The 55,642-nt window shown below is 70.7% G+C and carries 60 protein-coding genes (2 of these 60 only partly in view); 26 read left to right on the top strand and 34 right to left on the bottom strand.

Annotation, left to right across the window (positions count from 1 at the left end; all coding sequences use genetic code 11):
* The 4 genes in view from ITJ50_RS15640 to ITJ50_RS15625 are tightly spaced (each overlapping or abutting the next) and all read right to left on the bottom strand, a layout consistent with a single transcriptional unit that may run on beyond the window.
* Positions 1-399, bottom strand: partial view of a glycoside hydrolase family 32 protein gene (locus ITJ50_RS15640; protein ID WP_194590885.1) — the beginning only. Its footprint begins 939 nt before the window's first position; the window shows 399 of its 1,338 coding nt (coding positions 1-399); the start codon lies at positions 397-399; the stop codon falls past the left edge of the window.
* A complete protein-coding gene (locus ITJ50_RS15635) occupies positions 396-1,304 on the bottom strand; it encodes a carbohydrate ABC transporter permease (RefSeq protein ID WP_017887447.1) in 909 nt (302 codons plus the stop codon). Before ITJ50_RS15635 ends, ITJ50_RS15640 begins: the two co-directional genes overlap by 4 nt.
* Positions 1,301-2,248, bottom strand: a complete 948-nt coding sequence (locus ITJ50_RS15630) for a carbohydrate ABC transporter permease (protein WP_017887448.1) — start codon at positions 2,246-2,248, stop codon at positions 1,301-1,303. Before ITJ50_RS15630 ends, ITJ50_RS15635 begins: the two co-directional genes overlap by 4 nt.
* Complete coding sequence (locus tag ITJ50_RS15625; protein WP_017887449.1) at positions 2,248-3,651, bottom strand: ABC transporter substrate-binding protein; 1,404 nt, start codon at positions 3,649-3,651, stop codon at positions 2,248-2,250. The genes ITJ50_RS15630 and ITJ50_RS15625 overlap by 1 nt, the downstream gene beginning before the upstream one ends.
* 137 nt (positions 3,652-3,788) lie before the next feature.
* On the opposite strand from ITJ50_RS15625, the gene ITJ50_RS15620 reads away from it, so the two are divergent.
* Positions 3,789-4,832 (top strand): LacI family DNA-binding transcriptional regulator, encoded by a 1,044-nt coding sequence (locus ITJ50_RS15620; protein ID WP_017887450.1) that lies wholly within the window; start codon positions 3,789-3,791, stop codon positions 4,830-4,832.
* Positions 4,833-6,305, top strand: coding sequence for a GH32 C-terminal domain-containing protein (locus tag ITJ50_RS15615; RefSeq protein ID WP_194590884.1), 1,473 nt, complete (start codon positions 4,833-4,835; stop codon positions 6,303-6,305).
* A gap of 73 nt (positions 6,306-6,378) precedes the next feature.
* On the opposite strand, the gene ITJ50_RS15610 is transcribed toward ITJ50_RS15615, so the two are convergent.
* Complete coding sequence (locus tag ITJ50_RS15610; RefSeq protein ID WP_042537093.1) at positions 6,379-6,999, bottom strand: response regulator; 621 nt, start codon at positions 6,997-6,999, stop codon at positions 6,379-6,381.
* The gene (locus ITJ50_RS15605; protein ID WP_194590883.1) at positions 6,996-8,174 is read right to left on the bottom strand and encodes a sensor histidine kinase; all 1,179 of its coding nucleotides are present in this window, start codon (positions 8,172-8,174) and stop codon (positions 6,996-6,998) included. The genes ITJ50_RS15610 and ITJ50_RS15605 overlap by 4 nt, the downstream gene beginning before the upstream one ends.
* A gap of 151 nt (positions 8,175-8,325) precedes the next feature.
* Between ITJ50_RS15605 and ITJ50_RS15600 the strand changes: the two genes are divergently transcribed.
* The 8 genes from ITJ50_RS15600 (at position 8,326) to ITJ50_RS15565 (ending at position 16,657) form a co-directional block, all read left to right on the top strand.
* Positions 8,326-9,411 carry an FtsX-like permease family protein gene (locus ITJ50_RS15600; RefSeq protein WP_194590959.1) on the top strand — a complete coding sequence of 362 codons (1,086 nt, stop codon included), beginning with the start codon at positions 8,326-8,328 and terminating at the stop codon, positions 9,409-9,411.
* The gene (locus tag ITJ50_RS15595; RefSeq protein WP_194590882.1) at positions 9,408-10,082 is read left to right on the top strand and encodes an ABC transporter ATP-binding protein; all 675 of its coding nucleotides are present in this window, start codon (positions 9,408-9,410) and stop codon (positions 10,080-10,082) included. Before ITJ50_RS15600 ends, ITJ50_RS15595 begins: the two co-directional genes overlap by 4 nt.
* Positions 10,083-10,190: 108 nt before the next feature.
* Positions 10,191-11,759, top strand: coding sequence for a helix-turn-helix domain-containing protein (locus ITJ50_RS15590; protein WP_017887456.1), 1,569 nt, complete (start codon positions 10,191-10,193; stop codon positions 11,757-11,759).
* A 213-nt stretch (positions 11,760-11,972) separates the two neighbouring features.
* Entirely contained in the window at positions 11,973-13,106 is a 1,134-nt protein-coding gene (locus tag ITJ50_RS15585) for a DUF475 domain-containing protein (RefSeq protein ID WP_042537091.1), read from the top strand.
* A 149-nt stretch (positions 13,107-13,255) separates the two neighbouring features.
* Positions 13,256-14,857 (top strand): Na+/H+ antiporter, encoded by a 1,602-nt coding sequence (locus ITJ50_RS15580; RefSeq protein ID WP_323749917.1) that lies wholly within the window; start codon positions 13,256-13,258, stop codon positions 14,855-14,857.
* A 265-nt stretch (positions 14,858-15,122) separates the two neighbouring features.
* A complete protein-coding gene (locus tag ITJ50_RS15575) occupies positions 15,123-15,995 on the top strand; it encodes a pentapeptide repeat-containing protein (RefSeq protein ID WP_194590880.1) in 873 nt (290 codons plus the stop codon).
* Positions 15,996-16,084: 89 nt separating this feature from the next.
* The gene (locus ITJ50_RS15570) at positions 16,085-16,240 is read left to right on the top strand and encodes a zinc transporter permease (RefSeq protein WP_194590879.1); all 156 of its coding nucleotides are present in this window, start codon (positions 16,085-16,087) and stop codon (positions 16,238-16,240) included.
* 120 nt (positions 16,241-16,360) lie between these two features.
* Complete coding sequence (locus ITJ50_RS15565) at positions 16,361-16,657, top strand: ArsR/SmtB family transcription factor (RefSeq protein WP_194590878.1); 297 nt, start codon at positions 16,361-16,363, stop codon at positions 16,655-16,657.
* Between the two features lie 25 nt (positions 16,658-16,682).
* Here ITJ50_RS15565 and ITJ50_RS15560 read toward each other — a convergent pair whose 3' ends face one another.
* The 20 genes from ITJ50_RS15560 to ITJ50_RS15465 form a co-directional block, all read right to left on the bottom strand.
* Complete coding sequence (locus ITJ50_RS15560; RefSeq protein WP_017887462.1) at positions 16,683-17,357, bottom strand: cation transporter; 675 nt, start codon at positions 17,355-17,357, stop codon at positions 16,683-16,685.
* Complete coding sequence (cmtR, locus tag ITJ50_RS15555; protein WP_017887463.1) at positions 17,354-17,707, bottom strand: Cd(II)/Pb(II)-sensing metalloregulatory transcriptional regulator CmtR; 354 nt, start codon at positions 17,705-17,707, stop codon at positions 17,354-17,356. Before cmtR ends, ITJ50_RS15560 begins: the two co-directional genes overlap by 4 nt.
* A 78-nt stretch (positions 17,708-17,785) precedes the next feature.
* Entirely contained in the window at positions 17,786-17,959 is a 174-nt protein-coding gene (locus ITJ50_RS15550) for a hypothetical protein (RefSeq protein WP_161598065.1), read from the bottom strand.
* Positions 17,960-18,141: 182 nt separating this feature from the next.
* Complete coding sequence (locus ITJ50_RS15545; RefSeq protein WP_017887465.1) at positions 18,142-19,317, bottom strand: flagellar hook protein FlgE; 1,176 nt, start codon at positions 19,315-19,317, stop codon at positions 18,142-18,144.
* Positions 19,318-19,387: 70 nt separating this feature from the next.
* On the bottom strand, positions 19,388-19,831 hold the full coding sequence (locus tag ITJ50_RS15540; protein ID WP_042537086.1) for a flagellar hook assembly protein FlgD: 444 nt from the start codon (positions 19,829-19,831) through the stop codon (positions 19,388-19,390).
* A gap of 25 nt (positions 19,832-19,856) precedes the next feature.
* Positions 19,857-21,236: a flagellar hook-length control protein FliK gene (locus ITJ50_RS15535; protein WP_194590877.1), complete on the bottom strand. Its 1,380-nt coding sequence runs from the start codon at positions 21,234-21,236 to the stop codon at positions 19,857-19,859.
* On the bottom strand, positions 21,233-21,970 hold the full coding sequence (locus tag ITJ50_RS15530) for a C40 family peptidase (protein WP_194590876.1): 738 nt from the start codon (positions 21,968-21,970) through the stop codon (positions 21,233-21,235). Before ITJ50_RS15530 ends, ITJ50_RS15535 begins: the two co-directional genes overlap by 4 nt.
* Positions 21,967-22,398 carry a flagellar FliJ family protein gene (locus ITJ50_RS15525; protein ID WP_194590875.1) on the bottom strand — a complete coding sequence of 144 codons (432 nt, stop codon included), beginning with the start codon at positions 22,396-22,398 and terminating at the stop codon, positions 21,967-21,969. The genes ITJ50_RS15530 and ITJ50_RS15525 overlap by 4 nt, the downstream gene beginning before the upstream one ends.
* Complete coding sequence (locus tag ITJ50_RS15520) at positions 22,398-23,741, bottom strand: FliI/YscN family ATPase (protein WP_194590874.1); 1,344 nt, start codon at positions 23,739-23,741, stop codon at positions 22,398-22,400. The genes ITJ50_RS15525 and ITJ50_RS15520 overlap by 1 nt, the downstream gene beginning before the upstream one ends.
* Positions 23,738-24,403, bottom strand: coding sequence for a hypothetical protein (locus tag ITJ50_RS15515; RefSeq protein WP_194590873.1), 666 nt, complete (start codon positions 24,401-24,403; stop codon positions 23,738-23,740). Before ITJ50_RS15515 ends, ITJ50_RS15520 begins: the two co-directional genes overlap by 4 nt.
* Entirely contained in the window at positions 24,396-25,436 is a 1,041-nt protein-coding gene (fliG, locus tag ITJ50_RS15510; RefSeq protein ID WP_042537259.1) for a flagellar motor switch protein FliG, read from the bottom strand. The genes ITJ50_RS15515 and fliG overlap by 8 nt, the downstream gene beginning before the upstream one ends.
* A gap of 8 nt (positions 25,437-25,444) precedes the next feature.
* Complete coding sequence (fliF, locus tag ITJ50_RS15505; protein WP_042537076.1) at positions 25,445-27,115, bottom strand: flagellar basal-body MS-ring/collar protein FliF; 1,671 nt, start codon at positions 27,113-27,115, stop codon at positions 25,445-25,447.
* Positions 27,115-27,450 carry a flagellar hook-basal body complex protein FliE gene (gene fliE / locus ITJ50_RS15500; RefSeq protein ID WP_042537074.1) on the bottom strand — a complete coding sequence of 112 codons (336 nt, stop codon included), beginning with the start codon at positions 27,448-27,450 and terminating at the stop codon, positions 27,115-27,117. The genes fliF and fliE overlap by 1 nt, the downstream gene beginning before the upstream one ends.
* Complete coding sequence (locus ITJ50_RS15495; RefSeq protein WP_017886136.1) at positions 27,450-27,845, bottom strand: flagellar basal body rod protein FlgC; 396 nt, start codon at positions 27,843-27,845, stop codon at positions 27,450-27,452. The genes fliE and ITJ50_RS15495 overlap by 1 nt, the downstream gene beginning before the upstream one ends.
* Positions 27,842-28,186, bottom strand: coding sequence for a flagellar basal body protein (locus ITJ50_RS15490; protein ID WP_017886135.1), 345 nt, complete (start codon positions 28,184-28,186; stop codon positions 27,842-27,844). Before ITJ50_RS15490 ends, ITJ50_RS15495 begins: the two co-directional genes overlap by 4 nt.
* A 249-nt stretch (positions 28,187-28,435) precedes the next feature.
* The gene (locus ITJ50_RS15485; RefSeq protein ID WP_071250828.1) at positions 28,436-28,738 is read right to left on the bottom strand and encodes a hypothetical protein; all 303 of its coding nucleotides are present in this window, start codon (positions 28,736-28,738) and stop codon (positions 28,436-28,438) included.
* Positions 28,728-29,201, bottom strand: a complete 474-nt coding sequence (gene fliS, locus ITJ50_RS15480) for a flagellar export chaperone FliS (protein WP_159556358.1) — start codon at positions 29,199-29,201, stop codon at positions 28,728-28,730. The genes ITJ50_RS15485 and fliS overlap by 11 nt, the downstream gene beginning before the upstream one ends.
* Positions 29,202-29,212: 11 nt before the next feature.
* Positions 29,213-30,601: a flagellar filament capping protein FliD gene (gene fliD / locus ITJ50_RS15475; RefSeq protein WP_323749916.1), complete on the bottom strand. Its 1,389-nt coding sequence runs from the start codon at positions 30,599-30,601 to the stop codon at positions 29,213-29,215.
* A 104-nt stretch (positions 30,602-30,705) separates the two neighbouring features.
* Entirely contained in the window at positions 30,706-31,545 is an 840-nt protein-coding gene (locus tag ITJ50_RS15470) for a flagellin (RefSeq protein ID WP_194590871.1), read from the bottom strand.
* A 118-nt stretch (positions 31,546-31,663) separates the two neighbouring features.
* Positions 31,664-32,479 (bottom strand): sigma-70 family RNA polymerase sigma factor, encoded by an 816-nt coding sequence (locus tag ITJ50_RS15465; RefSeq protein WP_040419087.1) that lies wholly within the window; start codon positions 32,477-32,479, stop codon positions 31,664-31,666.
* A gap of 442 nt (positions 32,480-32,921) precedes the next feature.
* Here ITJ50_RS15465 and ITJ50_RS15460 point away from each other — a divergent pair, with 442 nt between their 5' ends.
* The 5 genes from ITJ50_RS15460 (at position 32,922) to ITJ50_RS15440 (ending at position 37,261) form a co-directional block, all read left to right on the top strand.
* A complete protein-coding gene (locus tag ITJ50_RS15460) occupies positions 32,922-33,407 on the top strand; it encodes a flagellar protein FlgN (protein ID WP_017886129.1) in 486 nt (161 codons plus the stop codon).
* Between the two features lie 4 nt (positions 33,408-33,411).
* Positions 33,412-34,833, top strand: coding sequence for a flagellar hook-associated protein FlgK (flgK, locus tag ITJ50_RS15455; RefSeq protein ID WP_194590870.1), 1,422 nt, complete (start codon positions 33,412-33,414; stop codon positions 34,831-34,833).
* A 2-nt stretch (positions 34,834-34,835) separates the two neighbouring features.
* The gene (flgL, locus tag ITJ50_RS15450; RefSeq protein ID WP_194590869.1) at positions 34,836-35,717 is read left to right on the top strand and encodes a flagellar hook-associated protein FlgL; all 882 of its coding nucleotides are present in this window, start codon (positions 34,836-34,838) and stop codon (positions 35,715-35,717) included.
* On the top strand, positions 35,714-36,082 hold the full coding sequence (gene fliW, locus ITJ50_RS15445; RefSeq protein WP_042537071.1) for a flagellar assembly protein FliW: 369 nt from the start codon (positions 35,714-35,716) through the stop codon (positions 36,080-36,082). Before flgL ends, fliW begins: the two co-directional genes overlap by 4 nt.
* Positions 36,083-36,337: 255 nt before the next feature.
* Complete coding sequence (locus ITJ50_RS15440; protein ID WP_194590868.1) at positions 36,338-37,261, top strand: hypothetical protein; 924 nt, start codon at positions 36,338-36,340, stop codon at positions 37,259-37,261.
* Positions 37,262-37,275: 14 nt separating this feature from the next.
* Here ITJ50_RS15440 and ITJ50_RS15435 read toward each other — a convergent pair whose 3' ends face one another.
* The gene (locus ITJ50_RS15435; protein ID WP_194590867.1) at positions 37,276-37,941 is read right to left on the bottom strand and encodes a hypothetical protein; all 666 of its coding nucleotides are present in this window, start codon (positions 37,939-37,941) and stop codon (positions 37,276-37,278) included.
* A 20-nt stretch (positions 37,942-37,961) separates the two neighbouring features.
* On the opposite strand from ITJ50_RS15435, the gene ITJ50_RS15430 reads away from it, so the two are divergent.
* On the top strand, positions 37,962-38,843 hold the full coding sequence (locus ITJ50_RS15430) for a hypothetical protein (protein ID WP_194590866.1): 882 nt from the start codon (positions 37,962-37,964) through the stop codon (positions 38,841-38,843).
* Positions 38,844-38,994: 151 nt separating this feature from the next.
* On the opposite strand, the gene ITJ50_RS15425 is transcribed toward ITJ50_RS15430, so the two are convergent.
* Both ITJ50_RS15425 and ITJ50_RS15420 read right to left on the bottom strand, forming a co-directional pair.
* Positions 38,995-39,963: a beta-ketoacyl-ACP synthase III gene (locus tag ITJ50_RS15425; RefSeq protein ID WP_194590865.1), complete on the bottom strand. Its 969-nt coding sequence runs from the start codon at positions 39,961-39,963 to the stop codon at positions 38,995-38,997.
* A 69-nt stretch (positions 39,964-40,032) separates the two neighbouring features.
* Entirely contained in the window at positions 40,033-40,440 is a 408-nt protein-coding gene (locus ITJ50_RS15420) for a ChaB family protein (protein ID WP_042537067.1), read from the bottom strand.
* A 99-nt stretch (positions 40,441-40,539) separates the two neighbouring features.
* Between ITJ50_RS15420 and ITJ50_RS15415 the strand changes: the two genes are divergently transcribed.
* Positions 40,540-41,511 (top strand): aldo/keto reductase, encoded by a 972-nt coding sequence (locus ITJ50_RS15415; protein WP_031259266.1) that lies wholly within the window; start codon positions 40,540-40,542, stop codon positions 41,509-41,511.
* 285 nt (positions 41,512-41,796) lie between these two features.
* On the opposite strand, the gene ITJ50_RS15405 is transcribed toward ITJ50_RS15415, so the two are convergent.
* Together ITJ50_RS15405 and zapE are read right to left on the bottom strand one after the other, a co-directional pair.
* The gene (locus ITJ50_RS15405) at positions 41,797-43,041 is read right to left on the bottom strand and encodes an ammonium transporter (RefSeq protein WP_017886119.1); all 1,245 of its coding nucleotides are present in this window, start codon (positions 43,039-43,041) and stop codon (positions 41,797-41,799) included.
* A 241-nt stretch (positions 43,042-43,282) separates the two neighbouring features.
* On the bottom strand, positions 43,283-44,305 hold the full coding sequence (gene zapE / locus ITJ50_RS15400; protein WP_194590864.1) for a cell division protein ZapE: 1,023 nt from the start codon (positions 44,303-44,305) through the stop codon (positions 43,283-43,285).
* Between the two features lie 140 nt (positions 44,306-44,445).
* Here zapE and ITJ50_RS15395 point away from each other — a divergent pair, with 140 nt between their 5' ends.
* The 7 genes from ITJ50_RS15395 (at position 44,446) to ITJ50_RS15365 (ending at position 53,545) form a co-directional block, all read left to right on the top strand.
* On the top strand, positions 44,446-45,357 hold the full coding sequence (locus tag ITJ50_RS15395) for a sulfurtransferase (RefSeq protein WP_194590863.1): 912 nt from the start codon (positions 44,446-44,448) through the stop codon (positions 45,355-45,357).
* Positions 45,354-45,812, top strand: coding sequence for a SufE family protein (locus tag ITJ50_RS15390; protein ID WP_042537062.1), 459 nt, complete (start codon positions 45,354-45,356; stop codon positions 45,810-45,812). Before ITJ50_RS15395 ends, ITJ50_RS15390 begins: the two co-directional genes overlap by 4 nt.
* A 137-nt stretch (positions 45,813-45,949) precedes the next feature.
* Complete coding sequence (locus ITJ50_RS15385; protein ID WP_194590862.1) at positions 45,950-51,307, top strand: DUF6531 domain-containing protein; 5,358 nt, start codon at positions 45,950-45,952, stop codon at positions 51,305-51,307.
* Positions 51,304-51,828: an Imm26 family immunity protein gene (locus ITJ50_RS15380; protein ID WP_071250846.1), complete on the top strand. Its 525-nt coding sequence runs from the start codon at positions 51,304-51,306 to the stop codon at positions 51,826-51,828. The genes ITJ50_RS15385 and ITJ50_RS15380 overlap by 4 nt, the downstream gene beginning before the upstream one ends.
* 165 nt (positions 51,829-51,993) lie before the next feature.
* Positions 51,994-52,404 carry a DUF6188 family protein gene (locus tag ITJ50_RS15375; protein WP_194590861.1) on the top strand — a complete coding sequence of 137 codons (411 nt, stop codon included), beginning with the start codon at positions 51,994-51,996 and terminating at the stop codon, positions 52,402-52,404.
* A complete protein-coding gene (locus ITJ50_RS15370; RefSeq protein ID WP_140448014.1) occupies positions 52,401-52,817 on the top strand; it encodes a DUF6188 family protein in 417 nt (138 codons plus the stop codon). Before ITJ50_RS15375 ends, ITJ50_RS15370 begins: the two co-directional genes overlap by 4 nt.
* Positions 52,814-53,545 (top strand): hypothetical protein, encoded by a 732-nt coding sequence (locus ITJ50_RS15365; RefSeq protein ID WP_194590860.1) that lies wholly within the window; start codon positions 52,814-52,816, stop codon positions 53,543-53,545. Before ITJ50_RS15370 ends, ITJ50_RS15365 begins: the two co-directional genes overlap by 4 nt.
* A 162-nt stretch (positions 53,546-53,707) precedes the next feature.
* On the opposite strand, the gene ITJ50_RS15360 is transcribed toward ITJ50_RS15365, so the two are convergent.
* Positions 53,708-54,049: a ribonuclease E inhibitor RraB gene (locus ITJ50_RS15360; RefSeq protein WP_071250850.1), complete on the bottom strand. Its 342-nt coding sequence runs from the start codon at positions 54,047-54,049 to the stop codon at positions 53,708-53,710.
* Between the two features lie 87 nt (positions 54,050-54,136).
* Positions 54,137-54,265: a hypothetical protein gene (locus ITJ50_RS17685; protein ID WP_267237865.1), complete on the bottom strand. Its 129-nt coding sequence runs from the start codon at positions 54,263-54,265 to the stop codon at positions 54,137-54,139.
* Here ITJ50_RS17685 and ITJ50_RS15355 point away from each other — a divergent pair.
* Positions 54,258-54,578 carry a hypothetical protein gene (locus ITJ50_RS15355; protein ID WP_139179670.1) on the top strand — a complete coding sequence of 107 codons (321 nt, stop codon included), beginning with the start codon at positions 54,258-54,260 and terminating at the stop codon, positions 54,576-54,578. The two genes, ITJ50_RS17685 and ITJ50_RS15355, sit on opposite strands and share 8 nt — an antisense overlap.
* 1 nt (position 54,579) lies before the next feature.
* Positions 54,580-54,951, top strand: coding sequence for a hypothetical protein (locus tag ITJ50_RS15350; protein ID WP_194590859.1), 372 nt, complete (start codon positions 54,580-54,582; stop codon positions 54,949-54,951).
* Between the two features lie 227 nt (positions 54,952-55,178).
* Here the strand turns inward: ITJ50_RS15350 and ITJ50_RS15345 are convergent, their stop codons facing one another.
* Positions 55,179-55,642, bottom strand: the final stretch of a protein-coding gene (locus tag ITJ50_RS15345; RefSeq protein WP_017886109.1) for an alpha/beta fold hydrolase. The gene runs 760 nt beyond the window's last position; only the last 464 of its 1,224 coding nucleotides appear in the window; its start codon lies beyond the right edge, outside the window; the stop codon is at positions 55,179-55,181.

The raw sequence follows: 55,642 nt of genomic DNA, 5'->3' as shown, positions 1-55,642 counted from the left end.
CTCGTCGGCCGCCGGGTCTGCCACGACCTGGACGGGTGGACCGAAGCTGGTGCCGCCGTCGGAGGACTCGGCGAGGAGCACCGACTGGAACGGGCTGTGGTCGACCTTGCCGGAGTAGTACGCGCGGACGACGTCGTCGTGGAGCACCGTGTTGCCCGACCACGCGCCCCCGGAGTCCGCGCCCCCGGGGACGGGGACGATCGCGGGCCGGTGCAGGCTCCAGTGCACCAGGTCCTCGCTGGTGGCGTGTCCCCACTCGACCGGGATCTCGAGGTCGACGAGCGGCCTCGACTGGAAGTACAGGTGCGCCCGTCCGCCGATGTCGATCGGTCCGTTCGGGTCGTTGAGGTAGCCACGGGGCAGCCGGACGTGGAACTGCGGGAGGTGGTGGTCGGTCATCGGGAGGATCCAGCCGTGACGCCCTCGATGAAGTACCGCTGGGCGAAGACGAAGAGCAGGACACTCGGGATCATCGTCAGCACCACGCCCGCGAGGACGACCGAGATGGACCCGGTCCCGAGGTTGCCCTGCAGACCGACCAACCCCAGCGGCAGGGTGAACGTGTCCTGCTGGTTGAGGAAGATCAACGGCCGGTAGTACTCGGCCCAGAAGCCGGAGAAGTTCAGGATCGCGAGCGTCGCGATCGCGGGGCTGGCCATCCTGGAGTAGACGTGCCAGAACACGCCGAACTGGCTGGCACCGTCGATGCGCGCTGCTTCGCCGAGCTCCTTGGGCATCTGCATGAAGTACTGCCGCATCAGGAACGTGCCGAACGCGCTCCCGAGGGCGGGGACGATCAGGGACGCGATCGACCCCGTCAGCCCGATGTCCTTGAGGATGACGAAGACCGGGATGATGATCGTCTGGATCGGGACCATCATCGTGGCGAGGAAGATCCCGAAGACGGTGTTCTTCCCCGGGAAGCTGATCATGGCGAACGCGTAGCCGGACAGGGTGCAGGTGACGGTCTGGCCGACGACGATCAGCAGTGTGACGACGACGCTGTTGAGGAAGAACTGGCCGATCGGGATCTGGTCGAAGACGGCCGCGTAGTTGCTGAAGTCCCACGACAGCGGGAGCCACTGCGGCGGGTTGTCGAAGGACTCAGCCGGCGTTCGGAGGGACGTCGTGAGCGTCCACAGCAGCGGCCCGAGGGCGAACACGGCAGCGACGATCAGGATGACCAGGCCGACGATGCTCCCGACGGTGGCGACCGGACGTCGCCGGCGCACGATGTGGTCGATGCTCGGTTGTGCCACGGTTTCCGGGCTGTGCAGTGGATCGAACGTCTGTGTGGTCGTCATTGGTAGAACACCAGCTTTCGTGCGGCGATGAACTGGACGGCGGTGATGATGCCGATGATGACCAGCAGCAGGATCGCGATGGCGGAGGCGAATCCGAACTGCAGGTTCTGGAACCCGGCCTGGTACATCGAGATGGTGGCCGTCGTCGTCGCTGTACCGGGCCCGCCCTTGGTCATGATGAACGGTTGGTCGAACAGCTGCATGGCGTTGATCATCGCGATGACGGTCGCGAACAGGATCGTCGGGCTGATCAGGGGGATCTTGATCTGGAAGAGTGTCCGCCACGGGCCGGCGCCGTCGATCGAGGCGGCTTCCTGGACGTCCACCGGGACCGCCAGCAGCGCGGCGACGAACAACACGAACGTGAAGCCGACCTGTTGCCAGACCACGACCATCACGATCGTGACCTTGGCCCAGAACGGGTCGTTCAGCCAGTGCGCTCCGGGGAGGCCGATCTCGTTGAGGTAGTAGTTGATGAGGCCGAACTTCGTGTCGAAGATGTAGCCCATGAAGATCGACACTGCTGCTGTGGACGCCAGCAGCGGCAGGTAGAACGCAGTGCGGAAGAACACGCGGGTGGTGTTGCGCTTCCGGTTGTTCGCCAGCACCGCCAGCAGCAAGCCGAGCGAGATCTGCAGGACGACGATGGCGAGAGCGAGTCCGATGGTGACCCCGAAGGACGCGAGGACCGGCCCGTCGGTGAACAGTCGGACGTAGTTGTCCAGGCCGACCCACTCGGGACTGCTGATCACGTCCCACGAGGTGAACGACAGGCCGAGTGAGGCGAGGATCGGGACGAGGGTGAACACGGCGACGAACACCACCGCGAGCCCGATCATGAGGAAGCCGAACGTGGACTCACGCCGACGGGCACGTTTCGCCGCCGGCCGGCGGGCTGCGACCTCGGCCGCGCGCTGGGTGCGTCGTTCTGTCGTTGCGGTCATCACGATGCCTGCGCTGCGGCCTGCTCGATGTCAGCCTGTAGGCCGTCGAGCGCCTTCTTCGCGTTCCCCGACGAGATGGCCTGTGTGGTCCGCTGGTTGAGGGCCGTCGCGAGGGCGTTGTAGTACGGCGGTGCGGAGATGGGCACCGAGTTGTCGAGCTGGTCGTAGAACACCGACCAGTGCTCCGGCCCCGTCGTGGAGTACCGCTCCGCGGTCATCAGCGACTTCTGCGCGGGTGTGGTCACGTTGCCCGGCCACAGCGCGTCGAAGCTCTCCGGCTGCACCATGAGCTTGATGACCTCGAACGCGAGGTCCTTCTGCTTCGACGAGTTGAAGATGCCGTACCCGCCGGCGCCGAAGAGCGACTTGTTGCTCTTCCAGGTCGGGAACTCGACGACGTCGAAGCTGCCGTTCCGCATCCCTGCGTTGTGGAGACCGCCGGCCCAGAAGCCGCCGCCGATCGTCATGCCGATCCGGCCGGAGGACATCAGGCCCTGGAGGGTGGCACCACCGCCGACGTCCGGCGAAGGGGACGCGCCGGACTTCTGCAGCTCGATGACGTACTCGAGTGCTTCGACCGCTGCGTCGGAGTTGGCGGTCGGGTCACCCCACTTCCAGCCGCCCTTGCGACCGGTGACGCCGAGCGGGTTGTCGGCGAACGCCTTGCTCTTCCACAGCCAGTCGCCACCGGAGTACTTGCCCTCCTGCAGCAGGTTGCCGTCGTTGGCGTACAGGAACGAGGTCCAGCTGCCCCAGAGGCGCACGACCCAGTCGAACGCGTACGTGCCGGAACCGATCTTCGCGAGCCGTTCGGCGGAGGAGTGGAAGTCGTCCATCGACCAGTCGGCCGCGGGGCGCGCGAGGCCGGCCTTGTCGAAGAGTTCGGTCGAGTAGAACATGCTGCCCGCGTTGAAACTGTCGGGGAGCGTGTAGAGGTGGCCCTGGTACATCGTCGACTCGATCAGCGCCGGATGGGCACCGCTGAAGTACGCGTGCAGATCCGACAGGTTCTTCGTGACGAGGTCGTCGAGCGGGGCGAGCAGGTTCTTCGACGCCAGGAGCTGCTGGCCTTCGGTCGCCACGCTGACGATGTCCGGGACGTCGCCCGACGCGACCTGCGTCAGCACCTTGGCGAGGAAGTCGTTCCAGTCCGTGCCGTTGATCGCCGTGACCTCGAGACTCGCCTTCTTGTCCAGTTGCTTGATCTTCGGCTCGATCGCCTTCTGCAGCGCGGTGGCGGCGCTCTGCTCCCCGAAGTAGAGCATCTTCACCGTCCCCGTGTCGCTGCCTCCGCCAGCCGTCGAGCACGCCGCCAACGATCCGATGCCGGCCAGCGCGAGCCCGGCCCCACCGAACTTGAACAGCGTGCGCCGGTTGATGGGAGTGCTGAATCCATTCGTCACGGTCGCTCCTCTCTGAGCGATGATGACCCCGCTCCACGCCGGGCCAATACGTATTTGTGAGGCGATCGTACACAGCGGCCACCGGGGAGGCAATACGTATTTGCTTCTGGCATGATGAGCGGGACGAAGGAGATCCGATGGCGAGCCGAGAACGCACAGCGCAGTCGCACCGCGTCACGATGAAGGACGTCGCACGCCGTGCAGGGGTGTCGCAGCCGACCGTGTCGTTCGTGCTCAACGACCGTCGGGACGTCTCGATCGCTGACGAGACCCGTGCCCGTGTGCTCCAGGCCGCGAAGGAACTGGACTTCCAACCGAACCGGGCTGCGCAGTCGTTGCGCTCGAACCGCTCGTACACGGTCGGCGTCATCGCTGACCGGCTCGTGTCCCAGCCGTACGCCGGGCACATCGTGCTCGGTGTGCAGCAGGCGGTGCAGGAGGCCGGGTACGTCTGCTTCGTGGTCGAGACCGCCCAGACCACCGACGGCGGCAAGGCAGCGGTCGAGAACCTCGTCCGGCAGGGTGTCGCCGGCCTCGTCTACGCGGCGCCCGGACCGGAGTACGTCACCCCGGTCGCAGGGCTCGACCGTGTGCCCACCGTGTTCGTCAACTGCTTCCCGCCCGGCGACACCGACGCCGTGACCGTCCTGGCCGACGAGTTCCAAGGCGGCCGTGACGTCGCCGCCGCGGTCTTCGCCGCCGGCCACACCAGGGTCGCGTTCCTCGGAGGCCCCGAGGACGACTACGCCTGCCAGGAGCGCAAGCGTGGCCTCGAGCGCGCCGCCGCGGATGCAGGGATCGCTCCGGACTCCATCCGCGTCGAGTTCGGGACCTTCCAGGTGGGTTCGGGCTACGACCTCGCGATGGAGGTCCTGACGACCGAGCGGCCGACCGGGATCATCTGCGGGAACGACCGCATGGCGGTCGGCGCACTGATGGCGGCGCAGTCGCTCGGCATGCGCTGTCCCGAGGACGTCAGCATCGTGGGGTTCGACGACCAGCCGGACCTCGCCGATCAGATGCACCCACCGTTGACCACCGTCGCGCTCCCCCACCAGCAGATGGGTTTCGACGCCGGAACCCTGCTGCTGGCGGAGACGGAGCAGCCCGGTCGGCACCTCGTGCCGTGCGGGTACGTCCCCCGGAGCTCACTCGCAGCTCCCCGACCCGAAGGAACCTGATTGGCCGCCACACCCAGCACCCACTTCCGGCCCCCGAACGGCTTCGTCGGGGACGTGATCCCGTTCGAGCACGACGGCACGGCGTGGTTGTTCTACCTGCTCGACGAGCGTCCGGGTGTCCCCCCGCTCGAGCGAGCGACCGGGATGCCGTGGGGAGCCGTGACCACGACCGACTTCGTCGGGTTCGAGAGCAAGGGCGTGGTCCTGCCTTCGGGCGGCGCCGATGCCGGCGACTTCGACTGCTACACCGGAAGCGTCGTGCAGGACGACTCCGGCACCCTGCACCTGTTCTACACCGGGCACAACCCGCGGATCACGACCGAGGTCGACGGCGTCACCAAGGATGCCCAGGTCGTCTGCCACGCGACGTCCTCGGGTGATCTCACGGACTGGACGAAGCACCCCGGATGGGATCTCCCGGCACTCGCCGGGTACTCGCCCGAGGACTGGCGCGACCCCTTCGTGTTCCGTCCGTCTGCCGAGGGGCCGTGGCAGATGCTCCTGGCAGCGCGTCGACGCGACGAACCGTACCGACGATCCGGTCTGGTCGCGCGACTCGAGTCCGACGACCTCGTGACCTGGCGCGACGCGTCACCGCTCTGGGAACCCCACCGCTTCATCACCCAGGAGTGCCCCGACGTCTTCCAGTGGGGCGGATGGTGGTACCTCGTGTACTCGGAGTTCTCGGACGCGTTCTGCACGCGCTACCGCATCGCGACGTCCCCGGACGGGCCGTGGCTCGCTCCGGCGGACGACACCGTCGACGGGCGCGCGTTCTACGCCTCGAAGACGCTGGCGCTCGACGGCGAGCGGTACTTCGTCGGTTGGATCGCGTCGAAGGAGGGCGACCGCGACGACGGGGCCTGGCAGTGGGCCGGCACCATGGCCACCCTCCAGGCACACCAGCGGGTGGACGGGTCGTTGCGCTTCGACCTGCCCGAAGCCGTGAAGGCCGCCTACTCCGACGAGGACGACGTGACCTCGGCCTTCCGACCGCGCAACGGCGCAGATCCGACGGTCGGTGCCGGCGCCGCCACGCGGTACGCGTCGTGGGTCGGTCCGGAACTCCCCACGGAGGCGCTGGTCAGCATGGACATCGACCTCGCGGCGGACACGAAGTCGCTCGGACTGCTCCTGCGCACCAGCGACGACACCGAGGACGGCTACGCACTGCGTCTCGAACCCGATCGGAACCGGCTCGTCCTGGACCGGTGGCCGCGCGGCAGCACCGGCACCGAGCAGTGGCAGATCCTCGGTGACGTGCCGCACGCCGTGGAACTGGAACGTGCCGTGCAGCTCGCCCCGGGCAGGCACCGGGTCGACGTCCACCTCGACGGCGACGTCTGCGTGGCCGTGGTGGACGGCAGCGTCGCTCTGAGCACGCGGCTCTACGACCGGGCCGCCGGTCGGGTGGGGCTGTTCGTGCAGGACGGCGCCTTCACCCTCGAGCGGTTGACGATCCGGACGCGCTGACCCCGGCACGAGCACCGGAGCGCGCACCAGCACCGGAACCAGCGGGCACCGGCACCAGCGCGAGCACGGGCCGTCAGCGCAGGATGCCGAGCGCCCGGGCCTCGGACACCGCGGCGGTGCGGGAACCGACGCCGAGCTTGGAGAACACGTGCACCAGGTGTGACTTCACGGTGGCGTCGGTGATGTGCAGGCGTGCCGCAACATCGACGTTCGAGGCGCCCTCGGCGACGAGCCCGAGGACCTCGATCTCGCGAGCGGACAGGCTGACCCGTGGCGCACGCATCCGTGCCATCAGGCGGCTCGCGACCGCCGGCGCGAGGGCGCTCTCACCGGCGGCTGCGGCGCGGATCGCGGCGAGCAACTCGTCGGGTGGCGTGTCCTTGAGCAGGTACCCGCTGGCCCCCGCTTCGACGGCGCCCAGGATGTCGCCGTCGCTGTCGTAGTTGGTGAGGACCAGGACGTACGGCGCGGCGTCGGTCGACCGGATCTGCCGGGTGGCGTCGGCACCGGTGCGGTCCTGTCCGAACTGCAGGTCCATGAGCACCAGGTCCGGGTCCACGGACGCCACGAGGGCGGCGGCTTCGTCGGGGGTCGCGGCCTCCCCGACGACGTCGATGTCGACGGCCCCGTCGAGGAGTGCGCGCAGGCCGGCGCGGACGACGGGGTGGTCATCGGCGATGAGGAGTCGGATCACGGCTCACCGACCTCCACGGTCGCGGTGATGGTGGTGCCGTGCCCGGGTGCGCTGTCGATGGCGAGACGGCCACCGAGCTGGTCGACGCGTTCACCCATCGCGCGGAGCCCGAACGTGTCGGACGTGCCGGAGCGGGTGCCGGTGTGGTCGGGGTCGAACCCGGTGCCGTCGTCCTGCACCCGCAGGGACGCGTGCGTCGCGGTGACGTCGAGGGTGATGTCGACGGTCGTGGCGCCGGCGTGCTGGGCGACGTTCGCCACGGCACCCTGGGCGATGCGCAGCAGAGCGGTCTGCACGTCCATCGTCAACTCCGACGATTCGGGTGCTGCGGTCACGGTGATGCCGAGTCCCTCGCGGTGCCACTGGTCGCTGAGGCGGCGCAGTGCTGCGGGGAGTCCGGCGTCGAGGGACGGCGGTGCGAGCTCCCGGATGAACCGCCGGGTGTCTGCGAGACCGTCGGCCGCGGTGGCGCGTGCGAGGCGGATGTGCTCGATGCCCGGGCGGTCGCTGTCGGCTGCTTCGGCGGCGTGGAGGAGCATCTGGATGCTCGAGAGGTCCTGCGCGACGGTGTCGTGGATCTCGCGTGCCAGGCGGGCGCGTTCGGTGAGGACGCCCTGCTGCCGTTCGGTCGCGGCGAGTCGGTCGCGGGTGGCGAGGAGTTCCGCGAGGAGTGCCTCCCGCTCGACGGACTCACGGGCGAGCGCGCGGTAGCCGAGGCCGATGAGCAACGCGACCCCGGCACCGACGAGGGGGCCGATCACCCCGCCCACGGTGAAGCCGCCGTGCAGGCCCAGGGCGAGGACCGCGATCAGGGTGGCTGCGACCACGGCGGCCGGCCCGACGATCCGGGGAAGGACGTGCAGGTAGAGGAAGAACAGCGGGAACACCAGGTACGCCGCTTCCGGCACCAGGACGAGCAACGCCACCCACACGGCGGTCAAGGCGGTGATCCAAGCCGCACCCACCACGGCTCGGCGCGCCTCCGGCGCGGCGGCGACACCGGCACCGAGCAGGTAGAGGACCGCGAACCCGACCACCAGGGCGATCGCCGTCCACATGGTCGGGTCGCGGACGACGAGGACGCGGACGACCACGAGCGCCACGAGCGCGGCGAACAGCACGTGCAGTCCGGTGCGGAGCCCGACGAACACGGGCGTGAGGGTGCTGTGTGCCATGTCCGTTGCAGCGTACGGCGGCCACGACCCACCTGGCATCAACCAGAAGTCGGACGAGAGCAGTCAACCTCCCGGCGATGGCACCGCGACCGGCGACGGCGAGGCTCGTCTGGACGGCGGGGAGCGTCCCTGCCGTCGGGAAGGAACCATCGTGTTCGTCGCTTGGCGTGACCTCCGAGCCGCCCGTGGCAGGTTCGTGCTGATCGGGTCCGTGGTGTCGTTGATCACCCTGCTCGTCGGCTTCCTCGCCGGTCTGACCGGTGGACTCGGCGCACAGGACGTGTCCGCGGTCCTCGGCCTCCCCGGGAACCGCCTCGTCCTGCAGGAGCCCTCGACCGGACAGCCGTCGTTCTCGCAGTCGACGATCGACGCCGCGACGGTCTCCGCGTGGCGGCAGTCCTCGGGCGTCGAGCACGTCACGCCGATCGGGATCGCACAGGGGCGGGCCGCCGTACACGCCGAGACCGCACCAGCGGTGGCCGTCGCCCTGTTCGGCGTGCCGCGGGGAGCCCCCGCGTCGACGGTCACCGACCTGGCTCCGCGGTCCGACGACACGGTGGGCCTGTCCGCCGGCGCAGCGAAGGACCTCGACGTCGCCGTCGGGGACGCCGTCACGATCATGGGGAGGACCTACCGGGTCGCCACCGTCGGCGGAGACGCCTGGTACAGCCACACCCCCGTCGTCGCGCTCTCCCCGACCGCGTGGGCGTCGACCGACCGGCGCCTCGGCGGGGACGGCGAAGCGACCGTGCTCGCCGTCTCCGGTGCGCCGGACTGGGGCAGCACGGCGGACCGCACGCACACCGTCGCCGCGTCACCGCTCGCCAGCCTCACCGCGCTCGACACGTTCAAGTCGGAGGTCGGGTCACTCGGGCTCATGATCGTGATGCTCTTCGGTGTCTCCGCACTCGTCGTCGGGGCGTTCTTCACCGTGTGGACGCTGCAGCGTGCCGACGACATCGCCGTCCTGAAGGCCCTCGGCGCCTCCGACGCGTCGCTCGTCGGCGATGCCCTCGGCCAGGCACTCGTCGTCCTGGCCGTGGGCGTCGGGGTCGGGATCGGTCTCGTGTCGGTCCTGGGGACGCTCGCGAACGGTGTCCTGCCGTTCCTGCTCAGCCCGCTCACCACCCTGCTGCCGGCCGCCGTGATGGTCGTCCTCGGCCTCGCCGGTGCCGCTGTCGCACTCCGCACCGTCACCAAGGCCGACCCCCTCACCGCACTCGGGAGCAACCGATGATCACCCTCGACGACGTCACCCTCACCTTCCCCGACGGCGACTCCCGCATCACGGCGGTGGACCGCGTGTCCCTGACCGCTCCGAACGGGGTGGTCACGGGCATCACCGGGCCCTCCGGCTCCGGGAAGTCCTCGCTCCTCGCCGTCGCTGCGACCCTGATCCGCCCGGACTCCGGGCACGTGTGGATCGACGACGTCGACGCAGCGACCCTGAGCCGGAACGAGGCGACGACGCTCCGCCGCGACCAGGTCGGCATCGTGTTCCAGCAGTCGAACCTCATCGAGTCGCTCACCGCGCGGGAACAGCTGCTCGTCATGGCGGAGCTCGGCGGCGGCCGCCGTGACCGGACCGCGGTGCGCACCCGTGCCGATGCGCTGCTGGCAGCGGTCGGTCTCGCCGAGCACCGCGGCAAGCGTCCCGAGCAGCTCTCCGGTGGCCAGCGGCAACGGGTCGCCATCGCCCGCGCCCTGGTGAACACCCCGTCCGTCCTGCTGGTCGACGAACCCACCAGCGCACTCGACCAGGAGCGGGGCGCCGAGATCATGGCGCTGATCGCGCGTCTCACGCACGAGCAGGGCACGGCGACGATGCTCGTCACGCACGATCTCGTCCACCGCGACGCGCTCGACCGCCTGGTCACCGTCGTGGACGGCCGCCTGACCGATGCCTGAGCGTTCGTCCCCCGAAATTCCCAACTGTGACGTATTCGAGACCTCGAGACGCGCGACAGGTGTTGATCTTCCACTGGTTTATCTCATGAGCGTGTTAGCGTGGCGCGCATGACCGACACCACCACCGTCGTCTCGCCGGCATCTCCGGCGACCGCAGCACCCCTCCGTGAGGTCGGCGCCCTGATCCGGGGCGCCCGCAAGGGCCGCAGCATGACGCAGGCCCAGCTCGCCGAACGCGTCGGCACCAGCCAGAGCGCGATCAACCGCATCGAGCAGGGTGGGCAGAACCTGTCCCTCGAGATGCTCACCCGCATCAGCGACGCCCTCGACCAGCAGATCGTCTCGATCGGCGGCGCTCCGCAGCGTGCCCACCTTCGGGTGCAGGGCGGCCGGAAGCTCAGTGGCTCCATCGCGGTGAACTCGAGCAAGAACGCCGCCGTGGCACTGCTCTGCGCCTCGCTGCTGAACCGCGGCGTGACCCGTCTGCACAAGGTCGCCCGGATCGTCGAGGTCGACCGCATCATCGACGTGCTCCGCAGCCTCGGCGCGAGCGTCACGTGGTCCGAGGACGGCGAGACCCTCGAGATTGTCGCCCCCGAGGACCTGCGCCTCGACGCGATCGACGCCGACGCCGCCCGTCGCACCCGCAGCGTGCTCATGTTCCTCGGCCCGCTCAGCGGCCGGTTCGAGTCCTTCCGCCTGCCCTACGCCGGCGGTTGTGACCTCGGCACCCGCACGGTCGAGCCGCACCTCATCGCGCTGCGTCCGTTCGGCGTCGACGTCGAAGCGACGTCCGGCTGGTACGAGGTCGACGTCGCCAACCAGGCCGTCCCCACGAAGTCGGTCGTGCTGACCGAGCGCGGCGACACCGTGACCGAGAACGCGATCCTCGCCGCCGCCGCCCGCGACGGTGAGACCGTCATCCGGAACGCCAGCCCCAACTACATGGTGCAGGACCTCTGCTTCTTCCTCGAGCTGCTCGGGGTGCAGATCGAGGGCATCGGCACCACCACGCTCCGCATCACGGGCAAGAGCCGCATCGACGAGGTCGTGGACTACTGGCCGAGCGAGGACCCGGTCGAGGCCATGAGCCTGCTGACCGCCGGCATCGTCACCGCCTCGACCCTCACCGTGACCCGGGCGCCGATCGAGTTCCTCGAGATCGAGCTCGCGACCCTGGCCGAGATGGGCCTGCGCTTCGACGTCACCGAGGAGTACGCCGCCGCCAACGGTCGCACCCGCCTCGTCGACATCACGGTCCACCCGTCCGAACTGCACGCGCCGATCGACAAGATCCACGCGATGCCGTTCCCAGGCCTGAACATCGACAACCTGCCCTTCTTCGTCGTGATCGCGGCCATGGCCGAGGGCACCACGCTCGTGCACGACTGGGTGTACGAGGGCCGGGCGATCCACCTGCTCGACCTCACCCGCCTGGGCGCCAGCGTCACCCTGCGTGACCCGCACCGCCTCGACGTGACCGGTCCGACGCACTTCTCCGGCGCCGAGATCAGCTGCCCGCCGGCACTGCGGCCCGCCGTCGTGATCCTGCTGGCGATGCTCGCGGCCAAGGGTGAGAGCGTCCTGCGCAACGTGGGCATCATCGCCCGTGGCTACGAGCAGCTGCAGGAGCGCCTCAACTCGCTCGGTGCGTCCATCGAGACGTTCCACGACTGACGCGGGCCCCGCAAGACACCGGTGTTCGCCGGTCGAACACGCGCAGACCGCGGTTCGGCACGCGAACACCGGTGTTTTGCGAGCCCGACCTGACGGCCCGTCCCCGCAAGTGGGGACGGGCCGTCACCCGTCTGACGGGGTCCCCACGGGCCTCCAGGCCGATGCCCAGGAGCGCTCCATGCGCCGCCCAGCCCGGACGGGCTGGATGGGCAGATGGCCACGAGATCGCTCCTGACCGTCCCCCTGCTCATCACCGTCGCGGCCGCCGCGGCGGCCTGGCTGGTGCTCGGCCCCGCCGCCGCGCTCGCCTTCGTCGCCCTCGCGTTCCTCGAGATCGCGATGGCTGCGGACTCGTCCGTGCCGATGGCCGGCATCGCCGGACGCCTGCACTCCCCCGCCCGCCGGCTGTTCCTGTCGCTCGGGATCGTCGCGGGCGTGCTCGCGATGCGGCTGCTGCTGCCGCCGGCCGCCGTCGCGGTCGGTGACGCGACCGACCCGGCGAGCTCCGTCGAGGAGGCCGTCTTCGCACCCGGCTCGTTCTCCGCGCACCTGGCCGAGGTGCGTCCCGCCCTGGCCGCCTTCGGCGCCGCGTTCATCTGGCAGGTCTTCGCCGAGTACCTGTTCAACACCGACCGCGCGTCCCGCAGGTCGTGGCTGGGCAGCCTGGAGGCGCGACTCGCATCCGTCGCGCGACCGCGCGTCTGGTCGCTGGTCACCGCCACGACGGGGGTCGTCGTCACGTCCGTCCTCGTCGGGTCGCGTGCCGGGTGGGCGCCCGGTGTGCTGTTGCCGGTCGCGATCGGCGGGGCTGCCGGGATCGCCGCGTACCTCGTGTCGAAGTGGACCGCGGCGTGGGCGCTGCGCCCCGGGTCCGGGGGTGGCACGTCGGACACGGAGTCGATCGGGATCGGCCGCGGTGCCTGGCGGATCCACCTGTACGCGTCGACCGTCGTGTTCGAGCGGGGGCTCGTGGTGTTCATGCTCTTCGAGATCCTCGACGGCGTGTACAGCCTGTCGGGGTCCGGGCCGCTCGGGTCGGACGGGCTCGGGGCGCTCGAGCAGGCCGCCGTGGCGGTCGGGGCGATCGGTGTCGGCGCGGTGTTCCTGGCCCGCCTGACGTCGCGGGTCGACCAGGCCGCGGGGCTGAAGCGGTTGCGGTACCTGAAGGCCGGGGCGGCGTACGTCCTCGGGGTGCTGTCGGTCCTGCTCTGGGCGAGCCTGCTCGTGCCGATCCCGGGCGTGGTCGTCGGGTGGTTCGGGACCGTCGTGATCGGGTCCGCGCTGGTGAGCAGCCTGCCGTGGCGCGCGTGGTGGCGACGGGTGGTGCGTCGGCCGCGGACGGTCTGACGCGGACGCGGCTGGCTCTGAGCGCGTCGTCCCGTCCCGTCCCGGTGCGATCGGTACCGCGCAGCGGTGCGGCGCGTCGTTCGGCTGTTCTGGAAGGATCCACCGTGGATCGGCGTTGACTTGCGGGTCGGACAACGATCGGAGTGCACGTGCTGGGACCCGAACTGGTGGTCGTGCTCGGCCTCGCCATCGCGCTGACGGCGGCGGTCGCCGACCGGATCCGGATCGCGCCGCCCGTGCTGCTCCTGGTCTTCGGCGCACTGCTGGGGCTCGTCCCCGAGTTCGCGGACGTCGAGCTCCCCGCCGAGGCGGTCCTGTTGCTGTTCCTGCCGACGCTGCTCTACTGGGAGAGCCTGACGACGTCGCTCCGCGAGATCCGGAAGAACCTGCGCGGCATCGTCCTGATGGGCACCCTGCTCGTCGTGGTCACCGCCGGCGCCGTCGCCACCCTGCTGCACCTGCTCGGCATGCCCTGGGGCCCCGCATGGGTGCTCGGCGCCGCGGTCGCACCGACCGACGCGACCGCGGTCGGCGTGCTCACCAAGATGCTGCCGCGCCGGAACGTCACGGTGCTCCGCGCCGAGAGCCTGGTGAACGACGGCACGACGCTGGTGGTCTACGGCATCGCGGTGGCCGTCACCGTCGGCACGCAGGAACTCACGTTCTGGGGTGTTTCCGGCATGCTCGCGCTGTCGTACGTCGGCGGGGTCGCCGCCGGGCTCGCCGCCGCCTGGATCGGCACGATGGTGCTGCGCCGGGTCGACACCGTCGTGCTCGAGAACCTCGTCACCCTGCTCGTGCCGTTCGCGGCCTTCCTGGCCGCCGAGGCGATCGGCGCCTCCGGCGTGCTCGCCGTCGTCGCCGCGGGCATCGTCGTCAGCCAGGTCGGGCCGAAGCTCGACCGCGCCGAGACCCGGCAGCAGGTCCGGGCCTTCTGGTCATTCCTGACCTTCCTGCTCAACGGGGCACTGTTCGTCCTGGTCGGCATCGAGGCGATGGTCGCCGCACGCGCGCTCGACCCCGCGGACCTGCTGCGCGGGACGGGGATCGTCTTCGCGGTCGCGGTGCTGCTGGTGATCGTGCGCTTCGCGTTCCTGAACGCTGCGGGTGGGACGATCTGGCTCGTCACCCGACGCACCGGCGGAGAACCCCGTGAGGGACACCGTGACCGGCTGGTCAGCGGCTTCGCCGGGTTCCGCGGCGCCGTGTCGCTCGCCATGGCCGTCGCCGTGCCGCGCACCCTCGAGTCCGGCGGGGGCTTCCCCGAGCGCGACCTCATCGTCTTCGTCACCGCCGGGGTGGTCATCGTCACGATCGTCGGGCAGGCCCTGGTGCTGCCGGCCGTCCTGCGCCGCGCCGCGCTGCCCGAGGACGAGTCGGTCAGCGACGAACGTCGCTACGCCGAACGCACCGCGATCGAGGAGGCCCTCGACGCACTCCCCCGACTCGCACGGTCGACAGGCGCCGACCGTGCGACGGTCGCTCGTCTGCGGAAGGACTACGAGGCCCACCTCGACGTGATCGAGGCCCGCGAGGGGGACGACGACGACCACCCCGCACTCCAGCGGCACGACAACGCGGTCGCCCTCGAGCTCGCACTGGTGCAGCACAAGGCGAAGACCCTGCTGCGCCTGCGCGACGCCGACGAGATCGACGACCTGGTGCTGCGGCAGGTGCGCGCCGGGTACGACGCGGAGGAGGCGCGGTTGGACGGCATCGAGTCGGTGGCGTCACCGCCCGCGTCGTCGTAGGGCGCCCCCGGGCACACCTGGTCGAAGCGGGCGTACCCGGTCTGTTGTGCTCACCAGGGACGCCCGTTTCCGGTTCCCGTCGCAGCGGGAACGCTAGCCTGGCCACAGTGATCCTCCGTCTCTCTCGGTGACCCACTGGTCGCCCAGCACCACCGGTTCGCCCCGCCGACGCGCGGGGGTGGTCTCGTGCGCCCGGACGGGGAACTCCATCAGGAGCTCCCCCACACCCGGCACACCATCCAGACCACCAGAGGAAGACCACTCCATGACGACCACCGACCGGTCCGCCCTGCGCGCGGACTGCGGCAACTGCTTCGCGCTCTGCTGCACCGCCTTCGGGTTCCAGCGTTCCGCCGACTTCCCGATCGACAAGCCCGCCGGCACCCCGTGCGGGAACCTCGCTGACGACTTCTCCTGCACCATCCACCAGACGCTCCGGCCGCGGGGGTTCCGGGGGTGCACCGTCTTCGACTGCTCCGGTGCGGGCCAGTACGTGTCGCAGACCCTCTACGACGGGGTCAGTTGGCGTGACCACCCTGACTCCCGCGCGGAGATGTTCCGGGTGTTCCCGATCGTCCGCCTGCTGCACGAGATGCTCTGGCACCTCGCCGAGGCGCAGGACCGTGCGGTCACGCCCGACTCGGCGGAGGACGCCGGGCTCCTGACGCGGGAGATCCGGCGCGTGCTCGTCGCAGGTCGCCCGACGCTCCTGGCGCTCGACGTCGAGCCGCTGCACGAACGCGTCCGGGACGTCCTGGTCGAGGTGAGCGGCGAGGTCCGGGCCAGGTACCGCGCCGGCCAGGACGATTCACGGGCCGGACTGCTGCGACCGGGGGCCGACCTCGCCGGTCGTGATCTGCGGGGCCGGCCGATGGCTGGCGCCGACCTGCGGGGTGCCACCGCGATCGGGGCGGACCTGCGCGGCGTGGACCTGTCCGGCGTCGACTTGCTCGGGGTCGATCTGCGGGACGCCCGGCTCGACGGAGCGGATCTGTCCACCGCGCTGTTCCTCACGCAGGCGCAGGTGAACGCGGCAGGCGGTGACACCGCCACGATGCTGCCCGACGGGATCGACCGACCGTCGCACTGGGTATCGGAGGTGGTCGAGCGGACCGCGCACCGGATCCCCCGGAACTGACATCCGTTCTCATCTATAAATGTATTGCAACTTCTGCATGCGTGGCCTACGCTGAGGGCATCCCAACCGTCGATCAGCAGGAGGTCACCATGGCCGAGCACGAGAACAGCGCAGAGCACACCGTCGCCGAGCACGCCCACCAGGACGGCTGCGGCCACGAGACGGTCCAGCACGAGGACCACGTGGACTTCGTCCACGACGGCCACAAGCACGCCCAGCACGGCGACCACTACGACGAGCACTGATCTCCTGATCAGCGCAGGCCCGTGATCAGCACCGATCAACGGACCTGCACGACGGCCCCGACGCACCGCGCCGGGGCCGTCGTGTTGCATGCACGTATGCGCGTGCGCTTACATGAGTCCATGTCAGACGGGATCGAAGCAGCGGCGGACCTCTTCAAGGCGCTCTCCTCGCCGGCGCGACTGCGGATCCTCTCCGCCTTGATCACCGGACCGTCCGACGTCGGCTCGCTCGCCGACGCGACCGAGCTCTCGCAGCCGCTCGTCTCCCAGCACCTGCGCACGCTGCGGCTCGCAGGCATCGTGCAGGTCGAGCGCATCGGGCGGAACGCCGTCTACTCGCTCCACGACGAGCACATCGCCCACATCGTCGGCGACGCGGTCAGTCACGTCAGCGAAGCCAGAACCGACACCGACTGAACCGGCTGCTGCTGCCAGACACCGCTCAGCAGCACTCGCAACCGACAGCTGCACGCTCCCCCGTCAGCGCGGCGACGGGCTGCTTGCACGCGTCGCCGCGCCAGGCTTCGAGCCCCTCACGCACGGCGAACCCGACCACGACGAGGCCGGCGAGCGGATCGGCCCACCACCAGCCGAACAGCGTGTTCGCCAGCAGGCCGAGCAGCACCGCCGCCGACAGGTAACTGCAGATCAGCGTCTGCTTCGAGTCGGCGATCGCGGAGGCCGAACCGAGCTCACGTCCGGTCCGCCGTTCGACGAGGCTCAGGAACGGCATGACCGCCAGGCTCACCGCGGCGAGGACGATGCCGACCGGGCTGTGCTCCGGTGAGCGGACACCCGTGAACGTCAGGACGGCGTCGATGCTGACCACGGCAGCGAGCCCGAAGAACGAGACCGCGATCACCCGGAGCGCCGTCCGCTCCCGCGCCTCCGGGTCCCGCGCGGCGAACTGCCACGCGACGGCCGCTGCCGACAGGACCTCGACGATCGAGTCGAGCCCGAAGCCGATCAGCGCGGTGGACGACGCCACCGAACCGGCGGCGATCGCCACGACGGCCTCGAGCACGTTGTAGGCGATGGTCGCCGCGACGATCCAGCGGATCCGTCGCCGGAGGACGCCAGCACGGACCGGCGTGAGCGAAACCACGGCGGCGGTCACCGCTCGGCCCCGCAGCCGACGTCCACGGCGCAGCCGTCACCGTCACCATCGCCGTCGACGTCGACTGCCAGCACCACGTCGACCAGGGACTCGAGCGCGCGGGTGATGTTGCCGTCCGCGATCTCGTAGCGGGTCCGCCGTCCCTCGGGCACGGCGACGACGATCCCGCAGCCGCGCAGGCACGCCAGGTGGTTCGACACGTTGGTCCGGGTCAGCTCGAGTTCCTCGGACAGCCGCGCCGGGTAGCCGGGGTCGTCGAGTAGTCGGAGCAGGATCCGCGCTCGGGTCGGGTCGGACAGTGCCCGTCCGAGCCGGTTCAGGACGTCGAGCCGCGGGGCAATGGTCAGCATGCGCTGACCATACATCGGGCCGCGCCCAGACCGCCACAAGTCCGGACGACACGTCTCGCCCTCGGACATCGCGCGAGCTCAGACGTCCCCGAGCCGCCGCCCGGTCAGCCCGTCGTTCCAGCTCGTGCGTCCGCCGGCAGCACGCGACTCGTGCACGCCGTCGTGGCCGCTCGGTCGATCGCAGCGCCAGCGGTCGAAGACGCTGCAGCAGCGGTGGTCGGGTCGGTGGTCGGTGTCGTGGTTCTCGTGCATCGCACCGATGAGACGTCACGACGCAGCGTTTCGTCACGAACCGGCGCCGAACTCCCTGCACCACGAACGATGGTGAGCAGGAACGGTCGAGTCCCCCTTCAGCACCCGACCGTTCCTGCTCACCAACCGCTCGCGACGCGAGCGAAGCCCGCGCCCGCGACCCCGCGCCTAGCGCCTAGCGCCTAGCGCTTGAGGTTCGTGAGCTCCTGCAGCACCTCGTCCGAGGTCGTGATGATGCGGGCGTTCGCCTGGAACCCACGCTGCGCCACGATCAGGTTCGTGAACTCCTGCGACAGGTCGACGTTCGACATCTCGAGCGTCCCTGCCGCGAGCGAACCGACGCCGGCCGAACCGGGGCCCCCGACCGTCGCACCGCCCGAGTTCGCGGTCGCGCGGTAGCCCGACGCCCCGGTCTTCTCGAGGCCGGCGGGGTTGGCGAACGTGGCCAGCGCGATGCGGCCGAGCGCCAGCGACGCACCGTTCGAGAACGTGCCGGTCACGGTGCCGTCCTTCGAGATCGAGTAGCCCTGCAGCGCCCCGGCCTCGCGGCCGTTCTGCGAGCCGATCGCCGCGGTGTTGAGCGAGGCGAACCCGGTCAGGTCACCCATGTCGACCCGGATGCCGCCGACAGCGAGGGTCCCGCCGGCGGTCAGCTTGCCGTCGGTGCCGAAGGTCAGCGAGGTTGTCGCCGTGGTGCCCTGTCCGTTGCGCCCGGTGACGTCCCAGCCGCCGGCGGTGCGCGTGTAGGCGAGCGACATCGTGTGCTTGGCACCGGAGGCGTCGTACACGGTGGCCTCGCGCGTGATGGTCTGGCCGACGGCGGTCTCGGACGGCAGGTTGCCCGCGACGGTGGCGGCGGTGGTGCGGACCGCCGGGGCTGCTGCTTCGAGCGGCAGCGTGATGTCGGACAGCTGCCCGTTCTCGTTGACGACGCCGTTCGTGGCCGGGTAGCCCTGCACGATCTTGCCGTCGGCGGTGACCAGGCGGCCGTTCGCGTCGAAGTCGAACGCCCCGGCGCGGGTGTAGACGGTGTCGTTGCCCAGGCGGGTGACGAAGAACCCGTCGCCCGAGATCATCAGGTCGGTGGCCTTGCCGGTGGCCTGCGCCGAGCCCTGCGAGAAGTTCGTGGAGACCCCGGCGACCTGCACGCCCAGGCCGATCTGGGCCGGGTTCGTGCCGCCGATGCCGGTCTGCGGTCCGCCGGCACCCTGGGTCATCTGCGACAGGGTGTCCTGGAAGACCGTGGTCGACGACTTGAAGCCGACGGTGTTGACGTTGGCGATGTTGTTGCCGGTGACGTCGAGCATCTGCTGGTGGGAGCGGAGGCCGGAGATCCCGGAGTAGAGCGAGCGGAGCATGGTGCGTCCTTTCGGAGAGGCAGGAAGATCGAGGGAGAACGAGGAAGAGCGAAGAACGGAGCAGCGGGCGTCAGGACGCCGGAGCGGTGGTGGTGATGCCGGAGATCACGTCGAGAGCGACCTCCTTCCCGTTCACGGTGACCGTGGGCACGCTCTTCGCGTACGACACGGCCGAGGCGGTCCCGGTGACGGACCCGCCCGAGTCGGCGTCGGTGTAACTGACCTGCTTGCCGACGAGGTTCGCTGCGGCGATGCGCATCTGGAGCGAGAAGTTCTCGTTCCCCGTCGTGGTCTGGTTGGTGATCTGCTCCATCATCGCGAGCTGCGTCTGCTGGCCGATCATCTGGTTGGTGTCCATCGGCGACGACGGGTCCTGGTTGCGCAGCTGCGTGACGAGCAGCTTCATGAAGACCTCGGAGTCCATCGTCTGGGACTTCTGTGCGGTGGAGTTCGCGGCGAGGGCCGCGGCCTGCGCGGTCGGGTCCACGCTGCCGGTGATGCCGTCGATGGGCATGGTGCGTTCCTGTTCGTGAGCCGGATCAGGCGAGGACGTCGAGTCCCGCGGTGCGGATGGAGGGCGTGTGGGTGGCGGGCTGCGTGCGCGGGGTGCCCCGCGCCTCCAGTCCGGGGTCGCCAGGCAGCACACGTGCGGCCGGGCGCTCGTCGCGACCCGGCGCGTCCTGCGGCTGGTTCTGCGACGACAGGTCGAGCGTGGTGCTCACACCGGTGCCGCCGGCGTCGCGTCGCAGGTCCGGCAGCACCTGGCGGACGGCCTCGCGGCCGGCGTCCGACGCGGCGAACAGCTCGACGTGCATGCCGTGCGCGGTGACGTGCGCGCGCACCGTGACCGGGCCGAGGCTGTCCGGCACGACCTGCACGGTGACGACGTGCTCGCCGGGGCCGGCCTGTGCGAGCGTGAACACCGGTCGCGCCAGCTGCTGGGCGAGCGGCGCCGGGGCCGGCGCGGTCGCCGCGGCCGGCGCGGCGGTCGGCGTCGTCGACATGACGAACGGGGTCTCGCCGCCGCGGCTGGGGACGACGGCCGGGAGGCCCGGATCACCCGGCGTCGACGCCTGCTGCTGGGTCCCGTGGCCGGCTCGGGAGCCGGTGCCGGCTGCCGGGGCGGCACCCGCTGCGACGACCGGCAGCGGGGCCAGGGTGCCGGTGGAGGGGTCGGCGTCGGTCCGCGTCGGTGCCGCGGCCGGGATCGCCGCCGCCGGGACAGCGACGGAGGCGCCGCCGACCGCGGTCGGCGCGGGGGCGGTGCCCGGAACGACCTCGGAGGCAGCTGCCGGCGACGCGGTGCCCCTCGGCGGCACAGCGGGCGCCGACGGAGCGGTCGCCGTCACCGCGGGCACGGCCGGCACCGTCGCCGGTGCCTGCTGCGGGGCGACGGAAGCGGTTCCGCTCGTCGGCGTCGGGGCGGACGAGGTCTGTGACGCCGTGTCCGCGGCCGGCACCGGCATCCGCTTCGGTGTGGTCGTCGGGATCGCAGCGGTCCCGTCGGTGGCGTGCGGGCCCGCCACGGACGGCTCCCCCGAGCGGACGGCGGCCCGGCCCGCCGTCGTGCTCGTGGCGACGGCGGACGGAGCGGCCGGCGTGGCCGTGAGCCCGGCGGCGAGCAGCGAATGCGCGTCGACGGACGTGGGATCGGTCGCCGGCACCGACTGGTCCGACGCCGAGGTCGAGGTCGACGCGGACGGCGTGACAGCGGTGCACGGCGTCGCGGCCGAACCGTCCGCCGTGCGACCGTCGGTGTCGTCCCGCTCGGCAGCGCCGTCGCCGGCTCGCCGCTCGGTCGCGGAGGCGGCGGTCAGTGCCGCACCGAAGGACCCGGCAGCAGCTGGGTCGGACGGCGCACCCCGGGTGGGGCTCGGTGCGGTGGGCACGGACGGCTGGGTGGCGATGGTCAGGCTCATGCGGCGCTCCCGGACTGCATCATGGACAGCAGCGCGGCGGTCTGCAGGTCGGTCGCGGAACGCGCAGCCGAAGCGCTCGGCGGGGTGACGGCCGCCGGGGCCGCCTGCGCGGGGACGATCCGCCGGATGGTCGCGATGTCGCCGTCGGAGTACCAGTTGTCGACGATCCGGACGTCCTTGCCGGGGCGCGGCGCGTGCAGCACCTTGCCGTCGCCGACGTAGATGACGACGTGGCCCTCGCCCTTCGGGATGATCAGGTCCCCGGGCTGGGCGTCCTTCAGGGAGCCGACCTCGACGCCCATCTTCGCCTGGTCCGGCACGACCCGGGGCATCGTGACCCCGAGGTCCTTGAAGACCGTCTGCACCAGGCCCGAGCAGTCCATGCCCGCGGTCGTCTCCCCGCCGAACACGTACGGCACGCCGAGGTACTTCTTCGCGTCGGCCACGACGTCAGCCCCGGTGGCACCGCTGCCGGTGGCGAGGGTGCCGGCCCCGGCGTCGACCGAGGTCGCGGGGGCACGGGTGGCCGTCGGGGTGGCCGAGGCCGTCGCACCGGCAGCGGTCGCGGCGCCGGTCGTGCCGTCGGCGGTGGCGAGGGCGTCCGCGAAGGCCGCGGACCCCGCGGCACCGCTGGCGGCGGAGGCGCTCGGGGCAGCCGTGGCCGTCCCGCCGCGCAGCGTGTCGATCTGGGACCGGATCTCCGAGATCCGGGAGAGCACCGCTTCGACGGTCATCGGGCACCACCTTCCGTGCGGCGTCGTGCCGCGATCTCGTCGAGGGCGTTCTGTTCGGTCCGGAGTTCCTCGGCCGCCTGCTGCTCGGTGTGCTTGCCCTCGAGCTTCTCGAGTCCGACGGCGGCACGGCGGGCGGCGGTGTAGTCCTGCTGCGCCCGGTCGGCGTCCGCGCGGCGGTTCTGCACGACGGCGTCGAGCTCCTCGAGCATCCCGCGCGTCGCGGCACGTGCTGCGGCGACGGCGCTCAGGGTGGCGGCGTCCTGGATCGGCCGGGCGTCCTCGCTGTCGGCGAGGCTCCGGCGTGCGGCGATCCGGGCGTCGGCCGCGTCACGCACACGCTCGTTCGCGGTGGCGAGCGTGGCGGCGGCACGGTCCTGCTGGGTGTGCCGCAGGCGCAGGAGCCCGGCGAGCGGGAAACGGCGGGCCATCACGACACCCCCAGCTGCTGCACGAGGCCGCCGAGGCGCTGCCAGGACGCATCTGCGGTGGCGCGCTCGTCCATGCCCTGGCGCAGGAAGGCGTCGATCGATCCCTGGTGGTCGACCGCGGCGTCCACCAGGGGGTTCGACCCGCGCTGGTAGGCGCCGACGTCGATCAGGTCCTGGGCACCGGCGCGCGCGGCCATCACCTTCCGCAGCACGGTGGCCGCGGCTCGCTGCTCCGGTCGGGTGACCTTCGAGGCGACACGGGAGACCGAGCCGAGGGCGTCGACCGACGGGAAGTGCCCGGTGATCGCGAGCTTGCGGTCGAGCACGACGTGACCGTCCAGGATGCTGCGGGCGGCGTCCGCGATCGGCTCGTTGTGGTCGTCGCCGTCGACCAGCACGGTGTACATGCCGGTGATGCTGCCGACGCGGTCGGTCCCGGCGCGCTCGAGCAGGCCGGCGAGCACCGAGAACGTCGACGGCGGGTAGCCCCGGGTGGCCGGCGGTTCCCCCACCGACAGGCCGATCTCGCGCTGCGCCATGGCGACGCGGGTGAGCGAGTCCATCATGAGCACGACGTCCTGGCCGGCGTCGCGGAACGACTCCGCGATGCGGGTGGCCACGAACGCGGCACGCAGGCGCATGAGCGCGGGTTCGTCCGAGGTCGACACGACGACGATCGAACGCGCCAGCCCCTCGGGTCCCAGGTCGTCCTCCAGGAACTCGCGGACCTCGCGCCCGCGCTCCCCCACCAGGGCGATGACGTTGACGGCCGCGTCGCTGCCCCGCGCGATCATCGACAGCAACGAGGACTTGCCCACGCCGGACCCGGCGAACAGGCCCATGCGCTGCCCACGGCCGACGGTGGTCAGGGTGTCGAGGACCCGCACGCCGAGCTGCATGGGGGTGTCGATGCGGGTCCGGGCCATCGCGCTCGGGGTGTCGTGGTCGAGCGGGACCCAGGTGACCGGTTCGCCCCCGGGGCCTTCGAGCGGGCCGCGGTCGTCGATCGGCCGGCCGAGCCCGTCGAGCACCCGGCCGAACAGTCCGGAACCGGTCGGCACGAGCACCGGACGGCCGGTAGGACGCGCCGGTGTGCCGGCGGTGACCCCGATCAGACGGCCGAGCGGCATGCAGCGGATGCCCGAGGCATCGGTGGCGACGACCTCGACCGCGGTCTGTTCGCCGTCCTCGGCGCCCACCGTGACGACCTCGCCGATGCGGGCGTCGAGCCCGGCGATCGTCAGCCCCAGGCCGACGGCGCTCGTGACGACACCCACCCGCTGGGGTGCGGCGCGCAGCAGCGCCTCGTCGAGGCCGCGCGGGCGGAGCAGGGTGGCGGTCACCGGTCGGCTCCCGTCGCGTCGACACCGAGCGCGGTGCGTGCGCGGTCGAGCGCCGTCGCGATGCGCGCGTCGAGGATGCCGTCCGGCAGGTCGACGACGGCGTCGCCGTCGAGCAGGGTGCCGTCCGCCATCACCGGGACCGGCAGGTCGAGTCCGGCGACGCGCGCAGCGTCCGCCGGGCTGAGCCGGACGGCCACCGGGACCGTGCGGTCGACGGACGCGAGCGCCCGCCGGACGGTGGCCTCGGCGCCGGAGGTGATCCGGGCCTCCCGGCTGCCCGGTCCGTCGAGGACGGTCGCGTCGTGTGCGGGCCTGGAGGCGCGGACCACGTTGCCGACGATCGCCTCGGCCAGGTCGACTGCCGCGCTCGCGACCGACGCCTCGGCGTCCGCCAGGACGGGTGCGACCGCGGACAGCAGGGCGTTCGTGGCGGCGTCGAGGACCGCGATGCGACGTGCCGTGTCGGCCTGCAACGCGGTGACCCGGGCGGCGTGCTCGGCTTCGAGCCGGGCGCGCAGGGCCTCGGTCTCGGCCTGCGCAGCACGCAGCCCGGCGGTGTAGCCGGCCGCGTGCCCGCGGACGTCGGCGCTCGACGCGCGGTCGCGTCCGGCGGTGGCGGTGATCGCCGGGAAGGCGACGCGGTGCACGACGGTGTCAGTCAACGAGCTCGTCCTCCTCGGCGCGGTGCACGGTGACGATGCCCTGGGCCTCGAGTTCCCGCACGGAACGGACGACCTCGGCACGCGCTTCCTCGACCTGCGAGACCCGCACCGGGCCCATGGCCTGCAGCTCGTCGTCGAGCAGTTCGCGGTTGCGCTCGGACACGTTCGCGCGGATGGTCTCGACGACCGGCCCGGCGGCGCCCTTCATGGCGGTCGCGAGGATCTTGGAGTCGATGCCGCGCAGCACCTGCTGGATGTCGCGGGACTCGAGCTTCACGATGTCCTCGAAGGTGAGCATGCGGGAGCGGATGTCCTCGGCGAGCTCCGGGTCGCGGGCCTCGAGTCCCTCGAGCACGGCCTTCTCGGTCGCGACGTCGGAGCGGTTGATGATGTCGACCAGGGGTGCGATGCCGCCGACGACCTCGACGCTCTCGCGCGGCGAGACGACCGCACCGGCACGCTGGCGCAGCACCCCGGCCACGATGCCGACGGCCTCGGGCGTCGCGCTGCCCATGGTGGCGAACGCCTGGGCGACGTCGGTGCGGACACGCTCGTCGACGCCGGCGAGCACGGCGCTGGCCTGCCCCGGGCCCAGGTGCGCCAGCACGAGGGCGATGGTCTGCGGCAGCTCGCCCTCGAGCAGGGTGACGACCTGGCCGGGTTCGGCGTCGTCGAGGAAGTCGAACGACTGCCCGGCGAGGTTCGAGGCCAGACGGTCCATCACGCCGGCGGCCCGCTCGGCGCCGAACGACGCCTCGAGCAGCCCGAGGGCGGTCTCCTTGCCGCCGCGCTTCTGCGTGCGGCCGCTCATCGTGAGGCGGTGGAACTCGCTCATGGTCTGGTCGACGACGGTGTCCTCGAGGCGGCGCATCCGGACGATCTCGGCGGAGATCTCCTCGGCCTCCATCTCGGTGAACTGCTTCATCACCGCGCTCGCGCGCTCGGTCTCCATCTGCATGAGGATGAGCGCGACCTTCTGCGCGCCGGTCAGGGCACGGTCGCTCGGGCCGGTTCCGCCGCCGGGGCTCGGCATCAGCGCGCTCACACCGGCGCCCGGTCGTCCAGCAGCCCGCGCAGGAGCTCGGCGGTGCGCTTCGGGTCGCGCTCGGCCAGGGCGGAGATGTCCTGACGGCGGCGCTCGGCCGTGATCTCCTCGGTGGTCAGCACCTCGGTCGGGGCGTCCCCGGCGGGCATCGCCGAGAGCACGGCGGTCGGGGCGTCACCGGCACCGAGCGTCGCCCGGTCGTCGAGCCCGTCCATCGCGAGGGGCAGCTGGAACGTCTCGCCGGCGAAGGCGTCGAGCTCGCCGAGGTCGACGGCCTCGCGCTCCTGCTTGCGGTTGCGGCGGGCGACGAAGAACATGATCGCGATGACGGCCAGGACGATGCCGATCACGATGCCGGCGGTGCGGATCGACGACCACAGTGCTTCCTGCTGGTCGGCCTTCTGCTGCTCCTCGAGCGCCTTCGCGGCCTGGTCGGAGGCACTCGTGTCGAAGTCCATCATCGCCACCTTGACCTGGTCGCCACGGGCCTGGTCGACCCCTGCAGCGGCGGACACCAGGTCGTTGATGCTCTGCAGGTTCGCGTTCTGCACGGCGTCGGCCTTCGAGTTCAGCGCGACCGAGATGGTCTGCCGGTCGAGCCCGCCCGAGGGGATCTGCGTGGTCTCGGTGGTGTGGTCGACGGCGTTGTTCTTCGTCGCCGACTCGTTCTTGTACCCGTCGTCGCCGGCGCCGCTCGTGGCGGTGCCGTTCGGGACGGCGATGTTGTCCGGGCCGAGGACGCCGGTGGCACCCTTCCCTGCGCCGGCACCGGCGCCGTACTCCTCGGTGGTGCTCGACTCGTTCAGCGCGACCGGGCCCGAGGTCGGGCTCGTGTAGCTCTCGGACGTCCGGGTGCCGGACTCCTGGTTCATCGTCCCCGAGACCACGACGGTCGCGTTGCCGGCCCCGAGCGTGGTGTCGAGGAGGTCCTGGATCTTCTTGCTCGTCGCCGCGTCGTAGTCGGCGGCCTGGTCCGCGCCGCTGCCGGTCGCACCGGTGCCCACCGCCGACAGGGTCTGGCCCTTCGCGTCGACGACGGAGACGTCGGTGGGCTGCATGCCCTCGACCGAGGCGCTCGTCAGGTGCACGACGGCCTGCACCTGGTCGGTGCTGAGCTGCGTGCCGTTCTCGGTCGCGATGAACACCGACGCGGTCGGGTCCTTCTCCTCGGACACGAACACGGACTTCTCCGGGATCGCGAGCTGCACGGTGGCGGTCTGCACGCCGTCCATCGCGCCGATGGTCTTGGCGAGCTCGCCCTCCATCGCACGCTTGTACGTGACGTCCTGCTGGAACTCCGAGCTCGTCACGCCCATCTTGTCGAGCAGCGAGTAGCCGCCCTCGTTCGACGACGGCAGGCCGTTCGACGCCGCCTTGAGCCGCTCGGAGTACACCTGCGCCTGCGGCACGAGGATCGTCGCACCGCCGTCGGTGAGCTGGAACGGCACGCCGTCGGTCTGCAGCTGATCTGTGATGGAGCTCGCGTCGGCCGCGGCGAGCCCGGTGAAGAGCGGCGCGTAGGACGCCTTGCCGAGCCAGGACGCCAGGGCGATCCCGCCGAGCACGAGTGCCGCGATCGCCAGGATCGCGATGGTGCGCTGGGCGGCGGAGAAGCCCTTGACGTACGCGGACAGGCGCGCGAGGACGTTCTTGACGGCGACGGGCATCAGGCCTGCATCCTCATGATCTCGTTGAAGGCGTCGACGCCCTTGTTGCGGACGGCGGAGACGAGCTCGAGCGTGACCTGCGCGCGGGTGGCGGCGATCGTGGCGTCGTGGATGTCGTCGAGGTTGCCGGTGACGGCCTTGAGCGCGAGGGTCTTCGAGTCGCTCTGCAGCGACTGCAGCCCGTCGACGGCGTTGCCGAGGCTCGCGGCGAACCCGCTGCCGTCGGTGCTCGTCGCGCCCGCAGCGCCGGCGACGTCGCTGGACGTGCCGGACACACCGGTCAGTGCGTTCGTCATCGCGTTGGTGGTCACACCGTTGACGGCGTCGATGGGCATCAGTTCTTCCCGATCTGCAGTGCCGCCTCGTAGGCGGTCTTGGCACGGTCGACCACGGCGGCGTTCGCCTGGTAGCCGCGCTGGGCCATGATGAGGTCCGCCATCTGCGTGCCGAGGTCGATGTCGGGCATGCGGACGTAGCCCTCCTCGTTCGCGAGCGGGTTGTCCGGGTCGTAGGTGACACGGCCGGCGGCGCTGCCGAACGCGGCGCCCTTGACGTAGGCACCGGAGACGCCGGCGCCTTCCTGCACCTCGACGTACCGCGCCTGGAACGCGGTGTCGTCCATCGACTTCACGGTGTTCGCGTTGGCGATGTTGTCCGAGACGGCGTCGAGCCACTTCCGGTGCACGGTCAGACCGGTGCTCGCGATGCCGATCGCGTCGAAGGTCGTCACGAGTTCGTCCGCATCGCCGCACGGACGCTGGTGAGTTCGGAGTTCATCGCCTGCGTCGCGAACTGGTACCGCAGCACCGTGTCGATGTTCGACAGCGTCTCCTCGTCGAGGTTGACGTTGTTGCCGTTCGTGTTCGTCGGCTCGAGGCTGCGCGCCATCGTCGGCGTGGTGGCGCCGTCGCCGTCCACGATCGACTTCGCCAGGGCGTCCTCGAACTGGACCTTCTCGGCGTGGTAGTTCGTCGTGTTGATGTTTGCGATGTTGTTCGCGATCACCTTCTGGCGCATCGACAGGCCGTCGAGTGCACTCTGCAGCGCGACGCTCGTCACGGAATCGAACACGGAAGGGTCCCCCTCGTCAGGGCGTGTCGTCGTGCTGACGACGTCGCCGTGCGGTGGTGGCCGATCCCTGGCCGAACTGGTGAGCGATCCGTGCTCGTGGGGCGCTATCGGAGCCCGTCGTCGGCCGCGTTAGGCGTCGCCCCGAACGGGGGGGGCGGGCGGCGCTGCACGGGGCGGAGCACCCGAGATGCGACAGAGCACCCGTCGGTCGACGGGTGCTCTGTCGCAGAACTGGTGCGGGGGCGCGGGTCAGGCGGACGCGTCGAGGTACACGGACCCGCGGGGCTCGCGCGTGGCGTCGACGGCGCGCAGGGCACCGAGGTGCTCCAGCGTCGAGCGGCGGTCCGCCTCGAGCGTCGTCATGCGGTCCCGCTGCGCGGCGAGCAGCCGGGAGGCCCGTCCCACCAGGTCGCGCGGCAGCGGTCCCAGCCCGGCTGGCTCCGACCACCCGGCCACGGCCGTGGAACCGGCCGCCTGCCCGGCGGCGTCGCGTTCCAGGGACGTGAGCAGGGCCTCCCAGGCGGCTCGCCCGTCGGGCTGCTCAGGCGACACCGAGGGCTCCCCCGGTCGGCTGCTGCGTGGCGGGCGTCGCGGGCAGCGACGCAGCCGCCTCGTGCCACGACTGTCGCAGCGGCTCGAGGATCCGGATGCAGTCGCGGGTCGCCTGCACGTCGCGGTGCACGTTGGCGGTGATGAGCGACGTGGACGCGTAGTTGTACACGGCGAGCAGGCCCTCGCCGCCGTCCCAGACGTCGATCCGGAGCGTGCTGGACAGCTCCCCCACGATGGCCTGGGCGTGCAGGAGCTGTTCGCGTGCCGCCGTCCAGTCAGCGGCGACCTGCGCGGCCTCGGCCCGGTGCAGGTCGAGCAGCAGCCGGTCGTAGAGCATCGTCACGAGCTGGGCCGGGGTCGCCGAGAGCACGGCCTCGTTCGTGTACTGGGCACGTCGCTGGTCGGTGACGGTGCGGGGCTGGGCGGCCTGGCGGAAGGCGGCGGCCTGGAAGTCGAAGGTCATGGTCGTTCCCGTCAGCTCGACGTCGAGGCGAGCTGGCTGGCGAGCCAGCTCGACTGCGACTGGAGCTTGCTGAGGCTGGTCTCGAGTGATGCGTAGAGGGTCTGCAGCGAGGCCCGGCGCATCGCCAGCCGGTCGGTCCAGCTGTCGATCTGGGTGGTCAGGTCCTTCGCAACGGCCTGCTGGCCGGTGATGGAGGTCGTGACGGAGCCGTCGTACTTGTCGGACGCGGCGGTGGCTGCGGCGCCGACGCTGGCGGCCACGCCGGAGAGCATCGCCTGGGTGGCCTTCGGGTCGGTCGCGAGGGCCTTCTGGAAGACCTCGGGGTCGAAGGTGAAGGTGCCGTCCTTCATGATCACGATGCCGATCGTCGACGGCGACTTGCCGTCGACAGGGGCGGACATCGTGCTCGTCAGGCGCTGCACCGCGTCGCGGGAGGCGCCGTCGCCGGTCAGGACACCGGCCTTGGTCGTCGTGGTGCCGGACGTGGCACTGGTCGTGCTCGACACCGTGGTGTTCGTCTTGTAGTAGGCCGCGATCGCGTTCATCGCGTCGACGAGCCCGGAGGCCACGGACTGGGCCTTCGTGGTGTCCTGCGCGACGGTGACGGTGACCGGCTCGGCGGTGGTCTTCGACACCGTGACGTCGACGCCGGGGACGAGGCCCGTGAAGGTGTTGGTGGCGCTCGTGACCGTCTGCGCGGCGGCGGTGCCGGCCCAGAGGGTGACACTGGCATCGGTCGCCGCGGTCACGACCGCGGCACCGGTCTCGGTCAGGACGTTCGTCGCGGTGCCTGCTGCCACGGCGTCCGCGCCACCCCGGTACACCTGGAACCCGCCGGCCGCCCCGGTCTTCGCGGACGTGAGCTGCAGGCGGGAGAGCTTGGTGCCGTCGGCGTCGGTACCGGCGGGGACCTTCGTCGCGGTGACGCCCGCACCGGCCTTGTTCAGGGCGGACACGACGTCGTCGAGGGAGCCGGACGCCGGCGTCACCGTGGTCGACTTGCCGTCCGCGCCGACGATCGTGATCGGCTGCGCATCGCTGGACCACGTCGACATCGCAGCCGTGACACCGACCTGGGCCGAGGCGGTCGATCCGACGGTGAAGCTGATGGACCCGGCGGTCGCGCCGGTGCCGGTGAGGGCCGTGACGCCGGCAGCGCTGCTCGTCGCGGCGAAGAGGTCCAGCGACGAGGCCTTCGCGGCGTCCGCGGCCTTGGTGGCGAGCCCCTGGATCAACCCGTTGAGCGTCTGCAGTGACGAGATGAACGAGTTGGTGGTGGTGAGCTTGTTCTTGAGCAGGGTCTGCGGGACGCCCTCGACGCTCATCAGCGAGTTGATGAGGTCGGTCGTCTTGAGACCGCTGACCAGACCGTCGATCGCGAGGCTGGTGCTCGAGGACACGGACGAGGACATCGTCGACACTCCCTGGCGTCGTGGAGGTGGTCAGGACGGCGAGGTCCGCCCTCCGTGCCCGCAGGGGGCCCGGAGGGCGGACCGCGTGATGGCTAGCGCAGGAGCGAGAGCACGCCCTGGGTGCTCTGGTTCGCCTGCGCGAGCATCGAGGTGCCGGCCTGGCTCAGGATGTTGTCGCGCGTGTACTTGACCATCTCCTGTGCCATGTCGACGTCGGTGATGCGCGAACCGGCAGCCGTCAGGTTCTCCTTGGCCACGTTCGTCACGTTGATGGCGTGGTCGAAGCGGTTCTGGATGGCACCGATGGTCGAACGAGCGGAGGAGACGTACTTGATCTGCTCGTCGATCGCGGTGATGGCAGCCTGAGCGTTCGTGGCCGAGTCGAAGGTGAGCGCGCCGACCGCGGTCGACACGGACTCCACGTTCGACTTCGACAGGTCCACGTCGATCTGGCTCGCCGCGTCACCGTTCGCGCCGACCTGGAACTTCAGCACCCCTGCGGTGCCGGCGGAGCCGTCGAGCAGCTTGATGCCGTTGAAGTTGGTCGACGCCGAGATGCGGGTGAGCTCCTTGGTGAGCTCGCCGACCTCGGTGGTGATCGCCTTCCGCGAGTCCTCGTTGTTCGAGTCGTTGCCGGCCTGGACGGCCAGGTCGCGCATGCGCTGGAGGATCGAGTGGGTCTCGGTGAGGCCACCTTCAGCGGTCTGCACGACGGAGATGCCGTCCTGCGCGTTGCGGGCGGCGACCGTGAGGCCACCGACCTGGGACTTCAGCCCCTCGGAGATCGTCAGACCGGAAGCGTCGTCGGCAGCACGGTTGATGCGGAGGCCGCTCGAGAGCTTCTCGAGGGACTTCGACAGGTCGTTCTGCGTCGAGTTCAGGTTCCGGTACGTGTTGAGTGCCGAGAGGTTGGTGTTGATGGACATACCCATGGTGGTTTCCTCCGTGAACGTGGGTCGTGCGTCTGCCCGTCCGTGGGCTGACATGGATGACTCTCGGCCGGTCGCCGGGAGTCGTTAGGGGATCGGCGGAGAAGTTTCCGCCGACGTCTCAACTCGCCGCGACGGCCGGTCCTGCTGCAGCGTCGTGCACCGCGCGGGCGACACCGGCGGCGGCGTTCGTGGCGACACGGGCCAGGTACGCACTGCGACGGGCCGCGGTGGTGCGGCTGGCGGGCTCGACGGTGGTACCGTCGCCGTAGTGGGCGGCGAGACCGTCGTGGAGCAGGCGCATCGCCTCGGAGCGCTGCTGCGAGACGGCGGAGTGCGTGATGCCGAGCTCGGCGGCGACGTCGGTGACCGATCGGTCGCCGAAGTACACGGCCTCGACGATGAAGCGCATCCGCTCGGGCAGGGCCTCGACCGCGGCGCGGAGGTACCGGCGTTTCTCGGTCTCGAGCAGGTCGTCCCCCGGGAGCGGCAGGTCGGCCGCGACCAGGTCGTGCACGGTCTCGTCGAGGGGCGCGACGGTGCGGGCGGCGTCGCTCATCGCGTCCACCGCGGTCTGCTTGTCGACGCCCATCGCGTCGGCGATCTCCTGCGCACCGACGGTCCGGCCGAGTCGCGCCGACAGGGCCTCCTGCGTGGCCAGGGTCTCGCGGATGCGCTTGCGGGTGCCGCGGGAGGCCCAGTCGGCCGAGCGCATGTCGTCGGCCAGCGCCCCGGTGATCCGGGTGCGGGCGTAGGCGCCGAACGGGACGCCGAGGGTGGGGTCGAACGCATCGGCCGCGGCGACGAGGGCGAGGGACCCGACGGCGGCGAGGTCGTCGCGGTCCAGGTGCGTCGCCCGGGAGCGGACGTCGGCCACGATGTAGCCCACGAGCGGGAGGTGCTCCACGATCATCGCGTTGCGTTCGGTGCGGTCCATGCTGATCCCCTGGTCGACCTGACGTGTGTCGGCTCACCCGTCCGTGGGCGCGACGAACGCCGGCCTCGGATGGCCGGTGCGTACGCCGAAGAACCGCCCGGGTCCCTCCGAGCGGAGCACCCCGTGTCGTTCCCGAGCGGTTCCGGGCGTCCCCCGGGGTGCGTTCTGAATGTATCGGCTGGCAATGGGCTGAGTGGGTCCACATGCGTCCCCAGTGCGGGGGTGTCAGGGCCCGGATCCGGTCGGCATTTCTGGGGACTCCGGGTGGGGAACGACCGTTCTTGTCCCCCGACAGGGCTCATCGGGTCACAGTCTCGGCGAGTACGGAGTCGGCACTCGGCCGCCGGGGCTTACGGTCGCGACCACCGAGTCGATAGGTCCCGGTGTCCGCAGGATGACGGACCGGGGGCCACCCCGACGAACCACCACCTGGGAGGAGCTGATGAGCGTGAACGACCTGTCCGCCGTGCTCTGGCGCGAACGCGAGCTGCTCGAACTGCTCACCTTCAAGCTCGAGGAGGAGCAGCTCCTGCTCACCGCGGGCCGCTCCCGCTGGGTGTCGCACGCCAGCCGCGAGGTCGAGCAGGTCCTCGACCGGCTCCGCAGCACCGGACTCGAGCGCGCCGCGCAGAGTGCCGAGGTCGCCGAGGAGTGGGGCGTGCCCGCCGACGCTCCCCTGCGGGACGTCGTCGCCGCGGCGCCGAACGGCCCGTGGGGCGAGATCCTGTCGTCGCACCTCACCGCGATGGTCGAGCTGACCACCCAGATCGGCGCGCTGCGCGACGAGAACGACCGGTTCCTCCGTGCCGCCGCCCAGGCCACCGAGGAGACCCTGGCCGGGACCGTCACCGGCGCCGCCACCTACGACGCCACCGGCACGTCGGGTGCCGGCGCGGATGGCGCCCGCCTGTTCGAGGGGACGCTGTAACACCGTGGTCAGCACCTTCGGATCCCTCGCGACGGCGTACTCCGGCCTCGCCGCGGCCCGGGCCGGCATCGACGTCACCGGCCAGAACATCGCCAACGCCGGCACAGCCGGGTACACGCGGCAGCGCGTCACGCAGAACTCGGTCCCCGCGACCCAGACCGGCTTCATGCGGGGCACCGCGGCCCTCGCCGGCCAGGGCGTCTCCGTCGACGGCATCGCCCGCCTGGCGTCCCTGACGCTCGACGCCGGCGTCCGCGTCGCCGCCGGTTCGTCGGCGTACGCCGACGCCCGCGCCAGCGCACTCTCCGCCCTCGAGACCGGATTGCACGAGCCCGGCAAGGACGGTCTGAGCGCCAAGCTGGATGCGTTCTGGTCGTCCTGGAGCGAGCTCGCCAGCCACCCCGACGACCCCGGTGCCGCGAGCGCGGTGCTCGGGGCCGCGGGCACCGTCGTCTCCGCCCTGGCCGCCGGATCGAAGGCCGTCGATGCGCAGTGGTCGTCGGTGCGCGGCTCCCTGACCGGCCAGGTCGCCCAGCTGAACGGCGCCGCGGAGCAGGTCGCGGACCTGAACGGCCGGATCCGCACCGCACTGGCGTCGGGCGGCACCGCCAACGAGCTGCTCGACCAGCGCGACCAGCTCACGCAGCAGATCGCCACGCTCGCCGGCGGCACCACCCGGACCAACGCCGACGGCACGGTCGACGTGCTCCTCGGTGGCAACCCGCTCGTGCAGGGCACCGACGCCCGCTCGGTCGCCCTCGGCGGCGGCGAGCGTCTGGCCGACGGCACCGCGGTCACCCTGACCTGGACCACCGGCACGGCCGGGGCCGTCGGGCTGAGCGGCGGGTCGATCGGCGGAGCCCTCGCCGTCCTGGCGCCCGCGTCCGGCACCGGCACCGGCGGGGCACTCGCCGAGGCGTCCGCGTCCTACGACGCCGTGGCCACCCGACTCGCCACCACCGTGAACGCCTTGCACACCACCGGGACCACCCCGGCCGGCACCACGGGCGCACCGTTCTTCTCGCTGGCGACCGGTGTGCCCGCCGCCCAGGCGCTCGGCGTCGTCCCCACGGACGCCGGCGGCCTGGCGACGCGGAACGCGGCGGGCGAACTCGACGACTCGTTCGCCGACGCGCTCGCGCGACTCGGGGCGTCGTCCGACGGTGCCGACCAGGTCTGGGCGACGTTCGTGACGGGGGTGGGCACCGCCTCCAGGTCGGCGACGTCGGAATCGACGCTGACCGGACTCGCGCTCACCAACGCACGCACCCAGCAGCAGTCGAGCGCCGGCGTCGACCTCGACGAGGAGAACGTGAACCTGCTGAGCTACCAGCACGCGTACCAGGGCGCCGCGCGCGTCCTGACCGCCGTCGACGAGATGCTCGACACCATCATCAACCGAGTCGGACTCGTCGGGAGGGGCTGATCGTGATCACCCGTGTGACCACCCAGATGTCGATGGCGGCCGCCTCGGCCCGGCTGCAGGCCGGTGCCGCGAAGGTCGCCGAGCTCACCGACCAGGCCACGACGCTGCGCGCCATCCAGAAGCCGTCCGACGACCCCGTCGGCACCGCGTCGTCGATGCAGGTGCGCAAGGAGCAGGCCGCTGCGGCGCAGTACTCGCGGAACGCAGACGACGCCGCGGCGTGGCTCGCGACCACCGACAGTGCGCTGTCGAGCGTGTACGAGGTGCTCAACAACGTCCGCGACCTCACGGTCCAGGCCGCGAACTCGGGCACCATGAGCGAGACGAACCGCGACGCCTTCGTCACGCAGTTCCGGTCGCTCAAGGCCGACCTCGAGGCACGAGCCAACACCACCTACGGCACCCGTTCGGTGTTCGCGGGGTCGTCGACCGCCGCTGCCGCCCACGACCCGGCCACGGGTTGGGCGGCCTCAGGCACCGACGTGTCCCGGCGGATCGCTGACGGCACGACCGTCCGCGTCGACACCACCGGCACCGCGGTCTTCGGATCCGGTGACGACTCGGTGTTCGCCGTGATCGACTCCATCGTCAGCGACCTGCAGAACGGGGTGAACCTGAACGCGCGGATCAACGACGTGGACGGCGCGCTCGGGACCGTCCGCGGCGCCCAGGCCGACGTCGGGGTCCGGCACGCCGCCGCGCTCGCGGCGCAGGACTCGCTGAAGTCCGCGACCGTCTCGCTCGAGAGCCGCCGCGCCGGGATCGAGGACATCGACCTCGCCAAGGCCGTCCTCGACCTGCAGGTGCAGCAGACCAACTACCAGGCAGCCCTCGCCGTCACCGCGAAGGTCCTGCAGCCGACCCTGATGGACTACCTCCGATGAGCATCTCGCTGACCTTCGCCGTCCCGCCGTTCGGACTCGCTGCCGCGCCGGCCTTCGCCCTGTCGCCCGTCGACGGTGCCGAGGGGCTGTTCACGCTCGTCGGCGACGACGCGCGACTGTTCCTGCTCGACGCCGCGGTGCACCTGCCGTCGTACGCGCCCGAGCTGACCGACGAGCAAGCCGCCGGGCTCGGGCTGACCGACCCAGCCGACGCGATGCTGCTGGTGGTCGCGAACCCCGGGGCGTCCGGCACCACGGTCAACCTGCTCGCGCCGATCGTCGTGAACGCCCGCACCGCCGTGGGCGCGCAGGTCATCCTCGAGGAGCAGGACCTGCCGCTGCGGGCGGAGCTCGCGCGGGTGTAGCGCGCGCGGTCGCGCCGGGCGCACCCGTTCTGCGACATTCCACCAGTCGTTCGCGTCGTGCATCGTCGGAACATGCACACGCAGTAGTTGCGCGCACATCAGGCGACAACACACGAGTCGTTCGACGCGTGGATCGTCGGAACATGCACACGCACTGCAGGCGGTCAGTCCTACACAGGGCGTCGCCCCCGCCAGAGTCTCCACAGATCGGCGTCCGGAGCGTGCTGGATCTCCGCGTTCGGCGAGCCTGGTGTCATGTCCAGAGCGAACGACGTCGAACTGATCCGCACATCGGGCGCGACCTCCGCCGAACGCCGTGCCCTCGAACGCGACGTTCACCGCGGACGCTTCGAACGCCTCCGTCCGGGCGTCCTCGTCCACCCGGGTGCCCTCGACGGGCTGCACCCCGGCGAGCAGCACCACGTGCTCGTCCGGGCCTCGGCGCACCGGATCCGTGACACGGACGTCGTCTCACACCAGTCTGCCTGCGCCGTCCTCGGTCTGCCGTTGGTCGCAGCGGCACCGCCGAAGGTGCACCTCTCCGATCCGACCACGACGCACACTCGTGTCACGGCGTGGTTCGTCCGGCACGGCTCGCAGATGCGGCCGCCCGCGGTCAGGATCGACGAGGACTCGATACCCACGACGACCCCGGCGAGGACCGCGATCGACGTCGCTGCGACGCGCGCGTTGTTCGAGGCGCTGCCCGTCGTCGACGCCGTGCTCTCGCGTCGGCTCAGCGATCGCGCGACCCTCGAGGCGGAGTTCGCAGCGCTGACAGCAGCCCGCAGCAAGGCGGGCATCGCGATCGCGATGGGGTCGGCACTGTCGGGGTCGCCGGCGGAGTCGGTGTGCCGGGTTCGGTTCCGCGAGCTCGGCGTGCCCGAGCCGGTGCAGCAGCACGTGTTCGCCCGGGCCGGATCGTCAACGGCGGTGGTGGACTTCTGGTTCCCGGACCAGGGCGTCGTGGTCGAGGTCGACGGCCGCGCGAAGTACGAGGACCCGGTGATGCTCGACGGGCGTTCGACCGCCGATGTGCACTGGCGAGAGAAACGACGTGAGGAATTCATCCGGTCGTGCCCCGGTGTCCGCGCGGTCATCCGGCTCTCCTGGTCCGACCTGATGCAGCCCGACCGGGTGCGGGCTGCCCTCCGGCGTGCGGGTGTCCCGTGCGGGTGACCCACCACGGACGGTCAGCGCGGGCGGTGCGGTGCCTCGGGGTGGTACTCCCGCTGGCGCTCCACCGTCGGCGAACCGGAGACTCCGCGGCCGTTCAGCACCCCGCCGACCACGACCTCGCCGACCCCCACGCGCACACCACGGACCGGCCCCGTGCCCTTGACCACACCGCCGCGGTGGTCCGGGTCGGGTTCGCGGTGGTCGCCGCCGTCCGCCAGTTCGACGTCCCGGACGGACACCGGCCCGAGCACCTGGGCGCCGGAGCCGATGCACGCCGGCCCCTCGACGAGACACCCGGCCGTCAGGCGAGCGCGACCACCCACCACCACGTCGGATCCCGTCGCGATGATCGTCACCGGTCCGGGCCCGAGTTCGGCGTCCTCGCCGACGTGCACGGTCGCCGCGGACGCGACGATGGTCACCGGCCCGGGGCCGAGTCGTGCTCCGGAAGCGACCGAGATCAGGCCGCCGTCGCGGGTCTCCAGGGTCGTGGACGGGTACAGCACGGCTCCGGGCAGGACGGTCACGCCCGCCCCGATCAGGACGGACCCGGGGTCGAGCACGCGGACGTCCGGTGCGAGCGCGGTGACCTCGTGGACGGGCAGGAACCCGGCCGCGCGGCGAGCCACGTCGAGGGGTCGCGCTGTCCGGTCGCCGTCCATCCAGCGAGCCTCCCACATGCCCGGCGTACGGTGAGCGCATGGCCCGCTCTCCGAAGGACCAGGCGATCGTGCCGCTGCCGAACGCCCAGGTCTCCCCCACGTCAGACGACTCCAGAACCCCGCAACCACAACCGCAACAACCCGCAGGATGGGTCAAGTTGCTCGACCGCGCCATCAGTGTGCAGCGGCCGGCGGTCGTGGCGCACGTCAAGGCGATCCGCCGCCGCAAGCCCGATGCCACGCCGGCCGAGGTCATCCAGATCCTCGAGCGGCAGTACCTCACGGCCGTGACGACCGGTGGTGCCGCGGTCGGTGCGAGCGCCGTGATCCCGGGCGTCGGGATTGTTGCCGCGCTCGGACTGAGCGGTGCGGAGACGATCGGGTTCCTCGAGACCACGGCGCTGTTCGCCCAGTCGGTGACCGAGGTGCACGGGATCGCCCTGGACGACCCCGAGCGCGCTCGCACCCTGGTGATGGCGATGATCCTCGGCGCCCCGGGGACGCAGCTGATCAAGCAACTCGGTGGACAGATCGCCGGTGGCCAGGTCCGGACCGCGTTCTGGGGCGAGATGGTGACCTCGTCCCTCCCGAAGCAGATGGTGAACGGCATCGGCGGACAGGTCCGAGACCAGTTCATCAAGCGCTTCGCCATCCGACAGGGCGGGTCGGTGCTCGGTCGGGCCCTGCCGTTCGGCATCGGAGCGGCCGTCGGTGGCCTCGGCAACCACGCGCTGGGTCGCAAGGTCATCCAGGCGTCACGGACGGGCTTCGGCATGCCGCCGGCGCAGTTCCCGATCGTCCTGACCGTGACCCCCGCGGCCGAGAAGACCCGGCGTGCCCTGCCGTGGAAGCGTGGCGCGGGCAAGGACCAGGACCTCTGGACCGAGCCGGGCAACGACGACCACGGCACGAAACGCTGAACCCCGGCACGACGCGCTCAACCCCGGCACGACGCCCTGAACCCCGGCACGAAGCGCCGGACCAGGGCACCAAGCACTGACACAGGAACGGCCCGGGCAGCGTGCCCGGGCCGTTCCTGCGTCTGTGTCTGTGTCTGTTGCAGGCCGTGTCCTAGAAGGACCGCACGGGCGTCGTCACGACCTGTCCAGCGTGCGCGAACCCGCCCCCGAAGCCGAACAGCAGCGCCGGCACACCCTCGGGCAGGTCACCACGCTCCCACGCCTTCGACAGCCCGAGCGGCACACTCGCCGCCGAGGTGTTCCCGGACTCGACGACGTCGCGGATGACGAACTTGGACTCCCCGCCGAGCGCGGTCACGAGCGGCTCGATGATCCGCAGGTTCGCCTGGTGGAACGCGAACACCTCGATGTCGTCCATCGAGAGCCCCGCGGCTTCGACGACCTTGCGGGCGTGTCCCTCCGCCTCGGTGATGGCCCAGCGGTAGATCGAGCGGCCCTCCTGGTTGAAGCGCCCCGGCGACCCCTCCACGCGGACGGCATCGAGCAGGTGCGGCACGCTCCCCCACGACACCGGCCCGATCTCGGGCGTCTCGGCGACACCGAGCACGGCTGCGCCGGCTCCGTCACCGACGAGCACACAGGTCGACCGGTCGGTCCAGTCGGCGATGCCGGACAGCACCTCGGACCCGATCACGAGCGCGACGTCGGCCGAGCCGGTCCGGATGGACTGGTCGGCGAGCCCGAGCGCGTACTCGAAGCCACTGCACGCGGTGTTGATGTCGATCGGCGCGGGGCCGTTCGTCATGCCGAGTGCGGCGGCGACCCGGCCGGCCGTGTACGGAGCGCGGTCCTGGTGCGTGGTGGACGCGACGATGACGAGTCCGACGGCCGAGGGCGACACCCCGGCGTCGGCGAGGGCACGGCGGCCGGCCTCGATCGCCATCGACGTGACGGTGTCGTCGGGCCCGGCGATCCGTCGGGTCTGGATGCCGGTGCGGGTGCGGATCCACTCGTCGTTCGTGTCGACCATCGTCGACAGTTCGTCGTTGGTCAGGATGCGTTGGGGCTGGTGGTGTCCGAACCCGAGGATCCGGCTGCCACGGAGTGCTGGGATGTTCACCGTCGGCACGTTACCCCCTCACCCCGAGCCAGCATGCCTGCCGAGGAATGCAGGCCCCGCCTCGCACCGTCACTTCCGCGCGGCGGCGGTCGCACGGTCGTTGGCCTTGCCGATCGCGTCGACCAGCTCGTCCTTGTTCATCTTCGACCGGCCGCGCACGTCGAGCCGCTTCGCGACGTCCATCAGGTGTGCCTTCGAGGCGTTCGCGTCGACACCGCCCTCGGTCTTCCCGGATGAGTCCGAGCCAGCACCACGCGAACCCGCGGCACCGGAGTCGGACGGGCCGGAGGACTCCTTCTCCTCCCAGTGGTCGCCGACCTTCTCGTACTCGTGCTTCACCGCGGCGAACGCGGTGCGGTGCGCGCGCTCGCCCGGTCCGTACGACTCGTTCGCCGAGTCGAGCGCCTTCTCGAAGATCTCCTGCGCGTGCTCCGGGGACCGCTGCAGGGTGCTGGGGATCTCGTCCTTGGCTGGCATGGCTGCTCCTCTCGAGTGGTCCTCCCTGACTACTCCCCACCCCTCGACCGGTACTCCCAGGGCCTGGCGCCACCAGCGCGTCACGAGTAGACCCGTCTCATGGACTACACACACCTCGGACGGACAGGGCTGTCGGTTTCACGAGCAGTGCTCGGCACGATGAACTTCGGCCCGGAGACCAGCGAGGACGACTCGCACGCGATCATGGACCGGGCCCACGAGCTCGGCGTCAACTTCTTCGACACCGCCAACGGGTACGGCGGCTCGGTGGGCAAGGGTGCCACCGAGGAGATCATCGGCCGCTGGTTCGCCGAGGGCGGCGGGCGTCGCGAGAAGACCGTCCTCGCCACGAAGGTCTACGGCGAGATGATCGACTGGCCGAACGGCGGCAAGCTCAGCGCCCTGAACATCCGGCAGTCGCTCGACGCGAGTCTGCAGCGGCTGCAGACCGACCACATCGACCTGTACCAGTTCCACCACGTCGACCGTGCGACGCCGTGGGACGAGATCTGGCAGGCGATCGACGTCGCCGTGCAGCAGGGCAAGGTGCTCTACGTCGGCTCGTCGAACTTCGCCGGCTGGCACATCGCCCAGGCGCAGGAGGCCGCGAAGCGCCGCAACACCTTCGGCCTGGTCAGCGAGCAGTCGATCTACAACCTCGTGGTCCGCGACGTCGAGCGCGAGGTCCTGCCCGCCGCCCGTGCGTACGGCCTCGGCGTGATCCCGTGGTCGCCGCTGCAGGGCGGCCTGCTCGGCGGCGTCATCGAGAAGACGGAGAACGGCTCGCGTCGCCTGTCCGGCCGCAGCGCCGAGTACGTTGATTCGCACCGTGACCAGCTCACCGCGTACGAGTCCTTCGCGAAGGAACTCGGGCACACCCCCGGGGAGCTCGCCCTGGCTTGGCTGCTGCACCAGCCCGGCGTCACCGCGCCGATCACCGGCCCGCGCACGATGGAGCAGTGGGAGTCCGCGGTCCGCGCTGTCGACATCCGCCTCGACCAGCGTGCACTCGACCGGCTCGACGAGATCTTCCCGGGGCACACGACCTCGCCGGAGGACTACGCCTGGTGACGTCGCCGACGGAACCAACCGAACCGGCGGAACCAACGGAACCAACGGAACCAACGGAACCAACGGGTCGCTGACGCGACCATCTGCCTGGAGGCGCGGTGTGCGTCCGACCCGCACCGCGCCTCCGAAGCCGCTTCCGTGCCGACGCGCCAGCGGCGGACCGACCGTGACCGGTGGAGAGCCTCCCGTCCGTGGTCACGTCGAACACGCGACCCAGCGACACGACGACGGGCCCCGCGCTGCTGTGTGCGCGGGGCCCGTCGTCGTACGGGTGGTGCCTGGTGACTAGCGGACGCTGACCGGGCTGTCGTCGGTCTGCTCGTACAGGACGTAGCCCTCCTCGCCGTGGACGGCGGTGTCGATGCCCGCGACCTCGTCCTCGGTCTTGACGCGGAAGCCCATGGTCTTCTCGATGATCCAGCCGATGAGGAAGGCCAGGACGAACGAGTAGGCGCCGACGGCACCGGCTGCGGCCGCCTGCTTGCCGAGCTGCTCGAACGAGCCGGAGTAGATCAGGCCGGTGTCGTTGGCGAAGAACCCGAGGAACAGGGTGCCGAAGATGCCGCCGACCAGGTGCACGCCGACCACGTCGAGCGAGTCGTCGAAGCCCAGGCGGTACTTCCAGTCGATGGCGAAGCAGCAGACGATGCCGGCGAGGAAGCCGAGCAGGATGCCCCAGCCCGGGGTCAGGTTGGCGCAGGCCGGGGTGATCGCGACCAGGCCGGTGACGGCACCCGAGGCGGCACCGACAGAGGTGGCCTTGCCGTCCTTGAGCTTCTCGACGAGCAACCAGCCGAGGACCGCGGCTGCGGGAGCGGCGAGCGTGTTGATCCAGGCGAGCGACGCGACGCCGTTCGCGGCACCGGCGGAGCCGGCGTTGAAGCCGAACCAGCCGAACCACAGGATGGCGGCACCGAGCAGGACGAAGGGCGGGTTGTGCGGCTTGTGCGCGCCCTTGGCGAAGCCGACGCGCTTGCCGAGGACGATCGCCAGGGCGAGACCCGCCGCACCGGCGTTGATGTGCACCGCGGTGCCACCGGCGAAGTCGATGACGCCCCACGTGGCGGCCCAACCGGAGGTCAGGTTGAAGACCCACGAGGCGACCGGGAAGTAGACGACCGTGACCCAGATGCCGGCGAAGACCATCCACGCGCCGAACTTGGCGCGGTCGGCGATGGCGCCGGAGATGAGCGCGACGGTGATGATCGCGAAGGTGGCCTGGAAGCCGACGAAGGCGAGGTCGGGGTAGGTGGCGGCGAGCGTGGTGGCCTGGGACTGTTCGAACGCCTGGCCGAGGCCGATCTGGTTCCAGTCGATGCTGAAGAACCCGACGACGCCGCTGACGGCTGTGTGCGGCCCCGTGTTGGCGAAGGCGATCGCGTAGCCGTACAGCACCCAGAGGACGCCGACGAGCGCGATCGCACCGAAGGACATCATCATCATGGAGATGACGGACTTCGCCTTCACCAAACCGCCGTAGAAGAAGGCCAGGCCGGGTGTCATGAACAACACCAGCGCAGCCATGATCATGATGAAGCCTGTCTGGCCCTGATCAAGCATCTGTTCACCTCTCGATTGCACGAGCGGCTCTTGGACCGCCTCGGGTGTCACCGAGTCTGGCGAGGCGAGGTTTCACGAGGGAGCACGAACTGTTTCGCGGATGTAACGCGAGCACGCCGTTTGTAAACGTCGTGTTTCCAGCGGCCCGATGTCCCCTGCGCGAGGGGCACGAGACCGCCGTGGACAGATCGGTCCGGGCAGGGAGCGACGTTCAGGCGCGGGTGAGCGCCACGACGCGGGACGCCGCGCGCAGGTACTTCTTGCGGTAGCCGCCCTCGAGCATCACGTCGGGGTACACCTGGTCGAGCGGGGTCCCCGAGGCGACGATCCGCACCTGCGCGTCGTACAGCCGGTCCACCAGGGCGACCCAGCGCAGCGCGTCGGTCTGGTCGGTGAACGCCCGGACGTCGGTCAGTCCGACGGCGTCCAGGTCCTCGACCAGCGCGACGTACTTCGACGGGTGCACGGAACCCAGGTGTGCGACCACCGCTCCGAAGTCGTCGAGCGTGACCGCGCCCGTGGGCAGCAACCCGGCGACGTCGTCGACGACGGCAGCGGACTCGTCCACCGCACGTCGGCGGTAGTCGAGGCCGTCGATGCGCATGGTGTCGAAGCGGTCGGACATCGCCTGGATCTCGCGCAGGAAGTCCTGCGCGGCGAAGCGTCCTTCGCCGAGCGCCCCCGGCGGCGTGTTCGACGTCGCGGCGAAGCGGGTGCCCGTCTCGGTCAGTTCCTTGATGAGCCGGGTCATCACCATCGTGTCGCCCGGGTCGTCGAGCTCGAACTCGTCGATGCACACCAGGTCGGTGCCGCGGAGCAGGTCGACCGTCCCCTGGAACCCCAGTGCCCCGACGAGCGCGGTGTACTCGATGAAGGTGCCGAAGGTCTTCCGCCCGGTGGCCGCGTGGTACGCCGCGGCGAGCAGGTGGGTCTTGCCGACACCGAAGCCGCCGTCCAGGTAGACCCCGGACTTGGCCGCCGGTTCCGCCGACTGCTTGCGCCTCCCGAACAGCCCGCGCCGTGGGGCCTCGGCGGGCCCTGCGGCCACGAAGGCGGCGACGGCATCGCGGACCGAGGCCTGCGAGGCGTAGTCCGGGTCCGGCCGGTACGAGTCGAACGACGCGTCCGTGAACTGCGGCGGGGGCACGAGCGCCGCGGCCATCTGCTGCGGGGTCACCCGTGGATCACGGTCGACGAGGTGAGCGGGCAATCGGGGGACCCTTCCGGGAAACATGTCGTGGGGTGTCACGTTGCGTCAGGGGCACGGTACGTCCGCGTACCGTTGCCCACAGGCACCGACGCCCGATCCTAGTCCGGCGCCAGCAGCACGCTCCCCAGCACCACGCTCCCCCGCACCCCCTGGAGGTACCCCCGATGACCGCACCGGTCGACCCGTCCGAGCAGTTCGCCGCCTACGCGCACCCGGAGCGCCTCGTCTCCACCGAGTGGCTGCAGGAGCAACTGGACGCCGGTGCCGGCGCGCCCGACCTGGTGGTCGTCGAGTCCGACGAGGACGTCCTGCTCTACGAGACCGGACACATCCCAGGCGCTGTGAAGGTCGACTGGCACACCGACCTCAACGACCCGGTGCAGCGCGACTACATCGACGGCGCCGCGTTCGCCGAGCTCCTCGGCGGCAAGGGCATCGGCCGCGACACCACCGTCGTGATCTACGGCGACAAGAACAACTGGTGGGCCGCGTACGCCCTCTGGGTGTTCACCCTGTTCGGCCACCAGGACGTGCGCCTGCTCGACGGCGGCCGCGCCAAGTGGATCGCCGAGGACCGCGCCCTGACCACCGACGAGACCCCCGTGACGCCCGTCGACTACCCCGTCGTCGAGCGCCACGACGAGCCCGTCCGTGCCTTCAAGGACGACGTCCTCACGCACCTCGGCAAGCCGCTCATCGACGTCCGGAGCGCCCCGGAGTACAGCGGGGAGCGCACGACCGCGCCCGACTACCCGGAAGAGGGCGCGCTGCGCGCCGGGCACGTCCCCACCGCGGTGAACATCCCCTGGGCCACGGCGGCGGCGCCCGACGGCACCTTCCGGTCGCGCGCTGAACTCGACGCGATCTACCGCGAGGGCGCCGGCATCGGTGACGCCGACCAGGTCATCGCGTACTGCCGCATCGGTGAGCGTTCGAGCCACACCTGGTTCGTCCTGCAGCACCTGCTCGGCTACGCCGACGTCCGCAACTACGACGGTTCGTGGACCGAGTGGGGCAGCGCCGTCCGCGTCCCCATCGTGCAGGGATCCGAGCCGGGTACAGTTCCGAACCGATGAACGCCAGCACCGACGCACCACTCCCCGCCACCCTCGCCGAGATCCGCGACGACTTCCTCGCCCTGGGCCAGAAGGACCGTCTGCAGCTCCTCCTCGAGTTCTCGAACGAGCTGCCGGTGCTGCCCGAGCGCCTGCAGGGGCACGAGGACGAACTCGAACGCGTCGAGGAGTGCCAGTCCCCCGTCTTCATCACCGTGACGGTGGGCGAGGACGGCGACGACCCGGACGTCGTCCGGATGCACGCCACCGCACCGCGCGAGGCACCGACCACCCGCGGCTTCGCCTCGATCCTGGCGCAGGGCCTGTCCGGCCTGACCGTCGAGCAGGTGCTCGCCGTCCCGACGGACTACCCGTTGACCATCGGCCTGTCCGAGGCGGTCAGCCCGCTGCGGATCCGCGGCATGGTGGGCATGCTCGGTCGCGTCCAGCGGCAGGTGCAGGCTGCGGTCGCGTAGACGCGACCCACTGACGGACGGGAGGCCCGTGGCGACACCGCCACGGGCCTCCCGTCCGTCGGTTCAGCCAGTCCTCTGGCATTTCAGTCGCTGGCCGTGCCAGGATGGGCCGGTCAGCACCACGGGGGGAATTGACGATGGCGAAGATCCACGGGAACGATCCGACCGGCTACTCGTACGGCGCGGCGGACACGCTCAAATCGGCTTCGACGGCGCTCGCGTCGTCGATCGGCGGCCAGTCCGGATCGCGGTCGTCGTCGGTGACGACCGCGAGTGCAGAGTTCCGGGGGTACTTCTCCGAGGTCTTCGCGGACAACGCCGACATCGGTGCGCGCAGCGCGACGAAGCTCGTCGAGTCGTTGCAGAGCCTGTCGGGGTTCGTGCAGGAGCTCCGCGACGCCGCGAAGGACGAGGACGACCGGCGGAAGCAGGCGAAGGCGTGGGACGCCCGCAAGCGTGAACGCGAGGAGAACCTCCTCGTCGCTGCCGGGCACGAGGTCTCGACGTGGTTCGGCGGGGGCGACGACCCGAAGCCGCCGGAGCCCGAGCCGGAGCCGCGACTGCAGGCGGAGGAGGTCAGCGTCAAGGGCCGCGAGATCCCCGCGGGTGGTGGGACCAGCGGTGGGACGTCGTCGGCCGTCCCCGAAGACCTCCGCTCCTTCGAGGCGAACACCCGGACGCTCGACTCGGACCTGTCGAGCGCCGTCTCCACGTTCCGCAACGCCCTGAGCGACTACGAGGCCGAGTGCAACCCCTGCTGGGGCACCCTGAACGCCCAGTCGCTGCTGACCGCGGTGAACGACTGGCTCACGGCGAACGGGCAGGACGCCGACTGGGCGGGCACCGTCGCCGCGCAGTTCGAGGCCGCCGGTGGTGGTGCCGGGCCCGCGACGCTGTCGGACGCGGCGATCGCGGCCGCCCTGTCCTCGGCGGGGATCGACGCCGGACGTGACGACTTCACCATCGGACCCTTCTCGGCGATGGGAACGCCCCCGACCAACGGGTTCGCCGACGACCCCGTGAACACCGCGACAGGGAACTTCCTCGAGCCCGAGACCGACCTGTCCTTCGCGGGGCAGGCTGCGTCGCTCCGGTTCACCCGGATGTACAACTCGCTCGACGGCCGCATCGGGGTGTTCGGGCTCGGCTGGTCCTCGATCCTCGACATCCGGCTCGAGGTCAGCGACGATGTTGCTTCGGTCGTGCTCGACGACGGTCGGCAGGTCGACTTCCCGCGACAGGGGGACGGGTGGGGCCGCGGCGTCGACGAGGACCTGTGGCTCCGGGCCGAGCAGGACTCGCTCGTCGTGCGGGACAACGCCGGCGGTCGGTGGGCGTTCACGCCGTCCGGACTGTGGCTGAGCTGTGCGCGTGGAGCGGGCACCGCCGTGACCGTGCGACGCGACGAGCACGACCGGATCACCCGGCTCTCGCACGTGTTCGGGCGGTTCGTCGACATCGAGTACCGCGGCGACCGGGTGGCGTCGGTGACGGCGTCGGACGGGCGACGCGTCGAGTACCACTACGACGACGCCCGCCGGCTGGTCCGGACGACCGATGCCGTCGGCAGTCGCGTGTACCGCTGGAACGCGGACGGGCTGATCGACCGAGTGACCGCGGCGACGGGGGTCGTCGAGTGCGAGAACACCTACGACGACCGCGGCCGGGTCGTCGAGCAGCGCACACCGTTCGGTCGACAGGTCCGGTTCACGTACCTGCGGGGGCGGGTCACCTCGGTGTCGGACGTCGACGGGGCCCACGCGAACACCTGGATTGCCGACCGGAAGGGCCGCGTCGTCGGGATCATCGACACCGACGGGCAGCGCCAGTCGATGTCGTACGACCCGCACGGCAACCTCGTCTCGGTGACCGAGCGCGACGGCCAGGTGACCGTCCATGGGTACGACGAGCGGGGACGGCGCGCCCGGACCGTGACACCGGAGGGCGCCGACCTGACCTTCGGGTACGACGAGCAGGACCGCATGACCACGGTGGTCACCGCGAACGGCGGGGTGGTCGAGTACGAGTACGCGGGCGAGGACCGGAACCCCTCCGTCGTCATCGACCCTGTCGGCGGTCGCACGCTGCTCGAGTGGCGGGACGGCCTGCTCGTGGGGACGACCGATCCGATGGGCGTCGTCGTCTCCTTCCACCACGATGCGTCCGGTGAGCTCATCGGGGTCGAGAACGCCGTCGGTGACACCGCGCAGTTGGTCCGCGACCCCGGAGGCCGGATCATCGAGGCGGTCACACCGCTCGGCAACCGGACCCGGTACCGCTACGACGCCGCCGGACTGCTCACCGCGCGTGAGGACCCGGACGGCGGGCTGTGGCGGTTCGAGCACGGCGACGGCGGTCGGGTCACGGCGACGATCGACCCGACCGGTGCGCGCACCGAGGTCACCTACGGCCAGCACGGCGAGATCGTGTCCACCACGGATCCCCTCGGTCGCGTCGTGACGAAGGACTTCGACGCCTTCGGCAACGTCTCGTCGATGACCCTGCCCGACGGTGCCGAGTGGGCGTTCGTGCACGACGCGCTCTCCCGACTCGAGGCCGTGGTCGACCCGGCCGGCGGCACCTGGAAGCGCGAGTACGACGCGGTCGGAGCCCTCGGTGCCACGGTCGACCCGACCGGTGTCCGCACCGAGGTGCGTCGCTCGCGCGCGGACGGCGTCTCCACGGTTCGCGACGCCTTCGACGCCGTTTCCGTGACGACCGACGAGTTCGGGCGTCCGACCCGGTTCGAGCACGCGGACACGTCCGCCGAACTCACGACGTACGACGCCTGCGGCCGCCCGGTCGAGCTCGTCGGCGCGGACGGGGGCCTCACCCGGATCGAACGTGACCTCGCCGGACGCGTCGTCGCCGTCACCACCCCGGCTGGCCGAACCACCCGGTACGAGTACGACGCGTGCGGTCGCCCGGTCAACGCGATCGACCCGGCCGGCGCACGCACCACGCTGACCTACGACGCCGATTCGCGGGTCGTCGCGCGCACCCTGCCGACCGGCGAGGTCGCCCGGACCGAGTACGACCGCCAGGGTCGGGTCGTCCACGCCGACGTCCCCGGAGTCGGCACCGTGCGGTACCGGTACGACCGGGTCGGTCGCGTGGTCTCGGCGCGGGACACCCGCTTCGGCCAGCGGAGCTTCCGGTACGACGCCGCCGGACAGCTCGTCGCCGCGGTGAACGGGCTCGGCGGCACCACCCGCTACGAGTACGACCAGCGTGGACGACTCGTCCGCACCGTCGATCCGCTGGGTGGCGTGACCGTCCGGACGTACACGCAGCTCGACAAGGTGGCCTCGTCCACGGATCAGCTCGGGCGCACGACGATCGCGACCTACGACACCGCCGGACGACAGCTCACCCAGACCGACCCGGACGGCGCTGTGCTGCGGTGGGAGTACGACGCAGCTGGTCGGGAATCCGCGCAGTACGCCGGTGACCGGTTGATCGGCCGCATCGACCGCATCGACCGCGATTCCCGCACCCGCACGGTGACGATCACCGACGAGACCCGTCCGGACTCCCCCACCGCCCACGTCCTCGAGTTCAGCCGACTCGGGCAGCTCGTCCGCCGCTCAACCGGCGCGCGCGAAACGCGGTGGACCCACGATGCCGACGGGCTCCGCACCTCGGTGCAGTCTCCCGACGGGTCCACGACCCGGTACGAGCACGACGCGGCAGGGCGGGTCGTCCGGGTCGAGCACTCGGTCTTCGGCGAGGCCCGGTACGAGCACGACGCGGCAGGGCGACTCCTGCAGGCCCGCGCCGGCGATCAGCTGCAGACCTGGGAGTACGTGAACGGACACGTGGTCCGGCACGCGCGCATCGACGCGGAGGGCACGCAGGTCAGCACGGTCGCACGCGACGCCGATGGGCGGATCACCCGGGTCGACGGCGCCGGGAAGAGCGTCTCCTACGAGCACGACGATGCCGCACAGCTCGTGGCCGCCGTCCACGAGGGTGGTCGCACGGACTGGGTCTACGACGCGGCGGGGCGTCTGGTCGAGGAACGGACGGACTCCGCGGCCCGACGGTTCACGTACGACGCCGCCGGACAGCTGAGCAGGGTCGACGCTCCGGACGGATTGCCCGAAGTGGAGTACGCCTACGACGGCGCTGGTCGTCGGGTGCAGGCGCTCCGAGCCGACGGCGTGACGACCACGTACGGCTGGACCCCGCAGGGTCACCTCACCGGGGTGGCGGAGTCCACCGCGGCAGGCAGCACCACAACCGACCTGCAGGTCGACGCCCTCGGTGAACTCGCCGATGTCGACGGCGTCCCGATCGACTGGGACACCGCCGCGTTCGCGCCGACGCTCCTGGCCGTCGGTGACGAGCCGGTGCTCCGCGCTCCCGGCGGCCTGATCGGGGTGGACGACCGCTGGATCACCAGCGGTCGACGCACGACCAGAGCAGCCGACGAAGCCGACCCGTGGCAGACGCTCGTCGACCTCGGCGGCTCCGGTCTGCCGGGCGGGGTCGCCCTCGGCGCCGACGGTTCGCTGCAGGTCGCCGGCCTGGAGTGGATGGGTGCTCGCGCCTACGACTCGTCGTCGCGCGGCTTCCTGTCCGTCGACCCGATCAGCGCGCCCGCCGGAGCAGCCTGGGCCGGCAACCCGTACTCGTTCGCCGGCAACGATCCGCTGCACGCCATCGACCCGCTCGGTCTCGCGCCCGTCACCGACGCGGAGCTGGAGGCCTACGCGGCAGCCGAACAGGGTCCGCTCGCCCGGGCCGCTGCAGCCACCGGTGACTGGTTCGCGGACAACTGGGAGTACGTCGCCGGCGGTGCCATGGTCGTCGCGGGCGGGGTGCTCGTCGCCACCGGCGTCGGCGGTCCGGTCGGCATGATGCTGATCAGCGCCGGTGCCGACACCATCATCCAGAAGGCCACCACCGGCGAGGTCAACTGGGGCCAGGTCGCCGTCAGCGGGGCCTTCGGTGCCGTCGGCGGTGGCGCCGGAGCCCTGATCGGCAAGCAGCTGGTCAAGAACGCAGCAGAAGGTGCGGCGGAGAACGTCGCGAACTACGCGGTGAGTGGCCAGCCGGTGACCCCCGGCGGCCTGCTCCGGAACGCTGCCGAGGGTGCGGCGACGTCGGCGGCCACCGGCGGCACGATGTCGAAGGTCCACCTGCCGACGTCCGTGGCGAAGCTCGGCGACGAGACGCCGGTACCACCGGGCATCATCTACCGGCGCACGGACATCACCGACGGCCTGAAGCCCTACATCGGACAGACCAAGAGTGAAGACCACTTCCTCCTGCGCCAGGCCGCTCACGCACGAGAACACCCGGATGCGGCGTTCAGATTTGAGAGGATCGACAGGGGGCACCCAGGAGTCGACCTGGACCGTCGAGAAGAGTTCCACATTCGCAACGAAGGCGGACCCACGAACAAGGGCAACCCGGATGGCGGCCTGTCCAACAAGCGCCACCAGATGAGCGACAAGCGTTACGACGCGGCAGGAGGAAGCCCGTATTGAGTACGAAACAGCAGGTCTACAGGATCACGATCGGCGACATCTTCACAGTGCCCCTCGGCGACGGCAGGGCTGCCCTCGGACAAGTGATCGGCAAGTACAAGAGTTCGTTCTACGTCGTCGTCTTCGATCTGGTCGTTCCTGAAGATGCAGTTCAGAGCCTCGACCTCAGCGAGGTGGCCGCAACTCCGCCACTCCTGGCCCGGATGACGTTCGACGCCCGATTCCGACCGGGGATGTGGCAGATAGTGGGCCACCGCGCTCCGGATCAGGCACGTTTCCTGCCCGCCTACAGCTTCGGATCAGACGACTACGACGGAGTCCGGGTGACGAACTTCGACGGAACGAGAATGCGCCGGGCAACGGGACAGGAGGCTACCCAGGTCCCGCGGCTCACGATCGATTCCCCGATCGTCCTCGAGAAGGCGGTTCGTGCTCACTTCGGTCTGGAACCGTGGCTCCCGGCCTACGACGAAGTTCGATATCGTCCAACTCCTACGTCGTCCGAATTGTTCGGCGACTAGCAGTCCGTGAACGACGATCCTGAATCACCCAGGGAGATCATGATCTGGATGAGGAAGAGGAACGTCGACAGTCTTGAACTTCCGGGGTTCACAGATGCGACGCGGGATGAACTCCGCCGGCCCTCTGTCGTCGGCTCCGCGCAGATTTCGGACGAGTGAACGATCGTGACCCGTGACACGGCAGACTCCACCGGGGGCGCGATGACCGTCGAGCGCGCGGGCACGCTCGACCTCATAGGCGTCGACTTCCGGCTCGAGCTGGGGTTCGGCAACGGGTACCGCGTCCAGCTCGAATCCGAGTGCACCTTCACCGACCGGTCCGGAAGCACCGCGGTCGTCGATCCCGACCGCAAGGACTCACTGCTCCCGGTCCTGCGGCTGTTCGGTGCCGAGCTCGTTCGGAGTTCGACCGAGAACGGCGTACTGACGCTGGTCTTCGACGGCGGGGACACCCTCGTCGCCGGTCCCGATGCCGAGTTCGAGTCCTGGCAGGTCTCCGGGCCGAAGGGTCGCCCGACCCGCACCGAGCCGCCGACCGGAAGCACGGGCACGGGCACGGAAGGAGATCGAGGATGAGCGGCGTTCCGCGCCAGCCCTTCGCGCTGGACATCGCCGGCGACACCGTCGACTTCATCGGCATCGACTCCGACGTGACGATCCGCTTCTCGAGCGGTGCGTCGCTCCGGTTCGAGACCGACTTCGCGCTGACCGGCTCTGACGGGGAGCACGCGTTCCTCGATCCCGGCGACAAACCGTCCCTGCTCGAGCTCCTTGCCCTGCACAACAAGGTCGTCTCGGACGGTGCAGTCACGGGCGCGCGGATCGCCATCCGGTTCGCCTCGGGTGAGTTGCTCGAGGGCTGGTCGAACCGCCGAGGTCCGTCCTGGCACTACAGCGAACCGGGGCGCGCACGAGTGGACATCGACGTTCTGCCCGACGGCGAGGTCCGGTACCGACACAGCCCGTCGTCCGCGGAGATCCGACGGTGACCGACGCGCCCCCGGCCATCTCGATCCACCATCTCCGAGCGGTCACCGATGAATCGACCGTGGAGCTCCCGGACCGTGTCATCGACGTCCTCGCCGCAGTGGGATCGAACGCCCAGGTGCTCGTCTCCGACGTGACCGCACGCTCGTTCGCAGCGGTCATCCGGCAGTCCTACTCGAAGCAGGAGCCGAACCTCGTGCCGTTCATCGACCCACTCGAAGCCCTCGGCGACGAGCTGGTCCTGATCTGTCAGGTCGAGCACGGGGATGAACTCGTGACGGTCGTGTTGCGCGCGACGGACCGAACGCTCGTGGCAGCCACGGCGATCGACCGTTCCGTCGGGGTCGTCCACATCTCGGTCCAGGAGCTGTGCGCGCGGCTCCGCGCATCAGACGCTCCGGGGGCGGAACTGGCGCTCGAGGTGGCATCGCGGTGTCTGGCCGAGGAACGGCTGCGCATCTTCGAGCAGGGCGCGCTGTCGACGGCACGCACCTTCCTGACGAAGTACAGGATTGCCGCCGAAAAGGGCTTCGACGTGCGCGGACTCGACGAGTTCGCCCGTGCGCTCGTGCCGCTCGGCGACGAGCAGCCGGGGTTCTGCATCGTGCAGGCTGACACCTCGGTCGGAATCACGGCGTTCACGCCCGGCAGGACCGACATCCTCGCTGCCATGAGCGTGGGCGGCCTCTCGCCCCAGACCGAGACGACAGAGGAGACCGGATCACCATGACAGCGCCGAACGACCTCGAGGTGGTCACGTACACGATCCCCGCTGATCACATCGTGCTGCCCGATCTGGTGCACCAGGCTCGGACCTGACCGCCGAGATCACCCCTGGTCGTCCGGATCGACTCATTCTCGAGGAGTTCGGGCGAGGCCAGCAAACGACGATCTAGATGCTCGCTTCGTAGCCGTCCCACTGCGCGCCGGAGGTCTCCGCGGTGATCCCTTCGAAGAACCGCACCGCCTCGCCGAGTCGGGCGTCGTCGACGAGCACGTTCTGCTGATCGGCGGCGACGTACCACTCCGCACCCGACGGCTTGACTGCGACGTTCCACCCGGCGGCGGCGATCCGCGCGGAGGCAGCCCTGGCGGACCCTCCGTCCGGGAAGTAGACGAAGTGCACCCAGTCGCGCGGCTGGGACAAGTCGCCGCCCCGCTGCACGATCTGCTGCAGCACGGGGTTCGTCGGCAACGAGGGCACCGTGTCGGGGCGCTTGCGGAACGGCCACATGGGTCGATTGTCGCAGACGGCACCACCGACAAACGGGAGGCGCGGTGCCAGCTGACACCGCGCCTCCCGTCCGCCCTGCGGTCGCGTCTACCGCGCGCTGGCCGCCCCGCGCCACTGGACCACCTCGGTGAGCCACGCGAGGATCCGGGCGTCGAACCAGTCGGCATCGTGGTTCCACAGCGCGACGACGTCGCCGGCGACCGGCGGGGTGCTCAACCAGGTTGATCTGCCGACGGCGGTGAAGAAGCTCGGCGACGAGTTCCCGACGCCCTTCGAAGGTCAGAAGATCTCCCGTGTCTACGGCGGAGATGCTCAGGCGACCGGTGCCTCATGGTCGCCGTCCCACCCTGGTTCTGTTGCCGACCACCGCGACGTCGCAGGACTACCGTCAGGGAAGACCGAGCCCGATCACAGCGTGAACTCGGGGCAGTTCCTGCTCGAAGCAACGTTGCGCGACCCCCTCCCGAACGGCATCGAGAAGCGCGCGATCCAGCTCGATCGCGTCAGCGGCATCAATCCGGAGTTCTGACATGCAAGAAGTCTTCTTTCTCTCGTCCATGGACAGCAAGCGGTTCTCGTCCGTCTTCCGGTGCGAAGTGGAACGACCGATCGAGCTCCCGAACGGTCACCATGCGCTGATGGTCAGCTGCGATCCGCCGCTGAACGGTCAGGAGCTCGGCCACCCGCTGGGCGTCGGGGAGCTGTTGCTCTGGAGTCGCTTCGAAGACGAAGACCTCTGGACGTTCCCCGCTTTCCCGCACTTCGTCCAGATCTGTCTCCCTGACGCCGATCTGCCTGTCTATGCCATGCCGCCGAGCATCGCATGGGGCGAGATCTACAAGACCGAGGCAGACGCGCACGCCCACGAGATGAGCACTCGCCCGCGCTCCTCGACGAAGTGATCGATCTGGTCGGCAAGCTCCGGCAGACTCGCGAACCGCCCGACGAGGCAGCAGGAAGCGCCTCGAACGGAGCGATCGCCGGACCACCCGCTTCGTGAGCAGGAATGGTCGGGTGTCGGACGGCGACCCGACCATTCCTGCTCACCAAGCGACCGAACGGACGCAGGAACGGACGGGAGGCGCGGTGCCAGCTGACACCGCGCCTCCCGTCCGTCGTTCGGTCGTCTCTACCGCGCGCTGGCCGCGCCGCGCCGCTGGACCACCTCGGTGAGCCACGCGAGGATCCGGGCGTCGAACCAGTCGGCGTCGTGGTTCCAGAGCTTCGTGTGCCGGGCCGTGGTCTGGATCTCGAGCCGGACCAGGTCGGGCCGCGCGCGCGCCAGGTCGTGCGAGGCCGAGGACGGCACGAAGCCGTCGTCGTCGCTGTGCAGCAGCAGGATCGGCACCGTGAGTTCGTCGGCACGGGTGACCATGTCGAGCTCGCGCAGGTCGACGGGCCGCTGCAGCCCGGCCAACCGGTAGAGCACGGGCGTGCGGAGCAGGCGCTGTGCGACCTTGCGGACCGGCCGCGGCAGGCGCAGGAGCTGGCTCTGCGACTTCAGGACGGCGTGCCAGTCGACCACGGGTGACTCGAGCACGACCCCGTCGACCAGCCCGGCGAACCGCGAGCGGAGCAGGGTCTGCAACACGA

Origin of the sequence: Curtobacterium sp. VKM Ac-2889, from assembly GCF_015350855.1 — a bacterium.
GTDB lineage: Bacteria > Actinomycetota > Actinomycetes > Actinomycetales > Microbacteriaceae > Curtobacterium > Curtobacterium poinsettiae.
Note: the sequence above shows the minus strand (reverse complement) of the source record. Positions and strands in the feature narration are given on the sequence as shown.

Bases quoted from the DNA above. Each gene is read 5' to 3' on its own strand.
- ITJ50_RS15635 (WP_017887447.1), bottom strand. From the start codon at position 1,304: ATGACGACCACACAGACGTTCGATCCACTGCACAGCCCGGAAACCGTG.
- ITJ50_RS15630 (WP_017887448.1), bottom strand. From the start codon at position 2,248: ATGACCGCAACGACAGAACGACGCACCCAGCGCGCGGCCGAGGTCGCA.
- ITJ50_RS15620 (WP_017887450.1), top strand. From the start codon at position 3,789: ATGGCGAGCCGAGAACGCACAGCGCAGTCGCACCGCGTCACGATGAAG.
- ITJ50_RS15605 (WP_194590883.1), bottom strand. From the start codon at position 8,174: ATGGCACACAGCACCCTCACGCCCGTGTTCGTCGGGCTCCGCACCGGA.
- ITJ50_RS15595 (WP_194590882.1), top strand. From the start codon at position 9,408: ATGATCACCCTCGACGACGTCACCCTCACCTTCCCCGACGGCGACTCC.
- ITJ50_RS15590 (WP_017887456.1), top strand. From the start codon at position 10,191: ATGACCGACACCACCACCGTCGTCTCGCCGGCATCTCCGGCGACCGCA.
- ITJ50_RS15585 (WP_042537091.1), top strand. From the start codon at position 11,973: ATGGCCACGAGATCGCTCCTGACCGTCCCCCTGCTCATCACCGTCGCG.
- ITJ50_RS15575 (WP_194590880.1), top strand. From the start codon at position 15,123: ATGACGACCACCGACCGGTCCGCCCTGCGCGCGGACTGCGGCAACTGC.
- ITJ50_RS15570 (WP_194590879.1), top strand. From the start codon at position 16,085: ATGGCCGAGCACGAGAACAGCGCAGAGCACACCGTCGCCGAGCACGCC.
- ITJ50_RS15565 (WP_194590878.1), top strand. From the start codon at position 16,361: ATGTCAGACGGGATCGAAGCAGCGGCGGACCTCTTCAAGGCGCTCTCC.
- cmtR (WP_017887463.1), bottom strand. From the start codon at position 17,707: ATGCTGACCATTGCCCCGCGGCTCGACGTCCTGAACCGGCTCGGACGG.
- ITJ50_RS15550 (WP_161598065.1), bottom strand. From the start codon at position 17,959: ATGCACGAGAACCACGACACCGACCACCGACCCGACCACCGCTGCTGC.
- ITJ50_RS15545 (WP_017887465.1), bottom strand. From the start codon at position 19,317: ATGCTCCGCTCGCTCTACTCCGGGATCTCCGGCCTCCGCTCCCACCAG.
- ITJ50_RS15540 (WP_042537086.1), bottom strand. From the start codon at position 19,831: ATGCCCATCGACGGCATCACCGGCAGCGTGGACCCGACCGCGCAGGCC.
- ITJ50_RS15535 (WP_194590877.1), bottom strand. From the start codon at position 21,236: ATGAGCCTGACCATCGCCACCCAGCCGTCCGTGCCCACCGCACCGAGC.
- ITJ50_RS15530 (WP_194590876.1), bottom strand. From the start codon at position 21,970: ATGACCGTCGAAGCGGTGCTCTCCCGGATCTCGGAGATCCGGTCCCAG.
- ITJ50_RS15525 (WP_194590875.1), bottom strand. From the start codon at position 22,398: ATGGCCCGCCGTTTCCCGCTCGCCGGGCTCCTGCGCCTGCGGCACACC.
- fliG (WP_042537259.1), bottom strand. From the start codon at position 25,436: ATGCCGAGCCCCGGCGGCGGAACCGGCCCGAGCGACCGTGCCCTGACC.
- fliF (WP_042537076.1), bottom strand. From the start codon at position 27,115: ATGCCCGTCGCCGTCAAGAACGTCCTCGCGCGCCTGTCCGCGTACGTC.
- fliE (WP_042537074.1), bottom strand. From the start codon at position 27,450: ATGCCCATCGACGCCGTCAACGGTGTGACCACCAACGCGATGACGAAC.
- fliS (WP_159556358.1), bottom strand. From the start codon at position 29,201: ATGACCTTCGACTTCCAGGCCGCCGCCTTCCGCCAGGCCGCCCAGCCC.
- ITJ50_RS15470 (WP_194590871.1), bottom strand. From the start codon at position 31,545: ATGGGTATGTCCATCAACACCAACCTCTCGGCACTCAACACGTACCGG.
- ITJ50_RS15465 (WP_040419087.1), bottom strand. From the start codon at position 32,479: ATGGACCGCACCGAACGCAACGCGATGATCGTGGAGCACCTCCCGCTC.
- ITJ50_RS15460 (WP_017886129.1), top strand. From the start codon at position 32,922: ATGAGCGTGAACGACCTGTCCGCCGTGCTCTGGCGCGAACGCGAGCTG.
- fliW (WP_042537071.1), top strand. From the start codon at position 35,714: ATGAGCATCTCGCTGACCTTCGCCGTCCCGCCGTTCGGACTCGCTGCC.
- ITJ50_RS15440 (WP_194590868.1), top strand. From the start codon at position 36,338: ATGTCCAGAGCGAACGACGTCGAACTGATCCGCACATCGGGCGCGACC.
- ITJ50_RS15435 (WP_194590867.1), bottom strand. From the start codon at position 37,941: ATGTGGGAGGCTCGCTGGATGGACGGCGACCGGACAGCGCGACCCCTC.
- ITJ50_RS15430 (WP_194590866.1), top strand. From the start codon at position 37,962: ATGGCCCGCTCTCCGAAGGACCAGGCGATCGTGCCGCTGCCGAACGCC.
- ITJ50_RS15420 (WP_042537067.1), bottom strand. From the start codon at position 40,440: ATGCCAGCCAAGGACGAGATCCCCAGCACCCTGCAGCGGTCCCCGGAG.
- ITJ50_RS15415 (WP_031259266.1), top strand. From the start codon at position 40,540: ATGGACTACACACACCTCGGACGGACAGGGCTGTCGGTTTCACGAGCA.
- ITJ50_RS15405 (WP_017886119.1), bottom strand. From the start codon at position 43,041: ATGATCATGGCTGCGCTGGTGTTGTTCATGACACCCGGCCTGGCCTTC.
- zapE (WP_194590864.1), bottom strand. From the start codon at position 44,305: ATGTTTCCCGGAAGGGTCCCCCGATTGCCCGCTCACCTCGTCGACCGT.
- ITJ50_RS15395 (WP_194590863.1), top strand. From the start codon at position 44,446: ATGACCGCACCGGTCGACCCGTCCGAGCAGTTCGCCGCCTACGCGCAC.
- ITJ50_RS15390 (WP_042537062.1), top strand. From the start codon at position 45,354: ATGAACGCCAGCACCGACGCACCACTCCCCGCCACCCTCGCCGAGATC.
- ITJ50_RS15385 (WP_194590862.1), top strand. From the start codon at position 45,950: ATGGCGAAGATCCACGGGAACGATCCGACCGGCTACTCGTACGGCGCG.
- ITJ50_RS15370 (WP_140448014.1), top strand. From the start codon at position 52,401: ATGAGCGGCGTTCCGCGCCAGCCCTTCGCGCTGGACATCGCCGGCGAC.
- ITJ50_RS15360 (WP_071250850.1), bottom strand. From the start codon at position 54,049: ATGTGGCCGTTCCGCAAGCGCCCCGACACGGTGCCCTCGTTGCCGACG.
- ITJ50_RS15350 (WP_194590859.1), top strand. From the start codon at position 54,580: ATGCAAGAAGTCTTCTTTCTCTCGTCCATGGACAGCAAGCGGTTCTCG.